Source organism: Roseateles sp. (assembly GCF_039929605.1).
Lineage (GTDB): Bacteria > Pseudomonadota > Gammaproteobacteria > Burkholderiales > Burkholderiaceae_C > Pelomonas.
Window position 1 is genome coordinate 1 of the sequence record NZ_JBDSQX010000075.1, and the last position, 56,572, is coordinate 56,572.

50 protein-coding genes (1 of these 50 cut by a window edge) are annotated in these 56,572 nt (G+C 69.2%); 27 read left to right on the forward strand and 23 right to left on the reverse strand.

The window, feature by feature from the left end; genetic code table 11:
• The first annotated feature begins 35 nt into the window (after positions 1-35).
• Positions 36-866: a ScpA family protein gene (locus ABIS05_RS10095; RefSeq protein ID WP_348063248.1), complete on the forward strand. Its 831-nt coding sequence runs from the start codon at positions 36-38 to the stop codon at positions 864-866.
• On the opposite strand, the gene ABIS05_RS10100 is transcribed toward ABIS05_RS10095, so the two are convergent.
• Positions 867-1,772, reverse strand: coding sequence for a DUF808 domain-containing protein (locus ABIS05_RS10100; protein ID WP_348009840.1), 906 nt, complete (start codon positions 1,770-1,772; stop codon positions 867-869).
• A 45-nt stretch (positions 1,773-1,817) separates the two neighbouring features.
• On the reverse strand, positions 1,818-2,273 hold the full coding sequence (locus ABIS05_RS10105; RefSeq protein WP_348009841.1) for a MaoC family dehydratase: 456 nt from the start codon (positions 2,271-2,273) through the stop codon (positions 1,818-1,820).
• A gap of 85 nt (positions 2,274-2,358) precedes the next feature.
• On the opposite strand from ABIS05_RS10105, the gene ABIS05_RS10110 reads away from it, so the two are divergent.
• The 10 genes from ABIS05_RS10110 (at position 2,359) to ABIS05_RS10155 (ending at position 11,053) form a co-directional block, all read left to right on the forward strand.
• Positions 2,359-3,015 carry a response regulator transcription factor gene (locus tag ABIS05_RS10110; protein ID WP_348009842.1) on the forward strand — a complete coding sequence of 219 codons (657 nt, stop codon included), beginning with the start codon at positions 2,359-2,361 and terminating at the stop codon, positions 3,013-3,015.
• The gene (locus ABIS05_RS10115) at positions 3,012-4,394 is read left to right on the forward strand and encodes a HAMP domain-containing sensor histidine kinase (RefSeq protein ID WP_348009843.1); all 1,383 of its coding nucleotides are present in this window, start codon (positions 3,012-3,014) and stop codon (positions 4,392-4,394) included. The genes ABIS05_RS10110 and ABIS05_RS10115 overlap by 4 nt, the downstream gene beginning before the upstream one ends.
• Before the next feature lie 53 nt (positions 4,395-4,447).
• Positions 4,448-5,020: an outer membrane beta-barrel protein gene (locus ABIS05_RS10120; RefSeq protein WP_348009844.1), complete on the forward strand. Its 573-nt coding sequence runs from the start codon at positions 4,448-4,450 to the stop codon at positions 5,018-5,020.
• Positions 5,021-5,051: 31 nt separating this feature from the next.
• Entirely contained in the window at positions 5,052-5,702 is a 651-nt protein-coding gene (locus tag ABIS05_RS10125) for an NAD(P)H-dependent oxidoreductase (RefSeq protein WP_348009845.1), read from the forward strand.
• Between the two features lie 163 nt (positions 5,703-5,865).
• Positions 5,866-7,710, forward strand: a complete 1,845-nt coding sequence (gene kefC, locus ABIS05_RS10130; RefSeq protein WP_348009846.1) for a glutathione-regulated potassium-efflux system protein KefC — start codon at positions 5,866-5,868, stop codon at positions 7,708-7,710.
• A gap of 48 nt (positions 7,711-7,758) precedes the next feature.
• Positions 7,759-8,034, forward strand: a complete 276-nt coding sequence (locus tag ABIS05_RS10135; protein WP_348009847.1) for a helix-turn-helix transcriptional regulator — start codon at positions 7,759-7,761, stop codon at positions 8,032-8,034.
• Positions 8,015-9,262 (forward strand): type II toxin-antitoxin system HipA family toxin, encoded by a 1,248-nt coding sequence (locus ABIS05_RS10140; RefSeq protein ID WP_348009848.1) that lies wholly within the window; start codon positions 8,015-8,017, stop codon positions 9,260-9,262. The genes ABIS05_RS10135 and ABIS05_RS10140 overlap by 20 nt, the downstream gene beginning before the upstream one ends.
• Before the next feature lie 605 nt (positions 9,263-9,867).
• Entirely contained in the window at positions 9,868-10,011 is a 144-nt protein-coding gene (locus ABIS05_RS10145) for a hypothetical protein (protein WP_348009849.1), read from the forward strand.
• A gap of 27 nt (positions 10,012-10,038) precedes the next feature.
• Entirely contained in the window at positions 10,039-10,470 is a 432-nt protein-coding gene (locus ABIS05_RS10150) for a DUF1841 family protein (protein WP_348009850.1), read from the forward strand.
• Positions 10,471-10,684: 214 nt separating this feature from the next.
• Positions 10,685-11,053, forward strand: a complete 369-nt coding sequence (locus ABIS05_RS10155) for a hypothetical protein (RefSeq protein WP_348009851.1) — start codon at positions 10,685-10,687, stop codon at positions 11,051-11,053.
• 135 nt (positions 11,054-11,188) lie between these two features.
• Here ABIS05_RS10155 and phbB read toward each other — a convergent pair whose 3' ends face one another.
• The 3 genes from phbB to phaC are packed head-to-tail and all read right to left on the reverse strand — an operon-like array spanning position 11,189 to position 14,856.
• On the reverse strand, positions 11,189-11,926 hold the full coding sequence (gene phbB, locus ABIS05_RS10160) for an acetoacetyl-CoA reductase (protein WP_348009852.1): 738 nt from the start codon (positions 11,924-11,926) through the stop codon (positions 11,189-11,191).
• Positions 11,927-11,957: 31 nt separating this feature from the next.
• Entirely contained in the window at positions 11,958-13,142 is a 1,185-nt protein-coding gene (locus ABIS05_RS10165) for an acetyl-CoA C-acetyltransferase (protein ID WP_348009853.1), read from the reverse strand.
• Positions 13,143-13,167: 25 nt separating this feature from the next.
• Positions 13,168-14,856, reverse strand: coding sequence for a class I poly(R)-hydroxyalkanoic acid synthase (phaC, locus tag ABIS05_RS10170; RefSeq protein WP_407074828.1), 1,689 nt, complete (start codon positions 14,854-14,856; stop codon positions 13,168-13,170).
• 114 nt (positions 14,857-14,970) lie between these two features.
• Here phaC and ABIS05_RS10175 point away from each other — a divergent pair, with 114 nt between their 5' ends.
• Positions 14,971-15,246: a hypothetical protein gene (locus ABIS05_RS10175; protein ID WP_348009854.1), complete on the forward strand. Its 276-nt coding sequence runs from the start codon at positions 14,971-14,973 to the stop codon at positions 15,244-15,246.
• On the opposite strand, the gene pgeF is transcribed toward ABIS05_RS10175, so the two are convergent.
• The gene (gene pgeF / locus ABIS05_RS10180; RefSeq protein WP_348009855.1) at positions 15,166-15,894 is read right to left on the reverse strand and encodes a peptidoglycan editing factor PgeF; all 729 of its coding nucleotides are present in this window, start codon (positions 15,892-15,894) and stop codon (positions 15,166-15,168) included. The two genes, ABIS05_RS10175 and pgeF, sit on opposite strands and share 81 nt — an antisense overlap.
• The gene (gene maiA / locus ABIS05_RS10185; RefSeq protein WP_348009856.1) at positions 15,884-16,519 is read right to left on the reverse strand and encodes a maleylacetoacetate isomerase; all 636 of its coding nucleotides are present in this window, start codon (positions 16,517-16,519) and stop codon (positions 15,884-15,886) included. Before maiA ends, pgeF begins: the two co-directional genes overlap by 11 nt.
• A gap of 34 nt (positions 16,520-16,553) precedes the next feature.
• On the opposite strand from maiA, the gene ABIS05_RS10190 reads away from it, so the two are divergent.
• From ABIS05_RS10190 to ABIS05_RS10205, 4 genes are read left to right on the forward strand one after another with little or no spacing between them, the layout of a single operon-like run.
• Complete coding sequence (locus ABIS05_RS10190) at positions 16,554-17,108, forward strand: NUDIX hydrolase (RefSeq protein WP_348009857.1); 555 nt, start codon at positions 16,554-16,556, stop codon at positions 17,106-17,108.
• A gap of 45 nt (positions 17,109-17,153) precedes the next feature.
• Positions 17,154-17,537, forward strand: a complete 384-nt coding sequence (locus tag ABIS05_RS10195; protein ID WP_348009858.1) for a hypothetical protein — start codon at positions 17,154-17,156, stop codon at positions 17,535-17,537.
• Position 17,538: 1 nt separating this feature from the next.
• Positions 17,539-17,799, forward strand: coding sequence for a DUF5985 family protein (locus ABIS05_RS10200; protein ID WP_348009859.1), 261 nt, complete (start codon positions 17,539-17,541; stop codon positions 17,797-17,799).
• Positions 17,796-18,071: a DUF5985 family protein gene (locus ABIS05_RS10205; protein ID WP_348009860.1), complete on the forward strand. Its 276-nt coding sequence runs from the start codon at positions 17,796-17,798 to the stop codon at positions 18,069-18,071. Before ABIS05_RS10200 ends, ABIS05_RS10205 begins: the two co-directional genes overlap by 4 nt.
• Before the next feature lie 6 nt (positions 18,072-18,077).
• Here the strand turns inward: ABIS05_RS10205 and ABIS05_RS10210 are convergent, their stop codons facing one another.
• On the reverse strand, positions 18,078-18,269 hold the full coding sequence (locus tag ABIS05_RS10210) for a hypothetical protein (protein ID WP_348009861.1): 192 nt from the start codon (positions 18,267-18,269) through the stop codon (positions 18,078-18,080).
• A 98-nt stretch (positions 18,270-18,367) separates the two neighbouring features.
• A complete protein-coding gene (gene guaD / locus ABIS05_RS10215) occupies positions 18,368-19,675 on the reverse strand; it encodes a guanine deaminase (RefSeq protein ID WP_348009862.1) in 1,308 nt (435 codons plus the stop codon).
• Positions 19,676-19,714: 39 nt separating this feature from the next.
• Between guaD and xdhA the strand changes: the two genes are divergently transcribed.
• A complete protein-coding gene (xdhA, locus tag ABIS05_RS10220) occupies positions 19,715-21,193 on the forward strand; it encodes a xanthine dehydrogenase small subunit (RefSeq protein ID WP_348009863.1) in 1,479 nt (492 codons plus the stop codon).
• Entirely contained in the window at positions 21,190-23,508 is a 2,319-nt protein-coding gene (xdhB, locus tag ABIS05_RS10225; RefSeq protein ID WP_348009864.1) for a xanthine dehydrogenase molybdopterin binding subunit, read from the forward strand. The genes xdhA and xdhB overlap by 4 nt, the downstream gene beginning before the upstream one ends.
• Positions 23,509-23,552: 44 nt before the next feature.
• On the opposite strand, the gene ABIS05_RS10230 is transcribed toward xdhB, so the two are convergent.
• From ABIS05_RS10230 to polA, 5 genes are all read right to left on the reverse strand, one after another.
• On the reverse strand, positions 23,553-23,807 hold the full coding sequence (locus ABIS05_RS10230) for a hypothetical protein (protein ID WP_348009865.1): 255 nt from the start codon (positions 23,805-23,807) through the stop codon (positions 23,553-23,555).
• Positions 23,808-23,931: 124 nt separating this feature from the next.
• Positions 23,932-24,558 carry a response regulator transcription factor gene (locus tag ABIS05_RS10235; protein WP_348009866.1) on the reverse strand — a complete coding sequence of 209 codons (627 nt, stop codon included), beginning with the start codon at positions 24,556-24,558 and terminating at the stop codon, positions 23,932-23,934.
• Positions 24,559-24,589: 31 nt separating this feature from the next.
• Positions 24,590-25,210: an AAA family ATPase gene (locus tag ABIS05_RS10240; protein ID WP_348009867.1), complete on the reverse strand. Its 621-nt coding sequence runs from the start codon at positions 25,208-25,210 to the stop codon at positions 24,590-24,592.
• Positions 25,211-25,555, reverse strand: a complete 345-nt coding sequence (locus ABIS05_RS10245) for a hypothetical protein (protein ID WP_348009868.1) — start codon at positions 25,553-25,555, stop codon at positions 25,211-25,213.
• A gap of 103 nt (positions 25,556-25,658) precedes the next feature.
• On the reverse strand, positions 25,659-28,418 hold the full coding sequence (polA, locus tag ABIS05_RS10250; RefSeq protein ID WP_348009869.1) for a DNA polymerase I: 2,760 nt from the start codon (positions 28,416-28,418) through the stop codon (positions 25,659-25,661).
• Positions 28,419-28,460: 42 nt separating this feature from the next.
• On the opposite strand from polA, the gene ABIS05_RS10255 reads away from it, so the two are divergent.
• The 4 genes from ABIS05_RS10255 to ABIS05_RS10270 all read left to right on the forward strand — a co-directional run bounded on the left by ABIS05_RS10255 (position 28,461) and on the right by ABIS05_RS10270 (position 32,662).
• A complete protein-coding gene (locus tag ABIS05_RS10255) occupies positions 28,461-28,754 on the forward strand; it encodes a hypothetical protein (RefSeq protein WP_348009870.1) in 294 nt (97 codons plus the stop codon).
• 37 nt (positions 28,755-28,791) lie between these two features.
• Positions 28,792-29,790, forward strand: a complete 999-nt coding sequence (locus ABIS05_RS10260) for a homoserine kinase (protein WP_348009871.1) — start codon at positions 28,792-28,794, stop codon at positions 29,788-29,790.
• Between the two features lie 5 nt (positions 29,791-29,795).
• Positions 29,796-30,611: a BPSS1780 family membrane protein gene (locus ABIS05_RS10265; protein ID WP_348063249.1), complete on the forward strand. Its 816-nt coding sequence runs from the start codon at positions 29,796-29,798 to the stop codon at positions 30,609-30,611.
• 89 nt (positions 30,612-30,700) lie between these two features.
• Positions 30,701-32,662, forward strand: coding sequence for an alkaline phosphatase PhoX (locus ABIS05_RS10270; RefSeq protein WP_348009873.1), 1,962 nt, complete (start codon positions 30,701-30,703; stop codon positions 32,660-32,662).
• A gap of 72 nt (positions 32,663-32,734) precedes the next feature.
• Here ABIS05_RS10270 and ABIS05_RS10275 read toward each other — a convergent pair whose 3' ends face one another.
• The 6 genes from ABIS05_RS10275 to ABIS05_RS10300 form a co-directional block, all read right to left on the reverse strand.
• Positions 32,735-36,997 carry an OmpA family protein gene (locus ABIS05_RS10275; protein ID WP_348009874.1) on the reverse strand — a complete coding sequence of 1,421 codons (4,263 nt, stop codon included), beginning with the start codon at positions 36,995-36,997 and terminating at the stop codon, positions 32,735-32,737.
• A 14-nt stretch (positions 36,998-37,011) separates the two neighbouring features.
• Positions 37,012-44,874 carry an SdrD B-like domain-containing protein gene (locus ABIS05_RS10280; RefSeq protein ID WP_348063250.1) on the reverse strand — a complete coding sequence of 2,621 codons (7,863 nt, stop codon included), beginning with the start codon at positions 44,872-44,874 and terminating at the stop codon, positions 37,012-37,014.
• Between the two features lie 273 nt (positions 44,875-45,147).
• Positions 45,148-45,852, reverse strand: coding sequence for an aquaporin Z (gene aqpZ / locus ABIS05_RS10285; protein ID WP_348009876.1), 705 nt, complete (start codon positions 45,850-45,852; stop codon positions 45,148-45,150).
• Between the two features lie 121 nt (positions 45,853-45,973).
• On the reverse strand, positions 45,974-47,944 hold the full coding sequence (locus ABIS05_RS10290) for a CHASE2 domain-containing protein (RefSeq protein ID WP_348009877.1): 1,971 nt from the start codon (positions 47,942-47,944) through the stop codon (positions 45,974-45,976).
• Positions 47,944-49,581, reverse strand: a complete 1,638-nt coding sequence (locus tag ABIS05_RS10295; RefSeq protein WP_348009878.1) for a FecR domain-containing protein — start codon at positions 49,579-49,581, stop codon at positions 47,944-47,946. Before ABIS05_RS10295 ends, ABIS05_RS10290 begins: the two co-directional genes overlap by 1 nt.
• Positions 49,578-50,294 (reverse strand): response regulator transcription factor, encoded by a 717-nt coding sequence (locus ABIS05_RS10300; RefSeq protein WP_348009879.1) that lies wholly within the window; start codon positions 50,292-50,294, stop codon positions 49,578-49,580. Before ABIS05_RS10300 ends, ABIS05_RS10295 begins: the two co-directional genes overlap by 4 nt.
• A gap of 158 nt (positions 50,295-50,452) precedes the next feature.
• Between ABIS05_RS10300 and ABIS05_RS10305 the strand changes: the two genes are divergently transcribed.
• A complete protein-coding gene (locus tag ABIS05_RS10305) occupies positions 50,453-51,589 on the forward strand; it encodes a serine hydrolase domain-containing protein (protein ID WP_348063251.1) in 1,137 nt (378 codons plus the stop codon).
• A gap of 20 nt (positions 51,590-51,609) precedes the next feature.
• Here ABIS05_RS10305 and ABIS05_RS10310 read toward each other — a convergent pair whose 3' ends face one another.
• On the reverse strand, positions 51,610-52,035 hold the full coding sequence (locus tag ABIS05_RS10310) for a PaaI family thioesterase (RefSeq protein WP_348009881.1): 426 nt from the start codon (positions 52,033-52,035) through the stop codon (positions 51,610-51,612).
• A 73-nt stretch (positions 52,036-52,108) separates the two neighbouring features.
• Here ABIS05_RS10310 and ABIS05_RS10315 point away from each other — a divergent pair, with 73 nt between their 5' ends.
• Both ABIS05_RS10315 and ABIS05_RS10320 read left to right on the forward strand, forming a co-directional pair.
• Positions 52,109-52,321, forward strand: a complete 213-nt coding sequence (locus ABIS05_RS10315) for a hypothetical protein (RefSeq protein ID WP_348009882.1) — start codon at positions 52,109-52,111, stop codon at positions 52,319-52,321.
• Positions 52,318-52,545 carry a type II toxin-antitoxin system RelE/ParE family toxin gene (locus ABIS05_RS10320; protein WP_348009883.1) on the forward strand — a complete coding sequence of 76 codons (228 nt, stop codon included), beginning with the start codon at positions 52,318-52,320 and terminating at the stop codon, positions 52,543-52,545. The genes ABIS05_RS10315 and ABIS05_RS10320 overlap by 4 nt, the downstream gene beginning before the upstream one ends.
• Positions 52,546-52,611: 66 nt before the next feature.
• On the opposite strand, the gene ABIS05_RS10325 is transcribed toward ABIS05_RS10320, so the two are convergent.
• Positions 52,612-54,975, reverse strand: a complete 2,364-nt coding sequence (locus tag ABIS05_RS10325) for a UvrD-helicase domain-containing protein (RefSeq protein ID WP_348009884.1) — start codon at positions 54,973-54,975, stop codon at positions 52,612-52,614.
• 103 nt (positions 54,976-55,078) lie between these two features.
• On the opposite strand from ABIS05_RS10325, the gene ABIS05_RS10330 reads away from it, so the two are divergent.
• Entirely contained in the window at positions 55,079-55,819 is a 741-nt protein-coding gene (locus ABIS05_RS10330; protein ID WP_348009885.1) for a DUF481 domain-containing protein, read from the forward strand.
• A 46-nt stretch (positions 55,820-55,865) separates the two neighbouring features.
• Here the strand turns inward: ABIS05_RS10330 and ABIS05_RS10335 are convergent, their stop codons facing one another.
• Entirely contained in the window at positions 55,866-56,126 is a 261-nt protein-coding gene (locus ABIS05_RS10335) for a hypothetical protein (protein ID WP_348009904.1), read from the reverse strand.
• Positions 56,127-56,191: 65 nt separating this feature from the next.
• Between ABIS05_RS10335 and ABIS05_RS10340 the strand changes: the two genes are divergently transcribed.
• On the forward strand, positions 56,192-56,572 hold the 5' portion of the coding sequence (locus ABIS05_RS10340; protein WP_348009886.1) for a GNAT family N-acetyltransferase. It continues 138 nt past the right edge of the window; only the first 381 of its 519 coding nucleotides appear in the window; it begins with the start codon at positions 56,192-56,194; its stop codon lies off the right edge, out of view.

Sequence of the window (56,572 nt, forward strand, 5' to 3'; positions counted from 1 at the left end):
ACCAGACGTCGGACAAGTAACCCGCCGTGGCGGCTGTGGCCGACGAACCGAGCCTGGCCACGACTGATCTCCCGGAGGCGGTCGACACGGTCGCCGTCGCCCGCTTGTACGGCGAGCCGCTGTTCCAGATGCCGCTGGACCTCTACATCCCGCCGGATGCGCTGGAGGTCTTTCTCGAAGCCTTCCAGGGCCCGCTGGACCTGCTGCTCTACCTGATCCGCAAGCAGAACTTCAACATCCTCGACATCCCGCTGGCCGACGTGACGCGCCAGTACCTGAGCTATGTCGAGCAGATCCGCGTGCACAACCTGGAGCTGGCCAGCGAATACCTGCTGATGGCCGCGATGCTGATCGAGATCAAGTCGCGCATGCTGCTGCCGCCCAAGAAGCGCGAGGACGGCAAAGAGGTGGAGGACCCGCGCGCCGAGCTCGTGCGCCGGCTGCTGGAGTACGAGCAGATGAAGCTCGCCGCCGCCCGGCTGGACCGCCTGCCGGTGCTGGGCCGGGACTTCCAGCGCGCGCAAATCCACATCGAGCAGTCGCTGGCGCCGAACTTTCCCGACGTGAACAGCAACGACCTGCGCGAGGCCTGGCTGGACATCCTCAAGCGCGCCAAGCTCAACCAGCACCACCGCATCAGCCGCGAGCAGCTGTCGGTGCGCGAGCACATGAGCATCGTGCTGCGCCGGCTGCAGGGCCAGCGCTTCGTCGAGTTCGAGCAGCTGTTCGACGTGACGCGCGGCCAGGCCGTGCTCGTCGTCACGTTCATCGCGCTGCTGGAGCTGGCCAAGGAGTGCCTGCTGGAGATCACGCAGGCCGAGGCGTTCGCGCCGATCTATGTGCGGTTGGCCTACTCGGCCAACTGATCACTTCCCACGCAGCTTCTGCACCGCCGCCACGCCGGCCAGCACCAAGGCCCCGGCGACCACGCCCACCAGCGCGTTCGCGCCGTTCTCCAGCAGCGCTGACACAGCCCAAGCCTTGCCCTCGGCCAGGTGCGCGATGGCGTGATGCAGCGGCGCGATGCCGTGTACCAAGATGCCGCCGCCGACGAGGAACATCGCCGCCGTGCCCAGCACCGTCAGCAGCTTCATCAGGCGCGGCGCCGCAGCGAGCAGGAAGCGGCCAACAGCCTGCGACGCCGCGCCGGCACGTTTTGACAGCCACAGCCCCGCGTCGTCCATCTTGACGATGCCCGCGACAAAACCGTAGACGCCCACCGTCATCGCGATGGACACGGCCACCAGCACGGCCAGCTGGGTCTGCAGCGGCTGCGTGGCCACGGTGCCCAGGGCGATGACGATGATCTCGGCGGACAGGATGAAGTCGGTGCGGATCGCGCCCTTGACCTTGTCCTTTTCGTAGGCGGCCATGTCGACCTTCGGGTCGGCAATGGCCTGCACCAGCTCGGCGTGGTGCGCCTTGTCTTCCTCGGCGCTGTGCAGGAACTTGTGCGCCACCTTCTCGAAGCCTTCGAAGCACAGGTAGGCGCCGCCCAGCATCAGCAGCGGCGTGATGCCCCAGGGCGCCAGCGCCGAGATGGCCAGCGCCGCCGGCACGAGGATGGCCTTGTTGAGCAGCGAGCCTTTGGCCACCGCCCAGACGACCGGCAGCTCACGGTCGGCATTGACGCCGGTGACCTGCTGGGCGTTGAGCGCCAGGTCGTCCCCCAGCACGCCGGCGGTCTTCTTCGCGGCGACCTTGGTCATGGTCGCCACGTCGTCGAGGATGGTGGCGATGTCGTCGAGCAGGACGAGTAGGCTGGAGGCCATGGAGCAATGCGGTCGTGGGAACGGCCGCGATGCTATCCCTCTATTTCACCGGTAATGGCGGGCGAGGCTCTCTGCCACGCAGACAGGCTTGGCCGCACCTTCGGCCTGGATGGCAACCTCCACGGTCAGCTGCACCGCGCCGCCGGCCACGTCGTCCATGGCCAGCAGTTTGAACGCGCCGCGCAGGCGGCTGCCCACCCGCACCGGCTTCGTGAAGCGCACCTTGTTGAGACCGTAGTTGACGACCATGCGCGACTCGCGCACGGCAAAACCGGTCTCGAAGAAATACGGAATCAGCGACAGCGTGAGGAAGCCGTGCGCGATCGGCCCGCCAAACGGCCCGGCCTTGGCGCGCTCGGGGTCGACGTGGATCCACTGCCGGTCCTCGGTGGCCTCGGCAAAGGCGTCGACGCGGGCCTGGTCGACGGTGATCCAGTCGCTGTGGCCCAGAGGTTGGCCGATCAGGAGTTGCAGGTCGGCGAGGGTCTCGAAATGGCGCATGCAGCGTGACGCAAGGTGGCGGGTGTGTTGCTACGTTAACCTCGCGCGCCCCAACCGACCGTAGCCCACGCGACACCGCCGCTCCATGCACATTCTGTTGATCGAGGACGACCTCGACCTGGGGGCTGCACTGCAGGCTGCACTGCGCAGCGAGGGCCACAGCAGCACCTGGCTGCGCCGCTGCGATGCCGCCCCCCTGCAGCTCGACCCCGCCGCCCAGGACGCCGTGCTGCTCGACCAGAGCCTGCCCGACGGCGACGGCCGCCAGCTGCTGATGCGCTGGCGACGCCGGGGCAGCACCGTGCCGGTCATCGTCATCACGGCGCGCGCTGCGCTCGAAGACCGGCTGGCCGGCTTCGACGGCGGTGCCGACGACTACGTGGTCAAGCCCTTCGAGATGCCCGAGCTGATCGCGCGGCTGCGCTCGGTGCTGCGTCGCTGCGCCCAGCAGGCCAGCGACGAATGGACGCTGGGCAGCCTCACGATCGAACCGCGTCGCCAGCGCGCGCTGCTGCATGGCGTGGAACTGGCGCTGTCGCCGCGCGAATACCTGCTGCTGGAGCTGGCGCGCGAGCGCGGCGGCGTGGTGCCCAAGCACCAGTTGGCACAGCGCCTGGCGCCACTGGGCGAACCGCTGGAGTTCGGCACGCTGGAGGTGCACCTGGCCAACCTGCGCCGCAAAGTCGGCGCCGCGCGCATCGGCACGCTCCGCGGCGTGGGCTACTGGCTGGAGAGCACATGACCCTCGACTGGTTGCGGCCGACCCTGACGCGCCGGCTGATCGGGGCGCTGCTGATCGCCTTCACGCTGTGCTCGGTGCTGATCCTGGTGCAGGACCAGCTCGACATCCAGGACACGCTGGCCGCCGACCCCGGCGTGCGCCAGCTGGGCCGTCAGCTCGCGGCCGGGCTCGCAGAGATCGACGATGCCGCCTTGGCTGCGCGTGTGCTCGACGGCCATATGCGCTACATCAACCGGCTGCGTGCCGGGCAGCGGATGACGCAGGGCCCGCTGCTGGCTCAGCTGACGGACCGCGAGGGGCGCGCTGTCTACTCGACCGCGCCGGCCGCCACCCTCGACAAAGCCGGTGTGGGCGAACAGCCGATCGCCGGCAGGATGTACTGGACCTACCGCCAGGACGATGCGCGCTGGTCGCTCCGCCTGGCCGAGCCGTCACTGTCCCGCGCCAGCCTGCTCAGCTTTGCCAGCCAGCAACTGGGCCTGCAGCTGCTGGTGGCCTTCCCGCTGATGCTGCTGCCGCTGTGGCTGGCGGTGTACTCCGGCCTGGCGCCGCTGCGCCGCTTCGCCCGCCGGCTGAACCTGCTGGACCTGCGCCAGGACTTGGCGCCGCTGGGCATGGACCTGCGCTACACCGAGTTGCGCCCCGTCGGCGACGCGTTCGATGCGCTGCTGCAGCGCCTGCGCCAGCGTCGCGCCCGCGAGCGCGCCTTCGTGCATGAGGCCGCGCATGAACTGCGCACGCCACTGGCCGTTGTCGCCACGCAGGCCCACGCCCTCGTGCAGGCCGGCGACACCGCGGCGCGCGAGACGGCCGCCGCCGCGTTGCAGCAAGCCATCGCGCGCAGCGCCCACTTGTCGCGCCAGTTGCTGGACCTGGCTAGCCTCGACAACGAGCAGGCTGCGGTGGCCGTCGACCTCGATCTGGCGCACTTCTGCGCCCAGCGGCTGGCCGAGCAGGCGCCTGTCGCCCGGGAGCGCGGCATCGCACTGGCGCTCGACGCGCCCGAACAACTGCCCGTGCGGCTGGACGCGGTCGCGCTGCACTCGGTGCTGCAGAACCTGCTCGACAACGCGCTGCGCTACGTGGCGCGCGGCGCGCGGGTCGAAGTCGGCCTGCAGGCGACGCCCAACGGCGTGCAGCTGAGCGTGGCCGACGACGGCCCGGGCATCGCAGCAGCCGAGCGCTCGCTGGCGTTCGAGCGCTTCTGGCGCGGCGCCGGGCATGACCTGCCGGGCAGCGGCCTGGGCCTGGCCATCGTGGCGCGAGCGGCCGAACGGCTTGGCGGCCAGGTCACGATCACCGACGGTCTCGCGCGGCCCGGAGGCTGCGGCGTGCGCTTCGAACTGCGGTTGCCGGGCACTGTCTTGGGCGTTTCTTAAGGCACGGCTTTCAACAATGGCCCGGTCATTTCCCAACCGACCAGGAGCCCTTTTTGAAAGCCTTGTTTCTCGCTGCCGCAGCACTGGTTCTCGCCGCGTCTGCCCATGCCGCCGACCCTGCTGCTAAACACTACTTCGGCCTCAACCTCACCACGCCCGGGGAGGCCAACTTCGACATCAATGGCCGCAACGTCGCCAATGACAACCACCCGCGTGCGGTGAAGCTCTACGCCGGCCTGCAGTTCACCCCGACCTGGGGCGCCGAGGCGGGCTACGGCGCCTTCGGCAGCTGGCACGCGGCCGATCCTGCGCCAGGGGCCAGCTACCAGACCCGGCTCGGCTCCAAGGTCGTCTATCTGGCCGGCCGGGCCACGATGCCGCTGGGTGAGTCGTTCGCCTTGTTCGGCAAGGCTGGCCTGGCATTGAACCGCCTCAGCCAGCACGACTCGCTGGGCCATGCCGCCCGCGAAAATTTTGTGCGGCCGATGGCCGGCGGCGGGCTGGAATGGCGGCTCGCCCCTCAGGTGTCGGCCACCGCCGAATACGCCTACTACGGTTCGCGCCGCGGCGATGGCGACCGCTTCACTCAGCAGAAGGCGGAGGTGGGGCTGGCTTTCAAGTTCTAAAGGGCTGGCCGACAAGTTACCCTCGCGGGCCATGCCCGACAGTACCGCCCGCGACATCCTCGTCCTCGCTGCCCACCCCGACCTGGCCCGCTCCCACGCGACGCGCACCGTGCTCGATGCGCTGCGCGCCTCGCCCGTCGCCGATCGTGTCGAGCTGCGCGACCTCTACCGCCTCTATCCCGACTTCCACATCCACATCGAGGCTGAGCAGCGCGCTCTCGAAGCGGCCAAGCTCGTCGTCATGCTGCACCCCATCTACTGGTACAGCATGCCGGCGCTGCAAAAGCTCTGGCTGGACGAGGTCGCCCACCTGGGCTGGGCCTACGGCCCGGGCGGCACGGCCCTGCATGGCAAGGACTTCTGGCTCGTCGCCTCCACCGGCGGCGGGGCCGAGGCCTATGCGCCGGGCGGCCACAACCACCATGCCATCGACGAATTCCTGCTGCCCTATTTGCAATCCGCACGCACCTGCGGCATGAACTACCTGCCGCCGCAGATCCTGCACGGCGCCCATCGCGCGACGGATGGCGAGGTCACCGCCCACGCCGAGCTATTCGTGAAGCGGCTCGTGCACTACCCGGAGTGGTGCGAGCACCTGGCCGAGCCGCCCGTGGGCGATGAGGACGATGTAGAGCTGGACGAACGACCGCCCTTGTTCTCGGAACTGGGAGGTGCAGCATGAGGTCCGAGCGCCGGGCCGCTCCCAAGCCGGACCGCGTCCCCCTGGGGGCTGAGGCCGGACTCAAAGAGTCCTGTGGACTCTTTGTGCCTGCCGAAGAGCAGCAGTGCGAACTGCTGCGCGGCCTGCAAGGCCGGCCGATGTACTCATCGGACGAGGGGCAGACATGACTCACGGCGCCTGGCTGCAACTCCCTCTCGTCTTTCTCGCTGCGGCCGTGCTGGCGGTGCCGCTAGCCCGCTACCTGCGGCTCGGCTCCATCCTCGGCTACCTCGTCGCCGGGCTGCTGATCGGCCCGGCCATGCTCGGCCTGGTCCCCGAATCCACCGCCATCCCCGAGGTCGCCGAGCTCGGCGTCGTGCTGATGCTCTTCCTCGTCGGGCTGGAGCTGGAGCCCAAGCGGCTGTGGGCCATGCGCCGGCCCATCTTCGGCTGGGGCAGCGTGCAGCTGCTGGGCTGCGCAGCGGCGCTGGCCGCCGTGGGCTTGCTGCTGGGCTACCCGTGGCGGCTGACCGTCGTCGTCAGCCTGGGCTTGGCGATGTCGTCTACGGCCGTGGCGCTGGCGGTCATGGCCGAGCGCAACCTGGGCCGCACGACGGCGGGCGAGAGCATCCTGTCCGTTGCGCTGCTGCAGGACATCGCCGCCATCCCCGTGCTGGCCCTGGTGCCCATCCTGGCGCTCAGCGGCGCGCATGACGACGGCGATGGCAAGACCTGGCTGGCGGCGGGCAAGGCCATCGGCGCCATTGTCGTCATCATCTTCGGCGGCCGACTGCTGCTGCGCCCGGCACTGCGCTGGATCGCCCGGAGCAAGACGCCCGAGATCTTCACCGCCGCCGCGCTGCTGCTGGTGCTGGGCACCGCAGCGCTGATGCAGCTGGTGGGCCTGTCAATGGCGCTGGGCGCCTTCCTGGCCGGCGTGCTACTGGCGGAAAGCGAATACCGCCGCGAGCTGGAGACCGACCTGGAGCCTTTCAAGGGCCTGCTGCTGGGCCTGTTCTTCATCGCCGTCGGCATGGGGCTGGACCTGAAGGCCGTGGCCGCCCAACCGGGGCTGGTGGTGGCGCTCGTCACTGCGCTGCTCGCCTGCAAGATCTTCGTGCTCGCCCTGATGGCCAAGGCGATGAAGATCCCGCTCGTCGAGCGGCCCGCCTTCGTCATCCTGCTGGCCCAGGGCGGCGAGTTCGGCTTCGTCGTGTTCCAGCTCGCGCAGGGCAACGGCATGATCGACGCGGCGCAGAACTCGGCGCTGGTCGCGTCCGTCGCGCTGTCTCTGGCGCTGACACCGCTGCTGCTGACCGGCGGCGACCGGCTGATGTCGCAGAAGCTGGCCCGCCGTGGTGCCAAGAAGCGCGGCGAGGCGCCGCCGCCGCCGCCCGCGCCCATCATCATTGCCGGCAGCGGCCGCTACGGCCAGGTCGTCGCCCGCATGCTGCACGCCAACGGGCTGCAGGCGACCGTGCTCGATCACGACGCCGAAGCCATCGAGACGCTGCGCCGCTTCGACTGGACCGTGCACTACGGCGACGCCACGCGGCTGGACATGCTCAGGACGGCCGGCGCGCAGACGGCGCGCATCCTCGTCATCGCCATCGACGACATCGCGCAGAGCGTGGAGATCGCCGAGCTGGCACGCGAGCACTTCCCACAGCTCGCCGTCGTCGCCCGCGCCCGCAACGTGCAGCACTACTACCAGCTGCACGAGGCCGGCGTGCGTCACATCGAACGCGAAACTTTCGACGCCGCGCTGATGAGCGCCCGTAGCGTGCTGGAGCTCAACGGCATGGAGCCGCACGCCGCACGCCGCCAGGCCATGCGCTTTCGGCGCCACAACATCGAGGTGCTGGACCGCATGGTGCCGCTGCAGGGCGACGAGGGCGCCTTGATCGCTGCGGCCAAGCTGGGCCGCCAGCAGTTCGAGCAGTTGCTGGCCGCCGAGCGCGAGGCCGAAGAGGCGCAACGCCAGGCCCAGCGCGGCGGCTGGGACAAACCGCAGCCCTCCCAGGACTGACCTGAATTCTGGACATTATTTGGAATTCACCTCAGAATGTCCAGAACTATGGACACCTTGCGTCTCCCCGCTGACCTGGGCACCGCCTTGAAGGCCCACCGCCAGGAACACGGGCTCACCGCCGTCGACGTGGCCGCCCGCGCCGGCCGCAGCCGCGACATCCTCTACCGGCTGGAGCGCGGCGAGGACGTCACCGTTAGCGCGCTGATGGACATCCTGCGCGCCCTCGGCCTGAGCCTGGCGCTGCAGCCAGCAGGCCTGCCCACGCTGGAAGAAATGCAACGCCGCTTCGCGGCCGACGACCATGGCGACGACCAGGCCTGAACCTGCGCCGGAGCCGTTGCCTGAGCGCGTGCGCCACCTGCGTGTCGACCTGAACGGCGCACCTTGCGGCGACCTGCGGCGCGAGTCGCAACTCGTCTTCAGCTACCGCCGCGATGACGATAGGCAGCCGTCGGTAGGCCTGTTGATGCCGCCGCGCCAGCTGAGCTACCGCAGCAACGCGCTGTTCCCGGTGATGGACCAGAACCTGCCGGAGGGCTATCTGTTCGAGCGCCTGCGCGCGCTGCACCCCAAGCAGCCGCTGACGGCCATGCACCTGCTGGGCCTGATAGGTGACAACGGCATCGGCCGGCTGGGCTTTCACCTGCCCGACACGCCAACAGCGGCGGCACCCGTGCCGATGACGCGCGAACAGCTGCTGCGCCTGCCCTACAGCGCGGCGGTGTTCGACGAGCTGGTCGCGGCCTACCTGTCCACCGGCTTCGGCATCTCGGGCATGCAACCCAAGCTGATGCTGCCTGACCGCGCCACCATCCCGGTGCCCAACCTCATCGTCAAGGCCGGCTCCGAGGCCTACCCCGGCCTGGCGGCCAACGAGTTCCTGTGCCTGCAGGCCGCCACGCGCGCCGGCATCGCGGTGCCTGCGCACGACCTGTCGGACGACGGCCAGCTGCTGGTGCTGGAGCGCTTCGACCTGCAGCCCGACGGCCGGCGGCTGGGCTTCGAGGACGTGGCCGCGCTGATGGGCCTGTCCGTGCGCGACACGCTGTCCGACCGCAAGTACCAGGGCAGCTACGAAACCATCGTGCAGGTCTTCAAGGCGCTGGCCCTGCCGGCTGTCGACCTAGCGCGCTTCTTCGAGCAAGTGGCCTTCACGGTGATGGTGCGCAACGGCGACGGCCATCTGAAGAACTTCGGCGTGGGCTACGACGAAGCCTGGGGCGCGCGGCTGGCGCCGATGTTCGACGTGGTCACTACCGCCATCTACCGCTACCAGCGCTGGGCAGGTGCCGAAGGCGTGGAAGACCGCACGCTGGCGCTGCGCCTGTTTGCCGGCCGCGGCCAGAGCCGCGCCTACCCGGCCACCGAGGAGCTGCTGCGCTTCGGCCGCCAGGTCTGCGGCGTGACCCAGCCCGCGCCGGTGCTCGTGCGCATTGCCGAAGCCCTGCACGACACGCTGGCAGCGGCACGGCAGGACGCGCGTATCCCTGCACCGCTGCTCGCCGACATGGCCGAGATGTGGCAGCGCGGCATGGACTACGCGCGATGAAACCAGCCAATCTGCCTGGCCCCTCGCAGCAGCGGTGCGGGCATAACCACAAAATGACGGCATGACCCGACCCTGCCCGCAATGCGGCGGCAGCCTGCCGCGCCAGGCGCTGTGGCGCACCGTCAACTGCAGCTACTGCAAGGCCGTCATCACGCTCAACACGCGCTGGGTGGAGCGCGCCGCTTTCCACGCCACCTGGGCCCGCGCCCACGCCCGCCCGGCCAGCAGCGGCGAGTGGGTCACGCTGCGCGGCGCGGACTACCGCCTGCTGGAGCCGCTGGGCCTGGGTGAGCGCAGCGAGGCGTGGCTGGCGCAACGCCATGGCCAGGCCCGGCTGCGCGCGGTGCTCAAGCTCGCGCCGCTCGCGGCCAACGCCGCGCCGGCACGCGAGGCCGAGACGCTGCGCCGCCTGCGAGGCCTGACGTCCACGGGCAGCGCCTACTTCTCGCTGCGCCTGCCGCAGCCGCTCGCCCCGCCTGCGGGCCGCTGGACGGGCTGCTCGTCAGCCACCTGGACGCATTGCCGGCCGGCCTGCGCTGGTGCTCTGCCTACCGCACGCCGGACAGCAATACCGTCAGCGCCTTGCCTGTTGCGCGCTGGCCCATGTGACGCCGCTCTACGAACCCGGCCTATTGAGCCGCCACGAGCTGCTGGGGCGGCTTCTGCAGGCAACCGCCACACGGCTGGCCGCCTGCTCGGATGGCCCGACGCACGAGCACGTCGACTGGATGGGCCCACCGCCCGGCTGATTTCGCCCGACGGCGACAATTGCGGCCATGTTTGCCCCGTCCCAACTCGAAGTCCGGCGCTTCTTCTGCGCCACCTACCGCAAGTGGCGCGATGGCGCGCCGTTGATCCCGATGGAAGCCATCGCTGCGGACTGGATCGCCGAGCACCCGGAGTACCACGCCGACCTGGCCGACGAGGCTGGGGCACTGGAGAAGGTCTACACGGTCGAGGAAGGCCGCACCAACCCCTTCCTGCACCTGTCCATGCACCTGACGATCACCGAGCAGCACGCCATCGACCAGCCCTCGGGCATCCGCCAGGCGGTCGACCTGCTGAGCGCCAGGCGCAACTCGCGCCATGAAGCGCATCACACGGCGATGGAAGCTTTAGGCGAAATGATCTGGGCGTCCCAGCGCAGCGGCATGCCGCCCGACGGCCACGCCTATCTGGACAAGGTGCGGCAGGCCGCAACACGCTGACTGCGGCACGCAGGCTCGCGCCAGATTGCATATTTTTCAGGCATGACGATTAGTCACGTCGGCCAATTGTTTGATATTTCGAAACAGCGCATTGCTCGTTACCTGGTGTTTCTACTGAGAGGCGATGCCTACAGTTCAACCCCATGGACACCGCAGTCGCGATGCCCAAGCAACCCAGGCGGACCTAACCGCCACGGAACTTGAAGGAATCATCATGAGCAAGCTGTCTACCGCCCTGAACACTTTTGCCGCCGCCGCGCTGCTGATCGCTGCCGGTGCCGCCTCCGCCCAAACCAGCCGCGAAGCCGTCATCGCCGACCTGGTGGCCGCCCGCAACAGCGGTGAACTGGCTGCCATCCAGGGTGAGAAGGGTGTCGACATCGCGACGCCAGCCGCAGCCAAGGCCGCCACCGTCGTGACCGTCAAGCTGCCGCGCCAAGCCATCCTGACGCTCAAGGCGACGGACCTGCAAGGCGAGCAGACTGCGGCGCTGGCCGCTGACCATGGCGAGAACGCTGCCCGCGAACTGGGCGACTTCCCGGCGCCGGTCGGCCGCCGCGCGACGGCCCTGGCCGCGAAGTAAGCGGTCTTCCTGCGCAATGACCAGCGGCCCTCACGGGCCGCTTTTCTTTTGGCAACGGACCATCATCGTTGCGCAAGGGTGAAGAAAAGCCGGCTGCGTGGGCAGCCGGCTTGCTGAAGCACCGTCGCGCGACGGTCAACCCATGTGCATGCCGCCGTTGCAGGAGAAGTCGGCACCGGTCGAGAAGCCCGAGTCCTCGCTGGCCAGCCAGACGACGATGGAGCCGATCTCCTCGGGCTTGCCCAGGCGCTTGACGGGGATGGTGGCGACGATCTTTTCCAGGATCTCGGGCTTGATGGCCTTGACCATGTCGGTGCCGATGTAGCCCGGGCTGACGGTGTTGACCGTCACGCCCTTGGAGGCCAGCTCCTGGGCCAGCGCCATCGTGAAGCCGTGCATGCCGGCCTTGGCGGCCGAGTAGTTGGTCTGGCCGGCCTGGCCCTTTTCGCCGTTGACCGAGCTGATCTGGATGATGCGGCCCCAGCCCTTTTCGACCATGCCTGGCACGACCTGCTTGGTCACGTTGAACATGGAGTTCAGGTTGGTGTCGATGACGGCCTTCCAGTCCTCCGGCGACATCTTCAGGAACATGCGGTCGCGCGTGATGCCGGCGTTGTTGACCAGCACGTCGATGGCACCGTGCTCGGCGATGGCCTTGTGGAAGGCCTCGACCGTGGAGTCCCAATCGGCCACGTTGCCGACCGAGGCGTAGAACTTGTAGCCCAGCGCCTCCTGCTCACCCAGCCACTTCTGCGCGTCGCGGCTGGGGCCGCAACCGGCGATGACCTTGAAGCCGGCCTGGGACAGCTTCTGGCAGATGGCGGTGCCGATACCGCCCATACCGCCCGTGACGTAGGCAATTTTTTGACTCATTGAATGTCTCCTGTTGGGTTGGATGAGGGTATCAACGTTCGACCGTGAGCGCGACGCCCATGCCGCCGCCGATGCACAGCGACGCGATGCCCTTCTTGGCATCGCGCTTGACCATCTCGTGCAGCAGCGTGACGAGCACGCGGCAGCCGCTGGCGCCGATGGGGTGGCCCAGCGCAATAGCGCCGCCGTTGACGTTGACCTTGTTCATGTCCCAGCCCATCTCGTTGTGCACGGCACAAGCCTGGGCGGCAAAGGCTTCGTTGATCTCCAGCAGGTCCAGGTCGGCCGCCTTCCAGCCGGCGCGCTCCAGTGCACGCTTGGCGGCGGGCACGGGGCCCATGCCCATGTAGGCCGGGTCCAGGCCAGCCGAGGCGTAGGAGGCGATGCGCGCCAGCGGCGTGAGGCCCAGCGACGCGGCCTTGGCGGCCGTCATGACGACGACACCGGCGGCGCCGTCATTCAGGCCCGAGGCGTTGCCGGCGGTGACGCTGCCGGCCTTGTCGAAGGCGGGGCGCAGGCCGGCAAGAGCCTCGGCGGTGGACTTGCGGTTGATGAACTCGTCGGCGGAAAAGACGATGGGGTCGCCCTTCTTCTGCGCAATGCTGAAGGGCACGATCTCGTCCTTGAAGCGGCCGGCATCCTGCGCGGCGGCGGCCTTCTGCTGCGAGCCGAATGCGAGCGCGTCCTGCTGCTCGCGAGTGATGCCGTACTTCTTGGCGACGTTCTCGGCGGTGATGCCCATGTGGTACTGGTTGTACACGTCCCACAGGCCGTCGACGATCATCGTGTCGACCAGCTTCCAGTCGCCCATGCGCTGGCCGTCGCGCGAATTCGGCAGCACATGCGCGCTCATGCTCATGCTCTCCTGGCCACCGGCGATGACGATGTCGCTGTCGCCGTCACGAATGGCTTGCGCCGCCAGCATCACGGCCTTCAGGCCCGAGCCGCAGACCTTGTTGATGGTCATGGCGGGCACGACGTTAGGCAAGCCTGACTTGATAACCGACTGGCGGGCCGGGTTCTGGCCGACGCCGGCCGTCAGCACCTGGCCGAGGATGACCTCGTTGATCTGGTCGCCGGCCAGGCCACTGCGGCGCAGCAGGTCCTGGATGACGGCGGCGCCCAGCTCGGTGGCGGGCGTCTTGGCGAGCGTGCCGCCGAACTTGCCGATGGCGGTGCGCGCGGCGGCGACGATGACGATGTCTTGTTGGCTCATGGTGTGTCTCCTTCGTTATAAAAAATCAGGCTTTGACCTTGACGTAGCGACCGGGTGCGGGCTCGATCGCCTTGAACTTGCGGTTGCCCGGCGTCTTGGGCGCGGGCTTGGCCTCGCCAGCATGTGAGGCCAGCCAGGCTGACCAATCCGGCCACCAGCTGCCCGGGTGCTCCGTGGCACCTTGCAACCAGTCGTCGGCCTCAGCCGGCAAGGTAGCACCCTTGGTGATCCAGTGGCTGCGCTTGGCCGGCTTGCCGGGCTTTGGCGGCGGGTTGATGACACCGGCGATATGGCCCGAGGCGCCCAGCACGAAGCGCTTCTTGCCCTTGAGCAACTGGGTGCTGCGGTAGGCGCTCGTCCACGGCACGATGTGGTCCTCGCGCGAGCCGTAGATGTAGACCGGCGCGTTGATGGCGCCGAGGTCCACCTTCTCGCCGCAGATGGTCAGCTTGCCCGGCACCTTGAGCTCGTTCTGCAGATAGGTGTGGCGCAGATACCAGCAGTACATCGGCCCGGGCAGGTTGGTGGAGTCGCCGTTCCAGTACAGCAGGTCGAAGGCCGGCGGTGCCTCGCCCTTGAGGTAGTTGCCGACGACGTAGTTCCAGACCAGATCGTTGGGGCGCAGGAAGCTGAAAGTGGTGGCCAGCTCCTGGCCGTGCAGCAGCTGCGGGCCCTTGGGCGACTCGGGCCCAAGCGTCGTCTCGCGCATGCGTACCGCGGCTTCGTCGACAAAGATGTCCAGGATGCCGTTGTCGGCAAAGTCCAGCAGCGCCGTCAGCAGCGTGACGCTGGCGGCCGGCTGCTCGCCGCGTGCGGCCAGCACGGCCAGCGCGGTGGCGAGGATGGTGCCGCCGACGCAGAAGCCCAGCGTGTTGATCTGCTTCTGGCCCGAGATTTCCTGAGCCACGCGGATGGCTTCGATGGCACCGGTCTGGATGTAGTCGTCCCAGCCGAAGTGCTTGATGGACTCGTCCGGGTTGCGCCAGCTGACGACGAAGACGCGGTTGCCCTCGGCCACGGCATAACGGATCAGTGAGTTGTCGGGCTGCAGGTCGAGGATGTAGAACTTGTTGATGCAGGGCGGCACCATCAGCAGCGGCCGTGCGGCCACTGAGGCCGTCAACGGCGTGTACTCGATGAGCTGGAAGAGTTCGTTCTCGAAGACGACATTGCCCGCCGTGGTGGCCACGTTCTTGCCGACCTCGAAGGCGCTTTCATCCGTCTGCGACACATGGCCGCGCTGCACGTCGCCCCACAGCTGCTGCAGGCCGCGGGCCAGCGTTTCACCCTTGCTGTCGAGCGCGAGCTTCTGCGCCTCGGGGTTCAGCGCGAGGAAGTTGCTGGGAGCGGCCATGTCGACGAACTGCTGCACCGCAAAGCGGATGCGCGCCTTGGTCTTGTCGTCGCCCTCGATGGACGCCGCCATCTGCTGCATCGTGCGGCCGTTGAGCAGGTAGAGCTGCGTCATGAAACTGGCAGCCTTGCTGGCCCGCCACTCGGGCGCCGCGAAGCGCCGGTCGCTGACCGCGGGCACCTCGCCCTGGCCCAGCGACGCATTCCACAAGCTCGTCGCCTGCTTCAGGTAATCGCTCTGCAATTCCGCCAGCGCGGTGGGTGAGATGAGCGGCAGATGCGCCATCTGATGCATCAGCTCGGCGAAGGGCGGCTGCGCCTCGGCTGCGGGCGATGCATCGGTCTTCTTGCGGGTGGCCATGAATCTCCTAGGAACTCTGTCGCCTCAGCGGTGTCGTCTGAGCCAGTGCAATAAGCTTGCCACATTCCGCTGACCCGACTTTTTAACCCCAGGCGCTGACATGCCTGTGACGCCATGTACCTCGTCGCCATCGCCTGGGCCTATGTTGCATTGATGATGGCTGCCGCCGAAGCGATGAGCCCGCAGGGCACCCTCCTTGGCGCCATCGTCACCTTGCTGCTTTACGGCGTGTTGCCGCTGGGCCTGCTGCTCTACATCCTCGGCACGCCGGGCCGCCGGCGCAGGCGGCGTGCAACGGAAGCCGCTGAACTAACGGCCGAGGCTGATGCAGGCGGCCATGCGCCCGCAGGGCCGGCCGAGGGACTCACCCCGGAACGAGAAGAAGCGTGAATCATCGGTCAGCGTGCACCAGCCGCCGCCGCTGATTCGGGTGACATTGATCGACATCAAGCGTTCGCGAGCTAGCAAGGGCAGATCGGCGCGCCAGCGAGGCTCAGGGTTGGGCCGGTAGAGAAAGCCAGGCTGGTCGCGCTCCAGCGGCTTGCGGCCGAATGCGGCCACGACCTCGGGGCCGACCTCGAAGGCCTGCGGGCCGATGCAGGCGCCCAGCCAGGCCTTCACGTCGCGCGGCTCGCAGCCAGCGGCGGCGCAGAGTTCGGCGACCGTGTTCTCCAGCACGCCCGCCGCCAGGCCGCGCCAGCCGGCATGCGCGCCGGCCACGCCGCCCGGCGCGGCGAAGAGCACGGGCAGGCAATCGGCCACGAGGATGGCGACGGCCAGGTTGGGGTCGGTGGACACGGCAGCGTCTGCCCCGGGCGCGTTGTCGTCGTGCCAGCCCGCCTGCAGGCGCACCACGTCGGCACCATGGACCTGATCCAGAAAGATCGGCCGCGCGCCCAGTTGCTCGGCGAGACGGGCACGGTTGGCGCGCACCTGCTCGGGGTCGCCCGCCTTGCGGCCAAAGTTGGGGCCGCGCGTCGTCATGAAGGCGGTGACGCCGGGCCAGTCCGGCCGCAACCAGGTCGGGTCAAGCGGCATCGGGGCAGGCGTCCGGGTGGGTGCTCGCAAACGCCGGCAGCGCCAGGCAGGCGGCGTTGATGCGCAGCACCGTGGGGAAGTCGTCCAGCCGGCATTCGAAGCGCTGGGCGTTGTAGACCTGAGGCACGAGCAGGCAGTCGGCCAGGCCCGGCGTGTCGCCAAAGCAGAACTGCCCGGCCGTGCGGGCCAGCCGCTGCTCGACGACGGCGAGGCCGGTGGCCACCCAATGGCGATACCAGCGGTCCACCTCGCCCTGATCGTGGCCCATGTCGTGCTTTAGGTAGCGCAACACGCGCAGGTTGTTGATGGGGTGGATGTCGCAGCCGATGTCCTGCGCCAGCGCCCTCACCTGCGCCCGCGCGAAGGCACCCTGCGGCAGCAGCGGCGGCTCGGGGTGGGTCTCGTCGAGGTATTCGAGGATGGCCATGGACTGGCTCAGCCAGGTGCCGTCGTCCAGCACCAGGGCTGGCACGAGATGCGACACCTGCTGTGCGGCGAAGGGCCCAGCGAACTGCTCGTTCTTGGCGAGGTGGATGGCCTCGTAGTCGTAGTCCAGCCCTTTCAGCGCCAGGCCGATGCGCACGCGCCAGGAGGCTGAGGAGCGGAAGTAGTTGTAGAGCTTCATAAGCGGTCATTCTCCGGCTTCTAAACTGGCCCTCATGCCCTTCCCCAGCCACTTCAAGCATTGCCCGAACTGCGGCACCGCCGTGGACTACCGCATTCCGCCCGACGACAACCGCGAACGCGCGGTCTGCCCGGCCTGCGCGGCCATCCATTACCAGAACCCTCTGAACGTCGTCGGCACCTTGCCGGTCTGGGAAGAAGACGGCCGCGTGCTGCTGTGCCGCCGCGCCATCGAACCGCGCCATGGGCTGTGGACGCTGCCGGGCGGCTTCATGGAGCTGGGCGAAACCTGCGCCGAAGGTGCGCTGCGCGAGACGGTGGAGGAGGCCGGCGCCGATGTGGAGATGGGGCCGCTGTACACGATGCTGAACGTCGTGCGCGTCGGCCAGGTCCACCTCTTCTACTACGCCCGCCTGCGCTCGCTGGACTTCAATCCGGGGCCCGAGTCGCTGGAGGCGAAGCTCTTTGCCGAGCACGAGATTCCCTGGGACGAGATCGCCTTCAAGACGTCACGCGAGACGCTGCGCTGCTTCTTCGACGACCGCCGCGCGGGCCGTGCGCTCGGCCTGCGCGAGATCGACATTCCTTGATCGCCGCGTCGGCCGCGCGTCGCCTCGCGTCAGAATGCCCGTCCCGTGAGCAAGCCTCCCAACATTCCAGACGACGTCAGGCGCTTCATCCTGACTGGTGTACCCAGCGTCCCGTTCGCGGAGGCGGTGCTGCTGCTCAGACGCCGGGCCGGCGAGAAGCTGGACGCCAGCGCCGTTGCGAAGTCCTTGTATGTACCGCAGCGCACTGCCAACGAATTGCTCGTCCTGGGTCTGGACTCCGGCGTGCTGAGCCGTGACGAGGCGGGCTACTGTTACCAGCCCCGCGATGAGGAACTGGCACGCGCCTGGGATCGTTTTGCCAACTGCTACGGGACCCATCTCATCGCCGTGACGCAGCTGATTCATGGCGCCAAGCCCAACAGCGCTCAGCTGTTCGCAGACGCCTTCAAGCTCAAAAGGGAGCCCTGAATTGGACAAGCTGATCTACACCTTGTGCGCCCTGACGGCGCTGGCTTGCGCCTGGCTGCTGTTGCGCGCCTACGCCCGCAGCCGGGCGCGGCTGCTGCTTTGGAGCGGTCTGTGCTTTGCGGGGCTGACCGCCAACAACCTGATGCTCATCCTGGACCGCATGGTCTTTACTGACATCGACCTGCTGCCGGCGCGGCTGGTGCTGGGCCTGGCCTCGGTCTGGGTGCTCGCCATCGCCCTCGTCATGGAGAACGAACGATGAGCAACAGCCTGGCGGCGGCCACGCTGGTCGGCGGCATCGCTGCCGGCTGCTTCGTCGTGGGCCTGGTGTTTCTGCGCTACTGGCGCAGCACGCGCGACCGCTTCTTCCTGTTCTTCATGCTGTCGTTCTGGATCGAGGCCGCCAACCGCGTGCACATGGCGATGACGGCCTCCTGGAACGAAGGCGACCCGGTGCACTATTCGGTGCGTCTGCTGTCCTACGCCTTGATCGTCGTCGCCATCTGGGACAAGAACCGTCCGAAGCGGCCCTGAGCGCGCTCAACGCCCACCCAGCACCCGGGCCGGCAGCATGACGATGGCGCGCAGCAGGCCGAACACGCCGTCCACCGCAATGCCCAGCAGCCTGAACGGCAGCATGGCCAGCCATACCAGCGGCCACAGCAGCAGGGCACCGATGGCCAGCGGCCAGCAGAGGATGAACAGCAGGCACCAGAGCAGAAAGCCGAGCATCGCGGGACTCCTCGTGAACGAATAGCCGCCACGGTAGCCCGCCCGGGCGCCCGCTTCACGCGGCCTGCGACCAAGCGGCGATCGGTCAGGACGAGCCGTCAGACGCGCTGACGACCGGCCACGTAGCAGGCAGCCAGGTTGCGCTCGTCGGCCAGCGTCATCCAGGCGAAGACGCGCTCGTGAAGCTCGCGGGCGACGGCGTCGCGTGCCTCGGCGACCGGGCCTTTCGCCCAGTCCCAGACGCAGATGTCCGCCGTCTGGCCGACCGACAGCCCGCCGATCTCGCCGCCCAGCTGCAAGGCCTCGGCCGCGCCGCGCGTGCTGGCGTGCAGCGCCGTCCAGGCCGTCAGCCGTTCGCCGCGCAGGGCCTGCACCTTGTAGGCGTCGAGCATGTTGCGCGGCAGGCTGAGCGTGGTGCCGCCGCCGACGTCGGAGGCCAGGCTGACGTTGAAGGCCGAGCCCGGCCAGTCGAACAGCCCGCTGCCCAGGAAGAGGTTGCTCGACGGGCAATGCGCCACCTGGGCGCCACGGTCGGCAATCAAGACCTTGTCATGCGCGTCCAGCCAGATGCCGTGGGCCAGCACCGCGCGCTCGTGCACCAGGCCCACGCGCTCATAGACGTCCAGGTAGCTGCGCGCCTCGGGGAAGAGCTTGGCCACCCAGGCCACCTCGGCGCGGTTCTCGGCCACGTGGGTCTGCATGTAAAGGCTGGCGTCGGCGCGGCACAGCGCGCCGGCCATGGCGAGCTGCTCGGGCGTGCTGGTCGGCGCAAAGCGCACGGTCACCGCGTAGGCGAGTCGTTTGGTGCCGTGAAAACGTTCGATCAGATCGGTGCACTCCCGCTCGGCTTGCACCACATCGTCACGCAGACCGTCGGGCGCGTGGCGGTCCATCAGCACCTTGCCCGTGATGAGGCGCATGCCGCGCGCGGCGGCGCTGTCGAACAAGGCCTCGGCCGAGACCTTGTGCACGGTGGCGAAGACGACGGCGGAGGTGGTGCCGCTGGCCAGTAGCGCATCCAGGAAAACCTCGGCGCCCGCGCGGCTGCGCGCCGGGTCGGCAAAGGCACATTCCGCCGGGAAGGTGTAGCGCTCCAGCCAGTCCAGCAGCTCGGTGCCGTAGGAGCCGATGACCTCCAGCTGAGGGCAGTGGACATGGGTGTCGATGAAGCCCGGCAGCACGAGCTGGCCGGCATGGTCCTTGCGCGCCCAGCTGGCGTCGGGCTCGGCGGCCTGGCGCCCGACGATGCGGCCGTCCTCGATCAGCAGCCAGTGATCACGGTCGAAACGCACCGCCGGGGATTCGGTTTCGCCCCAGCGCGGTGCGGCGTTGAAGTCGAGCAGATCGCCGCGCAGCGCCCATCGGCGCGGGCTGTCGGTTGATTTTTCCTGGTTAGTAAAACTCATATGGCAATTCTGGAGCAAGGTTCGACAATCGAGGCCAACATGAATACCCGCCCCATCCGTTTTTTCCATCGCGGCCAGGTCGCCGAAGTGACCGGCCTGCCCGCCACGACGACGGTGCTGCAGTACCTGCGCGAGCACGCCCACTGCACCGGCACCAAGGAAGGCTGCGCCGAGGGCGACTGCGGCGCCTGCACCGTCATTCAGGGTGAGCTGGACGCGCAAGGCCAGCTGCAGCTACGCAATGTCAATGCCTGCACGCAGTTCCTGCCCACGATGGACGGCCGCGCGCTGCTCACGGTTGAAGACCTGGGCGGCCCTGAGGCGCTCAACCCCGCCCAGCAGGCGCTGGTGGACTGCCACGGCTCGCAGTGCGGCTTTTGCACACCCGGCTTCGTCATGACGATGACAACTTGCTACGAGGCCCACCAGGCCGCCGGCACGCGGCCCGACCGGCAGGAGCTGGCCGACGCGCTGGCCGGCAACCTCTGCCGCTGCACCGGCTACCGGCCCATCCTGGATGCGGGTGAACGCATGTTCGACGCGCCGGCCCGCCTGCTGGACCGCGAGCCCATCGCCGCCGCGCTGCGCGAACTGGCCAGGGACGAGCCGCTGGACTACCGGCACGCCGGCCAGCGCTTCCACGCGCCGCAAACCCTGCCCGACCTCGCCCTGCTGCGCGAGACCTACCCGCAGGCCACGCTGCTGGCAGGCTCCACCGACATCGGCCTGTGGGTCAACAAGCAGTTCCGCGAGCTGCCGGAGCTGATCTACACCGGCCGAGTCGAGGCGCTGCGCGAGATCCGCTCGGAGGACTTCAACGGTCAGCCCGGCCTGTGGATCGGCGCGGCGGCCTCGCTGGAGGACGCTTGGGGCCAACTGACCGAACTGGCTCCATCGCTAGCCGAGCTGTGGCGCCGCTTTGCCTCGCCGCCGGTGCGCCATGCGGGGACTCTCGGCGGCAACATCGCCAACGGCTCACCCATCGGCGACGGCGCGCCGGCCCTCATCGCGCTGGGCGCGGACGTGATCCTGCGTCGTGGCACGCAGCAGCGCCGCCTGCCGCTGCAGGACTTCTATCTGGACTACCTGAAGAAGGACTTGCAGCCCGGCGAGTTCGTCGAGGCGCTGCATGTACCAAAGCCGGACACGAGCTGGGCCATCTCGGCGCACAAGGTCTCCAAGCGGCATGACAGCGACATCTCCGCCGTCTGCGCGGTGCTGGCGCTGCAACTGCGCAACGGCAGCGTGCAGCAGGCGCGTTTCGTGTTCGGCGGCATGGCGGCCATCGTCAAGCGCGCGGCTGCGGCTGAAGCCGCTGTCGTCGGCCAGCCCTGGGTCGAGGCCACCGCCGAAGCGGCTGCGGCGGCGCTGGTCAACGACTTCAAACCGATGACCGACGTGCGCGCCTCCAGCGCCTACCGGCTCAAGGTCGCGCAGAACCTGCTGCGCAAGCTGTGGCTGGAAAGCCTGGACCGGCGCACGTTGACGGTCTGGCGCATCGCGAGGTTGGCGGCATGAACAAGCGCGAAACACTCGTCACCAGCGAGCCCGTCGTGGGCCGCTCGCTGCCGCATGAGTCGGCCCATCTTCACGTCAGCGGCGCCGCACCCTACACCGACGACCTCCCCGAACCCGCCGGCACGCTGCATGCGGCGCTGGGCCTGTCACCCATCGCGCACGGCAAGCTGCTGGGCATCGATGTTGAGCGCATCCGCAAGATGCCCGGCGTCGTCGCGGTGTTCACGGCGGCCGACATTGCCGGCGAGAACAACTGCGGGCCGCTGCTGCATGACGACCCGATCCTGGCCTCGGACGAACTGCGCTACGTCGGCCAGCCGGTGTTCGCCGTCATCGCGACGGACCGCGAACTCGCCCGTCGAGCGGCATCGCTGGCCAAGCAGGTCATCCAGGCCGAGCCGCTGCCGCCGGTGCTGACAGCGCTCGAAGCCCACGCCGCCGGCCAGTATGTTTTGCCGCCCATGCACCTGACGCGCGGCGAACCGGCCGAGCAGCTCGCCGCCGCGCCGCACCGCCTGCGTGGCACGTGGAGCCTGGGCGGGCAGGAGCAGTTCTACCTAGAAGGCCAGATCAGCCTGGCCCTGCCGCAGGAAGGCGGCGACGGCGTGCTGGTGCATTGCTCGACCCAGCACCCGAGCGAAATGCAGCAGCTCGTGGCGCATGCTTTAGGCTGGCAGGCCCACCGCGTCGTCGTGCAATGCCGGCGCATGGGCGGCGGCTTCGGCGGCAAGGAGTCGCAATCGGCCGTGTTCGCCTGCGTGGCCGCCATCGCCGCGCTGAAGCTGAAGAAGCCCGTCAAGCTGCGCGTAGACCGCGATGACGACTTCCTCATCACCGGCCGCCGCCACGGCTTCGACTACCGCTGGGACGTGGGCTTCGACGCCGACGGCCGCGTCCTCGCAGTCGACATCGACCTGATCGCCAACGCCGGCCACAGCGCCGACCTGTCCGCGCCGGTCATGGCCCGCGCGCTCTGCCACTTCGACAACGCCTACTGGCTGCCGCACGTCGCCATGCATGGCTACTGCGCCAGGACCAACACGCAGAGCAACACCGCCTTCCGCGGCTTCGGCGGCCCGCAGGGCGCCATCGCCGTGGAGATGATCCTGGACGGCATCGCGCGCCGGCTCGGTGTGGACGCCGCGGAGGTGCGGCAGCGCAACTTCTACGCGCCCGGCCGCGACGTAACGCCCTACGGCCAGCAGGTCGAGGAATTGCACGCGCAGCCGCTAACCGCGCAACTGCTAGCCAGCAGCCGCTACGCCGATCGCCGCGCCGAGATCACCGCGTTCAACGCCGGCAGCCGCGTGCTGAAGAAGGGCCTGGCCTTTACGCCGGTCAAGTTCGGCATTTCCTTCAACGTCGCCCACCTGAACCAGGCCGGCGCGCTGGTGCACGTCTACACCGACGGCTCGGTGCTGGTGAACCACGGCGGCACGGAGATGGGCCAGGGGCTGAACACCAAGGTCGCGCAGGTCGTGGCGCATGAGCTGGGCCTGCCACTGTCGTCGGTGCGCTGCTCGGCGACCGACACGAGCAAGGTCGCCAACACGTCGGCCACGGCGGCCTCCACTGGCAGCGACCTGAACGGCAAGGCCGCGCAGGACGCGGCGCGCAAGATCAAGCTGCGCTTGGCGGCGTTGGCGGCCGAGCGCTTCGGCTGCGCGGTCGAACTCATCGCCTTCGAGGGCGGCCAGGTTAGCGGCGGTGGGCAGAGCGTCGCGTTCTGCGAGCTTGTCGCTGCGGCCTACCTGAAGCGCGTGCAGCTCTGGAGCGACGGCTTCTATGCCACGCCCGGCCTGCACTGGGACCGCACCAAGCTGCAGGGCCACCCGTTCTACTACTTCGCCTGGGGCGGCGCCGTCTGCGAGGCTGTCGTCGACACGCTGACCGGCGAGAGTCGCATCACGCGCGCCGACCTGCTGCACGACGTGGGCACGAGCCTGAACCCGGCCATCGACATCGGCCAGATCGAAGGCGGCTTCATCCAGGGCATGGGCTGGCTGACGATGGAAGAGCTTGTTTGGCACCCCGTGACCGGCCTGCTGACGACGCACGCGCCCAGCACCTACAAGATCCCAACTGCCAACGACTGCCCGACCGAGCTGACCGTCGAACTGTTCGGTGTGGCCAACGCCAGCGAAACCATCCACCGCAGCAAGGCCGTCGGCGAGCCGCCGCTGCTGCTGGGCTTTGCGGCGCTGCTGGCGATCAAGGACGCCTGCGCCGCCTGCGGGCCCACGCGCTGCGACCCGCCGCTGCGCGCGCCGGCCACGGCCGAGGCGGTACTCGATGCGATTGACGCTGTGCGGTGAAGCGGTGTCGCGTCTGAAGTAGCGCGACACCCGCGGACCCGCAGCTACGGGGCTTGCACGTCGGTGAAAGGCTCTATGCCGTCGATGGCGTGATGCGCGGCTTCAGTCGCATAGGTCACGGCCTCCTGCGGTGTCGCCCAGGCGTTCTGCAGGGTCGGGCGATAGCTGTCGTCGGTGCCGCTGGCGCCCGAGACCATGCCACCGATGAGCTCAAAACGCCCGACGAATAGTTCGCCTTGGGCGATCGCGTCCACCTTGAACCGGACGCCCTGGTATTCATCAAAGACGCTGTCTGCCATGGCCTACCTCTGTGTTGAAGAGGCAAGCATGACCAATCAAACGCGAACGCCGACGTAGGACGCGGCAGCTTTCTTTGCTACGACTTAGGGGCTCCCGCCAATGCCCCCAACCTCGCGGCGCGAATCACGGCCGGTTTTTCTGCGTCGCGGCGACGACGGCCTGGGTGCGTGAACTGACGCCCAGCGCCTTCAGCACCGCAGCGACATGATCCTTCACCGTGTCGACGCTGACGCCGAGTTCGCGCGCAATCAGCTTGTTGGGCAAGCCCTGGCTCAGCAGGCTCAGCACATGCTTCTGGCGCGGCGTCAGCGGCAGATGGGCCCAGTCTTGCGGTGGCTGCGCGGCCTCCGGTGCGGGTTTGCCGGGCAGGCGCGCCAACGTCGGCACATAGGTGCCACCGGCCAGCACAAGGCACAGCGCCTCCACCAGGGTGTCCAGATCGCTGCGCTCGGGCACATAGCCCATCGCGCCGGCGCCCAGCGCGGACAGCGCGTCCTCGGTGCGATCGGTGCCTGAGATGACCACCACGGGCAACTGCACATGCTCGTGATGGATCTGCACCAGCAGTTCCAGGCCCCCGTCCACGCGCAAGTCCAGCAACACCAGATCGGGCACGCCCTGTCTCAGCGCGGCAAGCGCGGCGGCGGCGCTGTCGACGCCCTGAACCTGAGGAACAGCGAAATGCTGCTCGATCAGTCCGGTCAGCGCGGCGCACGCCATCGGGAACGCATTGACCAGCAGGACCCTCATTCTTTGCTCCCCTCGGTGGCGCCGATGATAGTCAACGCAGGGCTGCGGCCAGCAGGGGTTTGGCCCAGGCGGGCACGGAGGGCAGCGGTGCATGGCGGACGACGCGGCCCGCTTGCATCTGCAGCAGCAGCACCGGCTGCGGCCGCTTGCCGGCGCGCGGGTCAGCCTCGAAGCTGTTGTCGAAAACGCGCAGGCTGGCCAGGTGCGGCATCAGCTTGATGAGGTTGCTGCGGCTGGCGTCGAAGCGCTCGCGCACCTTGGTCTCGGGGATGTCGTGCCCGCCGGCCGCCACGCGCGCGGCAATGCGGCGCAGATGCAGTTCGGGCGTCGCCAGGCCGGCGAACCAGACATGCACCTCGGCACCGGCACGGGCGCCTTCAAGCAGCAGCCTGGCGATGCTGCCGCCGCCCAGCGTCGTCTCAAAGGCGTGAATGCCCCCCTCTGCCAACGCCTTCTCCAGCCTGCGGCGGCCAACGGTCCAGGCCAGGCCATTGGCTTGTTCTGCGCTCAGGCCGGGCTGCTGCTCGCGTATCCGCGCAGCGGCGGCGTCGGGGTTGAAGAACTCGGCACCACTGGCCTGGAGGGCCGCTCCGCCCAGCGAACTTTTGCCAGCGCCGTTGACACCGGCCAGCACAAAGATCGCCGCCGGCACTCAGGCGGCCTTGCGACGCGGCTTGGCGGCTTTCACGGCAGCGGCGCCGATGGCCTCGGGCGCCATCGCGAAGGCTTGGGTCAACGCCTCGCGCTGCCCTTGCACGCGAGCGAACATCGCGTCGAACTCGCCGCTCAACGCGCCCAGATCGGGCTCGGCGGCGCGTTGCAACTCGCGGTAGCGCTCGACCGACATCAGCACATAGGCCGGCTGGTCGTGCTTGGTGATGAGCACGGCGCCGTGCACCGCCACCGCGCGGCCGACCTTCTGGATGCCCGCCACGAGTTGGGTGGCCGACACGCTGGGCAGCTGGTCGGCAATGGCTTGTTCAAGGACGGCGGACATGGGTGTCTCCAAAGCGTTGATGCATTTTGCCATTTTTCTGCAAATTACATAATTCCCCAGGCATCACGAATCAAGCTGGTGAAGCCGCAACGGGGGTGGGAGGTCAATGGGCTTCTTCCCAGTTGGAGCCCACGCCTACCTCGGCCAGCAAAGGCACCTTCAACTCGGCCACGCCGGCCATCAGGCGCGGCACCTCGGTGCGCATCCAGTCCAGCTCGGCCTCGGGCACCTCGAACACCAGTTCATCGTGCACCTGCATGACGATGCGGCTCTGCTTGCCCGCGCGCTCCAACTCGGCCTGCACCTGCAGCATGGCCAGCTTGATGAGGTCGGCCGCCGTGCCCTGCATGGGCGCGTTGATGGCCTGGCGCTCGGCACCCGCGCGGCGCTGCCCGTTGCCACCGCGAATCTCCGGCAGGTAGATGCGCCGGCCGAACAGCGTCGACACATAGCCCAGCTCGGCCGCGCTCGCCTTGGTCTCGTCCATGTACTTCTTGACGCCGGCAAAGCGCGTGAAGTAGCGATCGATGTAGTCCTTGGCGGCCTTCTGCTCGATGCCTAAAGCGGAGGCCAGGCCGAAGGCACCCATGCCGTAGATGAGGCCGAAGTTGATGGTCTTGGCGTAGCGGCGCTGCTCGTTGGAGACATCGCCCAGCGCCACACCAAAGACCTCGCTGGCGGTGGCGCGGTGCACGTCCTGGCCTTCCTGGAAGGCCTTGAGCAGGCCCGGGTCCTCGCTGATGTGGGCCATGATGCGCAGCTCGATCTGCGAGTAGTCGGCGCTGACGATCTTGCAGCCCGCCGGCGCGATGAACGCCTCCCGCACCTTGCGGCCCTCGGCCGTGCGGATGGGAATGTTCTGCAGGTTGGGCTCGTTGCTGGACAGCCGCCCCGTGATGGCCACGGCCTGCGCGTAGTTGGTGTGCACGCGGCCGGTGTGGGCGTTGATCTGCAGCGGCAGCTTGTCGGTGTAGGTGCTCTTGAGCTTGGACAGGCCGCGGTATTCGAGGATCTTGGCCGGCAGCGGGAAGTCGGCGGCCAGCTCGGTCAGCACCTCTTCGTCGGTGGACGGCGCGCCGGTGGCCGTCTTCTTCACGACAGGCAGGCCCAGCTTGGTGAACAGGATGTCGCCGATCTGCTTCGGTGAGCCGATGTTGAAGGGCTGGCCGGCGATGTCGTAGCACTGCGACTCCAGCAGCACGAGGCGCTGGCCGATCTCGTGGCTTTGCAGTTGCAAACGCCCGGCGTCGATCAGCACGCCGGTGCGCTCCACGCGCGCGAGCAGGTCGGCCGTGGGCATCTCGATGTCGCGGTAGATGTGCGTCAGGCCCGCGTCGGCCTCGATCTGCGGCCACAGCACGCCGTGCAGTTGCAGGCACATCTCGCTGTCCTCGCCCGAGTAGGTCGTCGCCTTGTCCACGCTAACCTGCGCGAACGGGATCTGGTGCACGCCCTTGCCGCACAGGTCCTCGTAGCTCAGGCCCTTGCGGCCCAGATGGCGCTCGGCGAGTGCTTCGAGGTTGTGGGTCTTGTGGGCTTCGAGCACATAGCTTTGCAGCAGCGTGTCGTGCTGCACGCCCGCCAGCGCAATGCCGGCGTTGGTCAGCACATGGCGGTCGTACTTCAGGTTCTGGCCGATCTTCTTGGCCGACTCGTCCTCCAACCAGGGCTTGAGCCGCGCCAGCACTTCGTCGAAAGGCAGTTGCTCCGGCGCGTCCGGGCCGCTGTGATGCAGCGGGATGTAGGCGGCCTCGCCGGGCTTGTCGGCGAACGAGATGCCGACGATGCGCGCGGCCATCGGGTCGAGCGAATCGGTCTCGGTGTCCAGCGCGCACAGGGGTGCAGCGCGCAGGCGGGCGATCCAGGCGTCGAGCTGATCGAACGTCAGGATGGTGTCGTACTGCCGCGCCACATCGGCCGCGCCGGCGAGTGGCTCGGGTTCGTCGAACAGGCCGGGGTTGTCCGCCGGCTTCGTCTTCTTCGCCGCAGGCGCCTCGCCCGTCAGCTCTTCCAGCCAGGCCTTGAAGCCATTGCGCGTGTAGAACTCGCCCAGCGCGACCTTCTCCGGCTCGCGGAAGGCCAGCTCCTCCAGTTGCGGCCAGCCGGCCACGTGCTCGGCGAGTTCGCAGTCCAGCTTCACGGTGACGAGCTTGCGGCCCATCGGCAGCCAGTCCAGCGCGGCACGCAGGTTCTCGCCGGCCTTGCCCTTGATCGTTGGCGCGGCGGCAATGACGCCGTCCAGCGAGCCGTACTCGGCAATCCACTTCGCCGCCGTCTTGGGCCCCACGCCCGGCACGCCCGGCACGTTGTCCACCGTGTCGCCCATCAGCGTCAGGTAGTCGACGATGCGGTTCGGAGGCACGCCGAACTTGGCCAGCACGCCGGCTTCGTCCAGCCGCTCGTTGCTCATCGTGTTGATGAGTTCCACGTCCGGATTGACGAGCTGGGACAGGTCCTTGTCGCCCGTCGACACGATGACGCGGTGGCCCGCATTGGCCGCGATGCAGCACAGCGTGCCGATGACGTCGTCCGCCTCCACGCCCGGCACCGTCAGCGTCGGCCAGCCCAGCAGCTTGACGACCTCGTGGATGGGTTCGATCTGCGCACGCAGCTCCGGCGGCATCGGCGAGCGCTGCGCCTTGTACTCGGGGTACCACTCGTCGCGGAAGGTCGGGCCCGAGGCGTCGAACACGCAGACGGCATGCGCCGCGCCGATGTCGCTCTGCAGCTTCTTCAGCATGGCCACCATGCCGCGCACCGCCCCGGTGGGCTGGCCCTCGGGGCCGCGCAGGTCGGGCATGGCGTGGAAGGCGCGGTAGAGGTAGCTGGAACCGTCGACCAGCAGCAGGATGGGTTTACTCATAGCAAGACATTCTCGGCCAGCACCCCACCTAGAATCGGCAACATGCTTCGCCCTGCCGTACTCCTGCTGCTCGCCGCCCTCAGCGCCGCAGCCCTCGCCGACCCGCCGCCCGAGCCCAAGGTCGAGCGCACCGTGGCCGAGGACGACCAGGTCCGCATCGAGGAGCTCAAGGTGCGCGGCGAGGCCAAGAAGGTCACCGTGAAGAACAAGCTGACCAAGGCGCCTGACTACGAAATCGTCGTCAAGGACGCGGGCGGCGAGTCGGCCGGCGGCACCGGCACCGGCCTGCCCAAGAGCGGCTCGGGCTCGCGGGTCTGGAACGTTTTCAAATTCTGATCGTGCGCGGCCCCCGGGTCGCCAATTTCGCAGACCCATGGCCGTTTTCACAGAAGTCAGCCCAGCGCAGGCCCAAGCCCTGCTGGACCACCTCCAACTTGGCAGCTTGAGCTCGCTGCGCGGCATTGGCGCCGGCATCGAGAACACCAACTACTTTGTCGACTGCACGCGCGACGGCCATCTGCACCGCTACGTGCTGACGCTGTTCGAGCGCCTGACGGCCGAGCAGTTGCCCTTCTACCTGCGGCTGATGCAGCACCTGGCCCAGCGCGGCGTGCCAGTGCCCGAGCCGCACGCAGATGCAACTGGCGAGATCCTGTTCGAGGTGGCGGGCAAGCCTGCGGCAATAGTCGACCGCCTGCACGGCGGCCACCAGATGGCGCCGGACGCCTTCCACTGCGCCCAGGTCGGCGCGACGCTGGCGCGCATGCACCTGGTGGGCAAGGACTACCCGCTGCACCAGCCCAACCTGCGCGGCCTGCCCTGGTGGCGCGAGGTGGTGCCGCAGTTGCTACCCTTCCTGGAGACGGCGCAGGCCGAGTTGCTGACGAACGAACTGGCCTACCAGGAGCAACTCGCCGCGTCGGCCCGCTATGGCGATTTGCCGACAGGCCCCATCCACGCCGACCTCTTCCGCGACAACGTCATGTTCGAGCCCGGCGAGGGCGCGGGCCGCGAGCGGCTGACCGGCTTTTTCGACTTCTATTTCGCCGGCGTCGACACCTGGCTGTTCGACGTCGCCGTCTGCCTGAACGACTGGTGCATCGACCTGAGCGACGGCCGCCTCATCGAGGATCGCGCCGCTGTCTTCGTTGAAGCCTACGAGACCGTGCGGCCGCTGTCCGGCACCGAGCACCGCCTGCTGCCGGCCCTGCTGCGCGCGGCGGGCTTACGCTTCTGGGTGTCGCGCCTGTTCGACCTGCACCTGCCGCGCGAAGCCTCGCTGCTCAAGGCGCATGACCCCGGCCACTTCGAGCGCGTGCTGCGCGAGCGCATCGCCAAGCCCTGGCACGCCATGCCGCTCGAGGCCGAATGATGACGATGCAACTGCATCTGCAGGAGGTGCCTGCCCGCAACGGCCGGCTGTGGATACGCCACGGCTTCAAGGTCTTCCAGCGCCAGCCGCTGGCGCTGTCCAGCCTGTTCGGTCTCTTCCTGTTCGTCGGCTTCGTTGCGATGCTGCTGCCCGGCATCGGCCCGCTGCTGACCTTTGCGTCGCTGCCGCTGCTGTCGCTCGGCTTCATGCTGGCCACCCATCTGGTGCTGCAGAAGAAGACGCCCATGGCCAGCGTCTTCATCGCGCCGCTGAAGCTCACACCCGAGCGTCGGCGCAGCCAGCTCATCTTGTGCCTCAGCTACGCCGTCGTGGTGGTGCTGATCGGCCTGCTCGCCGACTGGGTGGACGGCGGCAGCACGCGTGACCTGCAGAAGCTCATCTCCGAGAACGCCGACAACGAGGTCATCGCCCAGGCCGCGCTGGACCCGCGCCTGTTCTGGGGCGTGGCCACGCGGCTGGGGCTGGTGACGCTGCTGTCCGTGCCCTACTGGCATGCACCGGCCCTCGTGCACTGGGGCGGCCAGGGCGTGGCCCAGGCGCTGTTCTCCAGCACGCTGGCGCTGTGGCGCAACAAGGGAGCATTCGCGCTGAACGGCCTGCTCTGGGCCGCCGTGCTGATGGGCGTGGCTGGCGTCATCAGCCTGGTGTTCGGGCTGCTGGGCCTGGCGCAGTTCGCGCCCATGGCGCTGATGGCCACGGGGCTGCTGATGTCGACGGTGTTCTACGCCTCGCTGTACTTCAGCTTCGTCGACTGCTTCATGTTCGGCGCGCCGCCCGGCCTGCTCGACGGCGACGCCTGAGCGAACAAGCCGCCTCGGGTTTTCACGAGGGCGACATGAGAACTGCCTAGATTGCTGCACTTTCGTTGCATGCGCAGTCCGCAGTCTCCATGACCCAATCCAATGTTCTCCAACGTCGCCAAGCCCTGAAGTTCCTGGGCGCTCCCCTCATGCTGCCGCTGGGCGGCGCGGCCTGGGCCAGCCTGCTGACGGGCTGCGGCGGCGGCAGCGATGCCCCCGTGGCCAGCATGACGTCGGCCAGCTTCACCAGCATGGCCGCACCGTCACTGGCCACACCCGCCGACATGGCCAAGACCCTGGTCAGCTCCACACTGACGGTCAAACTCAGTGACGACACGACACAGGCCTTCGCGCTGGCCTACCAACCCTTCTTCACCACCGGCGACCTGGTGGCCGACGGCAAGGGCGGCACCGTCCTGGCGGGCGGTTATGTCGACTTCGCCGGCAAGCCCATCGTCGACGCCACCGTGGCGGGCCAGGAACGCCAGTTCTTCAGCGACTCGCCCGACGGCACCTCGCTGCTCAAGCTCGACAACGCCAGCGTCGCAGGTGTGAAGGGCAACACGGTGTTCGCCGTCGTGCAGTTCGAGTACACGACCTGGGCCCAGGACGGCAAAACCGACATGTACGGCCGCCTGCCCTCGCCCATCGCCGTGCTGACGCTAGACCAGGACCCGGCGACCGGCAAGCTGTCGCTGGTGAAGTACCACAACGTCGATACCACCCCGGCCATGGGCCTGTGGATCACCTGCGGCGCCAGCCTCTCGCCCTGGGGCACGCACCTGTCCAGCGAGGAGTACGAGCCCGACGCCTTCACCATCGCCGCCAACGCGCAGTTCCAGGCCTACAGCAAGAACCTGTTCGGCAGCGAGACCCAGGCCAACCCCTACCACTACGGCCACCTGCCCGAAGTGACCGTCAACCCGGACGGCAGCGGCACCATCAAGAAGCACTACTGCCTGGGCCGCATCTCGCACGAGCTGATCCAGGTCATGCCCGACAACCGCACCGCCATCATGGGCGACGACGCCACCAACGGCGGCTTCTTCATGTTCGTGGCCGACAAGGAGAAGGACCTCTCCGCCGGCACGCTGTACGTGGCCAAGTTCGGCGCCGGCTTCTCGCTCGACCCGGCCGCCGCAGGCGCCGCCATCACCTGGATCAAGCTCGGCTCGGCCACCAGCGCCGAGATCAAGGCCCTGGCCGACACGCTCAAGGCGACGGACATCATGGACGTGTCCAACACCGACCCGGCCGACGCCACGTTCACCAAGATCTGGCTGAGCGGCAAGGTGCAGTGGGTGCGCGTGAAGGCCGGCATGGACAAGGCCGCCGCCTTCCTGGAGACCCACCGCTACGCCGCGCTCAAGGGCGGCACGATGGCCTTTACGAAGATGGAGGGCACGACCGTCAACGTCAAGGACAAGGTCGCCTACTCGGCGCTGCAGAACATGCAGAGCTCCATGGTGCGCGGCCACGCCGCCTGGAACGAGGCCTACGGCATCACCATCGAGAAGGCGCTGAACGCTGGCGGCGTGCTGGCGCACACACTGAGCGCTGGCCAGAAGGACACGGCCAGTGCCGCTATCGATAGCGAATGGGTGCCGTCGCTGACCAAGACGCTGATGGTCGGCGAAGACCTCGCCGTGGCCGACGCCCTGGGCAACCTGGCCAACCCCGACAAGATCGGCGCGCCGGACAACCTGAAGTTCTCCGAGAAGCTGCGCACCCTCTTCATCGGCGAGGACAGCGGCTACCACGTCAACAACTTCATCTGGGCCTACAACGTCGACACCAAGGTGCTGAGCCGCCTCGCGTCCATGCCCTCGGGTGCCGAGGCGACGGGCCTGGGCGTGGTGGACGACCTCAATGGGTGGACCTACATCACCGCCAACTTCCAGCACCCAGGCGACTGGGGCACACCGCTTCACAACGTCGTCAAGGCCACGCTGGACCCGCTGGTGCGCGCCAACTACAAGGACCGCTTCGGCGCGCAGGTGGGCTACCTGACGGGCGTGGCCACGGGCATGAAGCTCAGCAAGATCGGCTGAGAGCCCGGGTTTGCTGCCTGGTCGAAAAAAAGGGGCTGCGAGAGCAGCCCCTTTTGCTTGAAGCCCTGCCTCCTAGAACTTCCCGAGCAGGTTCACGAACACGCCCCGGCTTCGATAGCTCAGGTCGGTGAGGTCCTCGGAGAAGTTCGTGAAGTTGTAGCCGACGCCGACCTTGAAGTTCTCGTTGACGTGGTAGTAGGCGGCGGTCAGCAGGCCACTCTTGCGCTCGGCGAGCTCGCCCGCGCGCAGCGTGCGCAGCTCCAGCAGCCAGTCGTACTGCCGCACCACCTTCCAGTCCACGCGCGCAATGGCCAGCTCGGCGCTGCTCTTGAACCAGCGCGCGCTGCTGTCCCGGCTGGGGCGGAGTTCGCCGCCACGCCATGCCAGCTTGCCGCCGATCGTCCAGCGGTCGCTGAGGTCGTAGGTCGCGTCCACCGCCGCCACCTGGCTGCGCTGCTGGTAGTCGATGCCCAGCGTGCTCACCGCCGTGGGCGTCACGTCGTTCGCAACCACCTGGCCCGGCGAAGACAGGTCGTACAGGTAGGTGTACTTCAGCAGCAGGTTGAGCTTGTCGTTGCTGACCGGCCGGAAGGCGTAGCCCAGCACCGCCTCGGTGTACTTGGCGGCTGCCAGCGTGTTCGCGGCGCTGTCGCTGTCGGCCCAGTTGAGCTTGCCCAGCCAGCGCGCGTTGCTGCCGTCCTGCACGCTGACCGAGTTCTTCAGCAGCCAGCTGCGCCGGGAATCGGTGGCGGTGCGGTCGCGCCGGTATTCCATGCCGCCCGAGTACTTCACCTTCGCGTTGACGAAGCCGACGGTGAAGCCCGCCGCGTCGCGGTCCGTCTGGCCTGCGTTCTCGGCTTCGATGCGGCCGCTTTCGGCGCTGGCCCCGAAGGTCCAGCGCTCGTCCGGCGCGTACTGCAGGCCATAGGCATGGGTCAACCCGCTTTGCAGGCCGGTGGTCTGCTTGTGCTCGGTGTAGACGCTCAGGCCGTCGGCGATGCGTGACTTGATGCCGCCCACCAGCGCGCCGCCGCGCGCGTTCAGGGTCTCGTCGGTGCGCCCCGTGTCCAGGGCATAGGTGACGTAGACATTGGAGCGGTCGTTGTACTGGTAGTCGACGCCGGCCTTGCCCGCAGCGCCACCGTCACCGCCCGAGGCTTCCCCGCGCAGCGACAGCTTGTCGTTCACGCGGTAGCGCGTTCCAACGCCCAGGCGGTCGTTGTCCTGGCGCGTGCCGGTGCGCCCGAGGGTCTTCTGGCCGAAGCCGTAGACGCCCCAGCCCTGGCCGCTGTCGTAGTCGAGGTTTACTGCAGCGTCGGTCCGCTCGCCGTTCACCACGGGCGAGCCGGGCAGCAGCGGTGAGGTGTTGACGGCATCGGTGGTCTTGCGGTCGGCGCGCAGGCCGCTCGACAGGGTCCAGCGGTCGTCGATGCGCCAGGCCACCTGGGTCTCGCCGGCATCGATGTTGTAGCCGTTGAGTTCGTCCTTGTGGTCGGCCTTCAGGCGCAGCTCGGTGCGCTCGCCCAGGGGGACCGTGGCACTGGCACCGGCCTGCCGGGTTTCGTTGGCGGCCACCTGGCCCGGGGCCGAGAAGCCGGCCTCTCGCACCAGGGCATACGCGCCGACATGGCCGCTCTTGGCCAGGTCGAAATCGGCCAGGTCGGCTTGGCCCTCGACGCGCCAGGCATTGGCGCCGCGCGGGTCGCCGGCCAAGGTGTTCTGCGAGAAGCCGAAACCGCCGTCGAGCGAGGTGGTGGTGCCGATGCCGGGCCCGTCGCTGCGCGCGGCCTCGATCTTCAGCGTGCTGTTCTCGCTCTTGCGCAGCAGCAGGTCGACGCTGGCCAGGCGCTGGTCGCCGCCCGTCTGGCGTTGCTTGGCGGCCGTGAGCCCCAGCCGCACGCCGTCGTTGACCCACCAGGCCGTGCGGCCACCCACGGCCAGCGTGTCGAGGTCGCCGGCCAGCGGCGTGTACTCGTAGTCCACCACCAGATAGGCCGGCTGGCCGCTGAGCCCGCCCGCGCGCACCATCGTGCCGTTATCGGCCAGGCTCGGCAGCGGCGAAGTGAGCAGCACGCGCCCTTGCAGGTAGTCGACCTCGTAGTCGCTGCCCGGGATGAGCGCGCGGCGCTGCAGCACCAGGCCCGAGTCGCGGTCGCGGATTTCCATCCACACCTTCTCGGCGCCGCGGCTGACGTCCTGCTGGCGCAGGTAATAGAGCGAGCCGCCGGTGCCGCGGAACTCCTCGCGTGCGGCCAGCGTGCCGGGTTCGGCGGCATAGACCTCGGCGCGCACGCGGGCCTCGCCGAAGGCGATGGACTCCGCGCTCACGAAGCGGCCCTGCAGGCCGTACAGCCCGCGGTTGACCTGGGCCAGCGTGTTGTCGCTGCCGAGGTTGAGCTTGAAGTTGCCCCAGAGCGCATGCGAGCGGCCGTCGTCCAGGCGCAGGTAGACGCGGCCCTGCGTGGGGGCGTCCTCGATGCTGGTGGAGTCGTCGCCGAAGGTGCCCCAGCTGTCCACCGGGTCCACCCGGCGGAACAACGAGGTCGGGTCCTTGCGGTCGAGGTTGCGGAACAGGTCCTTCAGCGGCCGCTCCTCGGTGTCCAGGCTGGCGGTGAGCGTCCAGCGCTCGTCCAGCAGCCCCTTGCCGTAGAAGGCCAGCCGGCCTTCGGTCCAGGTGTCGTTGTTGTAGCGGTTGTGCTCCTGCGTCACCAGCTCGGCCGGGCCGCTGGTGCGGTCGCGGCCGATGGTGAGGTCGGCCTGGCCGACGAAGAAGAAGTCGCGCTTGGGCAGCTCGAAATCGCGGCGGTAGATGCGCTCGCGGCCTTCGCTGCCACTCACGACGATCTCCCCCGTCTGCACCCGGCGGGGCACGAGCTGCTGCATCACGAACTTGCCCTGCACATCCACCGGCACGTCGAAGCCGAGCGCACGCACGCGCTCGCCCCGTGCAATGCCGTCGCCGCTGGCGGTGACGGTGCCGCCGGTGATGGGGATGTTGACGATGGCCAGCCGCGTGCTGCCGTAGGCCGCCAACAGGCGTTGTTCGGTGGTCGGCTCGTTGTTGCTGCCCGGCGCATGCCGGTCGGCCAGCGCCAGCGGGATGTCGTCGGTCTCGTCGAAGCGGCCCTCGGCGTCGATCACCCGCACGCGCCAGTACAGCTTGCGGCGTGCCAGCGGCGTCTGCGCCCATTCGGCCGGCACGGTCCATTGCGCGCGCAGCTCGGCGTCCAGCGGCACGGTGGCCACCAGTTGCGGTCGCATCGCGTCGTCACTGCTGTACAGGCGCAGTTCGGCACGGGCGACGAAGAGCCGGTAGTTGCTGTAGCCGGCGAAGCTCACGGCCTCACCCGGCACCGCGGTCGCGGGCCAGGCGGTGGCGTTCAGGCGGCGCGGCTGCACCAGGTTGTCGTACTGCAGGCGCAGGCGGTCGCGCTCCAGGCGCACATCGATGCAGCGCTGGCGGTCGGCGCTGGAGCTGTCGCTGCCCACCACGGCCTGGCCGTCGATGGTCAGGCGCAGCGGCGAGTCGTCGCTGGCGTAGGGCGTGAGCATGTTGCAGGCGCTCGGGTCCAGCTGCGTCACGCGCACCTGCTTCTCCACCTGGGCCGGCGTCGTCTCCTGCCAGTACACGCGCACTTCCACGCGCCGGTTGGCAGACCAATTGGCGCGGTCTTCCTTCGGCGTGGCCAGCGGCTCGTCGGGGCCGCGGGAGTCGGCCCGGTAGGCGCTCGCGGCCAGGCCGAGCTGCTGGGTCAGGTAGCGGCCGACCTGCTGCGCACGGGCCAGCCCCAGGGCCTGGTTGTCGGGGAACCGCGGCAGCAGCTCGGGCTTGATGCGCTGCACGTCGGTGTGGCCGACGATCTCGAAGCGCAGGCCCGGGCGGCCGCGCACCTGCGCCACGATGGCGTCCAGCCGCGCCATGTCCTCGGGCTTGAGCAGGTCCTCGCCGGAGTCGAAGTGCGGCGTGTGCGAATCCTCGCGCGGCTGCACGGTGCCGGGGATGGTGCGGCTCAGCTCCTCGCGCTGCTCCTTCAGGCCGCGAGGGTCGCCCAGGATCACGGTGAGCTTGGGCAGCTCGCGTTCGCTGGAAGCCGGCAGGTGGTCGCGGCCGTCGATCTCGACGGCGCGCCGGTCCGCCTGGCAGCGGTCGCTGAAGCGGCCGCGGGCGTCGGCGTGGCAGGTGGCGGCGCTCGCCGCATCGGCGGCCAGTGCAGGCAGCGCGGGCAGGCTCATGGCCAGGCAGGTGGCGGCTGCGGCGCCGGCCAGCGCCGCGCGTCGGAAGTTGGGACGGGTCATGCGGTGGGCGCGATCAGGGTTCGGAGGCAGGGTCGTCATGGCGGGCTCCTGCATCAGCGGTTCAACAAGGCCGGCATGCGCTCGACCTCGATGTCCAGGTTGAACAAGGCCTTGCCCTGCGCCTGCCCTTGCGCCTTCCAGCGTTCGAGCAGGGCGGACTTCAATGCCGCGAGGCGGGCCTCGCCGAGTTCGGGCGCTTCAGCCGGCGCCGGCTGGTAGGCCAGGCGCAGGATGGAGGGGCGCTCGACCAGCGCAGCCACGGCCTGGTCCAGGCGCGCCTGGTGCGCCGGCTGCAGCGCCACCTGGCCGTCCACGAAGGCAGCGGCCTTCATGTCCAGCCGCACCACGCGGTGCACCGTGGCGCCGAAGTTGACCTTCAACGCCTTGCCGCGCGTGGCGCGCTCGGCGGCCGGGTTTTCGGTGGTCACGCGGTAGCCCGAGGGCAGCGTGCGTTCGTCCACCTTCAGCACCAGGTTGCTGCCGGTGCCGTCCTTGGGCACGGCGGCGCAGGCGATGTGATAGCGGCCGTCGGCGTCGGTGTTGACCAGCAGGCCGTTCACCGTGGCAACGCGCACGTTGGGGATGCCGGGCTCGCCTTCGTCCTGCACGCCGTTGGCGTTCTTGTCGTCGTAGACCTTGCCGATCACGTCGGTGCAGTCGAACAACGCGTCCGGCACCACCCGCACCGCCGCAGTGGCGACGTTGGAGAGCAGGCGCCCGTCGATGCCCTGCGTGGCGAGCACGCTGTTGACGTACTGGCCCTCGCCCACACCGACGCCGACCGCCAGCACCATGACGATGCGCTTGGTCTCGCCGAGCACGAACGACTGGTTGGGCAGCGTCAGCTGGCGGCCAGCCAGGCTCGGCTTGGCCGGCATCACCGGGCCGTTGGGCAGGGTCTGCACGGTCAGCGACCCCTCCAGGTACTTGAAGCCGGGCGGCAGCGTGTCGACGAGCGCCACGTTGCCCACGGGGCCGCTGCTGGCATTGCGCGCGGTAATCACGTAAGGCACCGGCTCGCCCTTCTTCACGGTGAGCTTGGAGGTCGTCTTGCGCAGATCGATAGCCATGCCCGAGCCCTGGCGGTCCAGCGGGATGTGGTTGTTGACCACCGGCCGTGCGCCGCCCGTGCCCATCTGCCAGCTCATGAAGTACGGTGCGGCAGGCCCGGCCACGGGGCGCGGCGCGGGGCTGACGATGCAGGCCTCGCTGCCGCGCGTCGTGCTGGTGTTGCCCGGCGCGCTGCAGTTCACCGCGTCGAGCGGGCCCGTAGCGGGCGGATAGGCGGCGGAGGGCAGGTAGCCGGCCGGCGGCGTCACCGCCACCGTGTACAGGCCCGCCGGCGCACCCGGCAGCAGGAAGAACTGGTAGGCACCCTCGGGGCCGGTGGTGAGCGCGGCATTGCCGCCGAGCAGCTGTGCCGCCGGGTCGAAGCCCGCCGGGCCGCTGAGCGTGACCACCGCACCCGGCACCGGCTCGGCGCTCAGGCTGTCGAACACCACGCCACCCGGGTCGAGCGGCAAGTCCTGGTTGGCCACGGACACGCCGGTCGTCACCGTCAGCGGGATCCAGCCGCGCGGCGCCATGCCCCGCACGGTGGGGAAGCTGCCGTTGGGCGCGTTGAGCACCGGGTCGGTGGGCCACACGCCGCCCACCAGTTGGCCTTGCGGGTCACGGAAGCGCAGCTGGTAGGCGCCGGACACCACGTTGTCGAAGCGGTAGCTGCCGTCGGCGCCGGTGCTGCGGGTGTCGAGCACCTGGGCGCCGGCATTGGCGCAGGTGGTGCTGCCGTCGAGGCAGCTCACCAGCTCCACGGTCCAGCCGGCGACGGCGGGTTCACTGCCCCCGGCGACGCGGTCGTGGTCGGTGTCGCGCCAGGCGCGGCCACTCACGACCGCCGGTGCGCTGCTCTGCTCGAAGAAGTCATACGCCGTGCCGCGCGCCGCCGCTGCGAGCAGCTTGACGTTGATCTGGCGCGGTGCCGGCACCGTGCCACCCAGCGTGCCGGGCGTCTCGCCGGTGTGGGTGGAGTTGGGCACTGGCGACTGCACGAGGGTGTAGCCCGCGCCGTTGTCCAGGGGCAGGTCGGTGAAGCTGTAGCTGCCATCGCGCGCCGTCACCGTGGTGCGGCTCACCGGCTGGCCGGTGGCGTCGGTGCCGGTCAGCGTGAGGGTCACGCCGGCCAGCGGCAGGTCGCCAGGCTCACGTTTGCCGTTGCCATTGGCATCGTTGAACACGCTGCCGGCGAGCGAGGCGCCCTGCTCGCCAAAGTCATAGCCGTCGCCCGAGCCGCCTGTATAGACGAGCCCGGCGATGCGGTCGTTGGTCGCCAGCGTGCCGGTGCGCACGCCGTTGAGGCGGCCCACGGTCTCGGCCGCATCGGCATAGGTGACCGGCTGGGTCTCCACGATGGTGTAGCCGGTGGCGTCCGAGGGCAGCACGCCGTCGAACAGGTACTGGCCGTCGGCGCCGCTCGTGGCGGTGATGCTGACGGGCAGGCCGCCGGCGCTGGTGCCGGTGAGCTTGAGCGACACGCCGGCAATCGGCGGCTCGCCCGCGTCGCGCTGGCCGTTGCCGTTGCTGTCCACGTAGACCGCGCCGGTGATCTGGCCGCCGCGTTCGCCGAAGTCGTAGTCCGTGCCGGCCTCTTCCGAGGCAAGCACGATGGCGCCGATGCGGTCGTTCACACCGCCCGGGTTGGCCGTGCCGCGGGCGCTGCCGCCCACGGTGCCGACATGCTCAGGGCCGTCGCCGGTGCCGGCGGGCTGGGCCTCGTCGAGCTGGTAGCTGCCGGGCAGCAGGCCGGTGGCGCTGAAGCTGCCGTCCGCCGCGCTGGTGAGCACGGTGGAGACGCTGCGGCCGAAGAAATCCGCGCCGGTCAGTGTGACCGTCACGCCAGGCAGCGGCGGCTCGCCAGCGTCGCGCTGGCCGTTGGCCGGCGCGATGTCGGCATACACATGGCCCGCCAGTGAGGCGGCGCGCACCGAGGCGAAGTTGTTGTTGCTGGAACCGGAGCCGGGGCTGCCGAGGCGGATGCTCTGCACCACCGGCGCATCGGAGCCGTTGGGGCCGACGCTCACGCCAGCGCCGCTGGCTGGCACGCTGCCCGCGACCGAGCCGTTGCCGGCCACGGTGCCGGCGCGCGTGAGGCCGGGGAGATAGCCGGATGGCCGCGTCTCGGTCACCGTGTAGGTACCGGGCGCGACGTTATTGAACGCGTAGTCGCCGTTGGCATCGGTGGTGGTGGCCGTCGACACGGCGTTGCCGTTGTCGTCGGTGCCGGTCAGCGTGATGGTCACGCCGGCGATGCCGGGCTCGCTGGCGACGGCGCCGGGGCTGCCATCACTGTTGCGGTCGTAGTAGCTGCGGCCGCGGATCTGGCTGCCGGTGAGTTCGCCGAACAGGTAGTCGCCCTGGGCGGCCGGCGTGTTGGTGCCGGCGATGGTCACGCTCTGAATGACGTTGCCGTTGGCCAGCGCGCTGCCGGCGTTGCCGTTGGCATTGGCCTTGCCGGGCGCATAGGTGGCCGGCTGCGTCTCGGTGATGGTGTAGCCCGCGACGGCGGACGGCGGCACGTTGAGGAATTCATAACGGCCGGGCTGGCCCGCGACGGGCACGGCGACGATGTCCACCGGCGTGCCGGTGCTGCTGTTGCCGGTGAGGTGCAGGGTCACGCCGGTGATGCCGGCGTCGCCCGTGGCGGGCAGGCCGTCGTTGTCGGCGTCCTCGAATACGCGCACCGTCACGCGCGGCAGGCGCTCGCCGAAGTTGTAGCCGGTGGCGCTGGTGTTGGAGCCAAGCGTGATGGCGCTGATGCGCTCGTTGGTTGCGATGCTGCCGCCGGCACTGCCGGCCGTCTCGCTGCCGTCGGCCAGGCCGTCGGGCTGCGTCGGCTCGATGACGCTGTAGCTGCCGGGCAGCAGGTTGGCGAAGCTGTAAGTACCGTCGGCCGCGCTGGTGGTGCTGGCGCTGACGGCATTGCCGAACAGGTCGGTGCCGGTGAGCTGCAACGCCACGTTGGCGATGCCGGGTTCGGCAGCCGTGAAGGCGCCGTTGTAGTCGGCATCCTGGTAGACCCGGCCGGCGATGGCGGCGGCGCGCACTTCGCCGAACAGGTTGCTGGCGGAGCTGCCGCCGGTGCCCAGCACTATGTTCTGGATCACGTTGGCGTTGGAGCCGTTGGGGCCGCTGGTCACGCCCGCGCCGCTGCCGGGCACGGTGCCGGCGCTGCTGCCAGTACCGCTGGCGGTACCGGCACGCGTGATGCCGGGCAGGAAGGCGCTGGGTTGGGTCTCGGTCACCGCGTAGGTGCCTGCGGGGACGGTGAAGCTCCAGTTGCCGCTCGCATCACTGGTGGTGGTGCGCGTGACGGCATTGCCCAGGGCGTCGGTGCCGGTGAGCGTGAGCGTCACGCCGGCGATGGCCGGTTCGCCCGTATCGCTCTGGCCGTTGCCGTTGGTGTCTTCGTAGACGCGGCCCGACAGCGCGGAGGTCTGCGCCGTGATGCTGCCGCTGCCGAAGTTGTTGCCGGCGCTAGGGTCGGCTCCGCCGTTGGTGTCGCCCGAGCCGGTGGTGACGATGCTCGCGGTGTTGCTGATCGCCGTGCCGTTGGCCAGGTTGCTCACCAGCTGCACGGGGATGCGCACGGTGGCCGTACCGCCCGAGGGCATGCTGGCGATCGCACAAATGGTGCTGCTGCCGCCGGCGCTGCCGGTGCAGGTGGGTGCGGCGGGCGTGAAGCTGCCGGAGTTGACGCTGAACACCGGCGTGCCGGTGAGCTGCAGGCCCGCGGGCAGGGTATCGCTGAAGCTGGTGGTCTCGGCGGCCTGGGGGCCGTTGTTGCGCAGGTTCACCAGCCAGTCGAAGGACTGGCCTTGCGCCACGCTAGCCAGCGGCGTGCTGGTGCCGCGTTGCACCGCCGTCTTGTCCACCACCTGCACGTCGGCCTTTAAGCGGAAGGTGGTGGGTTCGGTGGCGCTGTTGTTGGCCTGCGAGTCGAAGGCGTCCTGCGCGGCATTCGCGAAGCGCACCGAGGCCGTGTTGGAGAAAGTGCCCTTGTCGGCGCCCTGCAGGCGCACGCGCACCTGCACCGAGCTGGTCTCGCCGGTGGAGCCGCTGCCGTCACCGCCCAGGCTGGTGATGGTGCAGCTGATGCTGCCGCCGGCCACGCCGACGGTCACGGCCGAGGTGTCGCACACCACGCCCGCCGGAAGCGGCGTGAGCAGCGCCACGAAGGTGGGCGCGCCGGCCGCTGCAGGCAGGGTGTCGGTCAGCACCACGTTCTCGGCGGTGGACGCGCCGTTGTTGGTGACGGTGAGCGTGTAGGTGACGTTGTCGTCCACGTTGACCGGGTCGACGTCGTCGGTCTTGTTGACGATCAGGTCGTAGGCCGGCGCGTTGATGGCGGTGGCCTGGGTGGCCGTGTTGTTGGCCGCGCCGCCGCTGATCTCGGGCGTGGTGGTGCTGACCGTCACCGAGTTGGTGATGGAGCCACCGCCACCCAGGGCGGCGGCCAGCGCTGCGGTGGCGCGCACGCGCACCGTGACGGTCTGCTGCGAGCCGCGGGCGATGGACGCCCAGCCGCAGGCCAGCGTGTCGTTGCCCGGGGCGGTCGTGCTGCCCACCGTGGGCGTGGTGGTGCAACTGCCGCCACCGCTGGCGCTGGCCGACAGGTAGACGAGGCCGGCCGGCAGCGTGTCGTTGACGCTCACGGTGAAGGCGCGGCTGGCGCTGGTGGCCGAGGGGTTGCTCGCCGTGATGGTGTAGGTGAGAAGCTGGCCGGCCGAGACGGGGTCGGGGTTGTCCGTCTTGGTCACGGTCACGTCGGCGCGGGCCATGTAGTAGGCACTGGCCGGCGTGTTGTTGTTGGCCGTGTTGTTCGTCAGGTTGGGGTCGGCCTCGTTTTGCGCCAGGGCAAAGGCGGTGTTAGTCACCGTGAACTGGTCGCTGCCCGAGGCGCCGTCGCCGAAGTGGCGCACCGTGACCTGGTAGCGCGGGCAGTCCACACCGGCCGTGCACATCGGCAGGTTGGTGACGGTGCAGCTGCCGAGCGAGACCGCCGAGCCCGAGGGCGTCAGGCTGCAGGCGCCCAGCGTGGCGCTGCCGGCCACGGTGGCGAGCGAGTACTGGCTGTTGTTGGCGTTGAAGACGTTGTTGAAGGTGTCGGTCACGGCCACGTTGGTGGCGGCCTGCGGGCCGGCATTGACGACCTCGATCTCCCAGACGATGGCCGAGCCGGCCTCCTGCCGGTTGCCGGCGGCGTCACCGATGCCGACGACGCGCTTGAGCACCGACACGTCGGCCTGCGCGGCATTGAGCTGCGGGTTGACACCCACGCCGGTGCAGTTGTTCGCGGGCACGCCGTCAGCCGGCGCGTTGGCCGAGGCCACGCACACCTGGTTGGTCAGCGTGCCGCCGGCCGCCGTCGCCTGCGCATTGATCGTGACGGTGCTGCTGGTCGCATTGACGGCCAGCGCGACATTGCTGCTGCTGCAGGTGATGGTCACCGGGCCGGCCTGCGGGAAGCTGGCGCCGCCGGACGACAGGCAGCTGAAGCCCGCAGGCGCCGTGATGCTGTTGACCTGCAGGTTGGCCGGCACCGTGTCGGTCAGCGTGATGGTGCCCGTCGACGGAATCGCGCTCGGGCCAAGGTTGGTGGTCGAGATCGTGTAGTTGAAGGCCTGGTTCACCGGCACGGCGGCCTGGGGCCAGCTCTTGCCCTTGTTGGCGCGCAGGTCGGCGGCTGGGTCGATCACCGTGGCGTTCACCGAGCCATTGGCCGGGCTCACGCCGGTTGCGCTGACCGTGGCGGTGTTGACGATGCCCGCGCCGCTGGTGAGCGCCTGCACGGCCGCCGTGATGGTGCCGAGCGAGACATTGCTGCCGGCGCTGCCGGTGCCGCTGCGCGTGCAGCTGAGCGTGCCGCCCGCAGTGGGGCAGGTGCTGGACGCCGTGCAGGTCCACGCGCCGCTGGTGAAGTTGGCCGGGGCGACGGGGCAGAAGTTCGCGGGCAGGTTGTCCTGCACCTGCGCACCGCTGGGGAAGTCGCCGCTGTAGCGCGGCGTGAACTGGTAGTTGAAGGTCTGGCCCACCTGCACCGGGTCGGCCACCGACTTGGTCTTGGTGACCGAGAGGCTGCTGCCTGCGGTGACCGTGGTGTTGGCGCTGGCGACGTTGTTGCTGCTGTCGCCATCGCCCACGCCGCCGGTGCCGGTGATGTCGGCCGAGTGCGTGAGCGTGGAGCTGCCGCCCACGCCGATGACGCCGGTGACGGAGACGCTGGCGGTGCCGCCATTGGCAATGGCACCGAAGCTACAGCGCAGCGTGCTGCCCGCCAGCGAGCAGCCGCCCGGCGTGGCGCTGAGCGCGAAGCCCGGCGGCACGCTGTAGCTGAGCGTGGACGATGGCGACGCATTGGGGCCGCCGTTGGTGACGGTGAGCACCACGTTCTGCGTGCTGCCGGCGGCCGCAGTGGCCACCGTGTTGACCGCGAGCTGCAGGTCCGCGCCGGTGTCGACCGTGGTGGTTTCGCTCTGCGAGCCCCCGCCGACGATGGCGGCCTGGACGGTGATCGTGCCGGCGGCCTGTGTGCGCACGCGCAGCGGCACCTGCACCGTGTCGAGCGCCGGCACGTCGATGCCCGTGCAGGTGACGGTGCCCGGGCCCGCCTGGTTCAGCGCCATGCCGGCGCAGGACACGCCTGCGGGCAGCGTGCCGGTGCCGGCGTAGCGGCCACCGGCGGGGATGTCGAAGTTGAGCGTGACGTTGCTGCGCGCGGCGCCCAGCGCGTCACCGATGCCGACCGTGTACGTCACCGTGCCGCCGGCAGCGATGGGATCGAGGCTGTCCGGCACGCCGGTGACGACGAGCTGGGCGTGGGCGCTTCCCGCAAAAGCAAGTCCCAGGGCCAGCGGCACGAGGGCATGACGAACGAGGGAACCCGCGCTACGGGCAAGACTTGGCAACAGGCGAACAAACGTCATCGTGTTTTTCAGGCAAGGCGAAGCCCTGCCCGCAGAAGGCACAACAAAAAAAGGGGGATCGGATCAGCCGGTGGCCCGGCCTTGTAGATGGCGCGTCAGACGCGTGGGCGTTCCGACGGCGCCGCGCACGTTACGGCGCCAGCGGCGAATTGACATGACCGGGACATTGCCGAGACATGACCGGACGGCTGCCGAGAGCAAAGACGCTCAGGCGTGTGAAGAGTCCTCGTCCAGCGTGGCGCGATACAGCAACGCGCCCAGCGCGCCGCCGACGACCGGCGCGACCCAGAACAGCCACAGTTGCTCCAGCGCCCAGCCGCCCACGAACAACGCGACGCCGGTGCTGCGCGCCGGGTTCACGGAGGTGTTGGTCACGGGGATGCTGATGAGGTGGATCAGCGTCAGCGCCAAGCCGATGGCCACCGGCGCCAGGGTGCCGGCGGCGCGCTTGGCCGTGGCACCGAGGATGATCAGGATGAACAGCGCCGTCATCACCACCTCGGTGACGAGCGCGGCCAGCAGCGAATAGCCGCCGGGCGAGTGCTCGCCATAGCCGTTGGCGGCAAAGCCGCTGGCCACCAGGTCGAAGCCCGGCTTGCCGGTGGCGATCAGCGCCAGCACGCCGCCAGCGGCCACCGCGCCCACCACCTGGGCGACGACATAGGGCAGCAGCCGAGCGGCAGGAAAGCGCCCGCCGACCCACAGGCCCACCGAGACGGCGGGGTTGAAGTGCCCGCCCGACACCGGGCCGACGGCGCAGGCCATGGTCAGCACCGTCAGGCCGAAGGCGAGCGACACGCCCAGCAGGCCGATGCCCAGTTGCGGGAAGGCCGCCGCGAGCACTGCGCTGCCGCAGCCTCCCAGGACGAGCCAAAACGTGCCGATGAACTCGGCGGCCAGTGCTTTTTTCATGCTTCCTCCTAGCGGGTGATCCGGTGCCGCGCAGGGTGAAAGCGCAGCGGTCGCAATGATCGGGCGCCGCAGCCGGCAAGGCCAGCCGCGCTGACCTTTGTTGACGTTCGACCCGGCTCTGTCAGCCCGCCGCGCTGGCGGGCAGCTCGATGAAGAACACGTTGCCCTGCTCCTGGCCGCACCAGCCTGCATGGCCGCCATGGTGCTGGGCCACGGCCTGCACGAAGGCCAGGCCCAGGCCCGCCCCCGGGGCGCCGGCCTGCGCCCCGACCCCGCTCCCGCCGCGGCGGAAAGCCTCGAAGAGGCCGGTGGCCAGCTCCGGGCGCAGCGGCACGCCCGCGTCCCTCACCTCGATGCGCCAGCACGCCCCGGCGGCCATCAGTTGGCAGTGCACGCGCCCACCGCGGGGGCTGCCATGCTTGAGGGCGTTGTCGATCAGGTTCACCAGCGCGCGGGTCAGCATCGAGCGGTCACCCGAGACCAGGCATTCATGCGCCGGCGCCGGGCAGTCCAGCGTCACCGCCCTGGCCTGTGCCAGCGGCCAGCAGCCGTCGACCGCCTCGATCAAGGCATCGCGCAGGTCCAGCACCTCCAAGCGGTAGCCCTGCGCGGTTTCCGCACGGGCGAGCTGCACGAAGCCCTCGGCCATTGCCAGCGCGCGGCGCGACTGCGCTTCGATCAACGGCAGCACCGAAGCGGCATGGGCACCGTCCTGCAACTCGATCAACGCCAGCGTGGCCGACAGAGGCGCCCGCAGGTCATGCGACAGGAAGTGCAGCGCCTGCTGGCGCTGGCGTTGCAGCGAGCGCACATGCGCTGCAGCCGCGGCCAGCGCCGCCATCCGGCGGTCGAGCAGGTCGCCATGGATGGCGGGTGGGTCGTAGCCCTCGCCGGGGGGCAGCTGCTGGCGCGTGCGCTCGAACTCACGGGCCAGGTAGGCGAGCGCCGCTTCGAGCCGCTGCCAGCTCCACAGCGGGTACAGCAGCAGCAGCCCCAGCAGCGCCGCCCCCGGTTGCCATTGCACGCCTGCCCATTGCGTCAACTGCAGCGCCCAGGCCAGGCAGACGGCCGCAGGCAGCAGCGCCAGCAGTGCGCCCACCGCCAGCCGTGGTGGTGCCAGGCGCAGGGCCAGGGCGGCCAGGCCGAGCACGAGCAAGGTCAGCAGCGCCGCCTCCCAGGGCGCGGCGGCGCGCAGGCTGCGACCTTCGCGCAGGGCGGCGATCGTCTGCGCTGCCATCTCGACACCCGGCATCAACGCGTCCTGGCTGGCCATGGGCGTGGGGTAGGCGTCCGACAGGCCCGGCGCCGTGGCGCCGACCAGCACGATGGCGCCACGCAAGGACGCAGGCGGCACCCGGCCTTCAAGCACGTCGAGGTAGGACAGGCGCCGCACATGCCCCGGCGGGCCGGCGAAGGGAATCGTGTAGGGCTGCGCGCGCCGCCACCGGCCCGGCTCGGCACCAGCACCAACATCAGCACCGGGCGGCGGGCCGCTCAGCTCCTCGCCTGCAGCCCTGAGCACGGCCAGCGCGAAGTTCTCCCACAGCACGTCGCCAAAGCCCTCGTGCAGAAAGACGCGCCGCGCCACGCCATCGGCATCCAGCGCCACATGCACATGCCCCAACCCGGCAGCGGCAGCGGCGAGCGCCGGTGCCGGCAGCGACACCACCGCCGCGCCAGGCTGCATCGGCGCCATGCGCAGCGGCAGCACCACGCGGCCATTGCGCCGCATGGCCGCAGCGAGCTGCGCGTCGTGGGCGGCATCGGGCTCGGAGAGCAGCAGGTCCAGGCCCACGGCGCGCGGCGCGGCTGCGGTGAGCGCGTCCAGCAGCCGTGCATGCACGTCACGCGGCCAGGGCCAGCGCCCGATGGCGGCCAGGCTCGCATCGTCGATGCCCACGACCACGATGTCCTGCGGCATGGGGCGGGCGGCCCAGGCGAGCAGGCGGTCCGAGAGCAGGGCATCGGCCCGGCCCAGGCCGTTGAACGCCCCGAGCGCCACGAATGCCGCCACGAAGAGCAGCAGCCCCAGCCGTGCGCCCCGCCACCCATGGCGGCCGGCCAGCCGGCGAGTGCGCTGCGGCCGGGGCATCAGCGGCTCGTCTGCACCCGCTCGCCGCTGCCCTGCTGCACCGGGTTGCCGTCGCTGCTGCAGACGCTGGCGTCGGTGTGGACCAGGCGTGGCGGCGAGAACGCCGAGCGCATGCCCTGCGCACTGATGGCCTGCATGCGCAGCGCGTAGGGCAGGCAGCGCGGCGGCACCGCAAGCTGCAGGCTGCCGGCCGCAACCTCTTCGTCCTGCAGCACGGCGCCGAAGCCGGCATCGGTGGCCACCTGCACGCGGTAGCGGTAGCCGTCGAGCGGCTTCCATTGCACCTGCCGGCCGTCGGCCACGATCTCGTCGGCGAGCGGGGCCGGCGGCAACGGCACGACGACAAACCGGCCGGGGTCGCCGAAGGGCCCGCGCTCGAGGCCGCCATCGCCCTCCGGCGCCAGCGAGGCCACGCGCCAGTACACCTCGCCGACGGGCAGCGCCTGCAGTTCGAAGTGGCAGCGCCCGCTGCCCTGCTGTTCCTGCAGCAGCGGCTCGAAACGCGGGTTGCTCGCCAGCTGCAGCAGGTAGGCCTGGGCCAGCGGCACGTCGGTGCAGGCGATGGCCACGCCGTCCGGGCCGACCGTGGCGCCGGGCAGCGGTGACTGCGCCAGCGGGGGCACCGGCGTGGTCTTGACCCACAGCGGGCCGCTCGCCTCGGCGCCCAGCAGCCCGTCGCCGTCCATGGCCCGGGCGCGCAGGCGGTAGCGCCCGTCAGGCAGGCCGTCGAGCACCAGCGGCGCTGGCGCCTCGACCGACCACAGCACGCGCGTGAAGGACGCGTCGTCCGCCACTTCGACGCGGTAGCGCTCGGCCCCGGCCACCGGCGGCAGCTGCAGCAATCCGGGCTGGGCTTCGACACGCAGCGGCTGGCCAGACAGATCGGGCGCCGGCAGCAGGGGCCTGAGCTGCGGCGGGCCGCCGGGCCGCACCACGGCGCCCTGCCCCGCCCGCACGGCCACCGGCAAGCCGCCTGCGCGCGCCAGCGCCTGCACCTCGACGGTCCCTTCGATCACGTCGGCCGCAGTGCGCCCCGCCTCGGCGGGCACCGACACGCCGAAGCGCGTGCCGCGCACGCCAGCGGTTGCTAAAGGCGTCTTCACCTGGAAGTGCGAACCGGGCGACTGCGGCGCCACGTCCGCATCGACACGGCCCTGGTTCAGCTCGATCAGGATGTTGCGGCGCTGCGCCGCCGGGAGGTCGCGCAGGCGCAGCAGCCGGGAGCGGCTGTTGGCCTGCAGTTGCAGCAGCGATCCGTCGTGCAGCCGCAGGCTGACGAAGCCCTGCGCGCCCACCTCCAGCCCAGCGCCTTCGGGCACCAGCGCGCCGATGCGCAGCGGCGCCCCGTCGGCGCTGACCGGCCCGCGCACATATTCGACCCGCGCGGGTGCGACCGCGCCCTTCAGCAGCGACGCCGGCAACAGCAGGCGCTGATGCGGGTGAAGGCGAAACGGCCGCGCCAGCCGGTTGAGCTTGGCGACTTCGGGCCAATGGCGTGCATCCTCGAGCAAGCGCCCGGCGATGACGTAGAGCGACTCGCCGCGCTGCACTTCGTAGGGCACCGTGTCCTGAGCCGGCGCTGCGCTTGCAGCGAAGGCGGCCACGGTCATCAGGCTGGCCATCAAACGCGCCGTCATGCCGTGTGCGCCTCAGCCGAGCCGGCCACTGCGGGGTCCAGGGCCTCCAGCCGATAACCGTGCCCGTAGACGGCGACCAACCGGTAGCCGCGCTCGGGCCGCAGGCCGAGCTTGCTGCGCACGGCGGACACATGGGTGTCCAGCGTGCGCGTTGGCACCTCGGTATCCCGCCCCCACACGGTTTGCATCAGGTAGGCACGCGACAACAACTGCCCGAGCCGCTGGAAAAGGCAGTGCGCAAGCGCGAACTCACGCTGCTTGAGCTCGATGGGCTGGCCCTCGTACAGCACCAGGCATGAGGACGGCTGCAGCAGGAAGCCGCCATGCTGCAGGCCGGCCTCCTGCGCGGGGTAGGCACGGCGCAGCAGGGCCAGCATGCGGGCCTTCAGCTCGGCGCTGCGCACGGGCTTGGTGACGTAGTCGTCCGCACCGGCGCTCAGGGCTTGAACCACGTCCCGCTCCTCATCGCGATGGGTCACGAAGATGATGGGCGCGCGAACACGGTGCTGCCCGCGCAAGGCGCGCAGCACGTCCAGGCCGGAGGTATCGGGCAGTTCCCAGTCGATCAGGAAAAGGTCGAAGGTGGCCTGCCGCACCGCCTGCAGCAGCGCGGCTCCGCTGGAAAAGCGGTGGCAAGCATGACCAAGCGCCCCAACCACGCGGGCAAGCAGGTCGAGTTGGTGGACATCGTCGTCAAGAACGGCGATCTGCATGGCTGTCGTCGGGCGCAAAGCCGCGCATTGTCAACGACGCCGCCAGCCGCGGGCCACTGGTTCCTCCTCGCCCTCGGAGTAGATCCACACCTCGCCCACGGCGAGCGATAGTTGCGCCTTCGGCTCCGCGCCTCGCGGGTTCGGAACCAGCACTCACGATGACCTTCATGCCCACGACCCATCACTCGCTCACCGGCCTTATCGCCGCCTTCATCGGCGGCTGCCTTCTCGCGGTTTTCGCACCGGCCGGCGCCGCCGGCCTGGATGAAGCCAACGCCATGACGCGGCAGTTCGTGCAGAAGACCATGCAGGAGCGACGCATCCCTGGCCTGCAGATCGCCGTCATCCAGGACGGCCAACTGGTGCTGAGCGAAAGCTACGGCCTGGCCAGTGTCGAGAACCAGGTGCCAGCGACCAACACCACTTTGTTCCCGCTCAACTCGGGCACCAAGCCCGTCACCGGTGTCGCCATGGCGCAGTTGGCCCAAGCCGGGCTGGTGGATCTCAACGCGCCGATCTCGCGCTACCTCGATGACTTGCCCGCGACCTGGCGCGCCATTCGCGTGCGGCAACTGCTGGCACACACCTCCGGGCTGCCGGACATCGTCGAAGAGCCGGGCCTGATGGCAGGCAGCACGGAGGCCGGCATGTGGAAGGCGGTCAAGGCGCGGCCCGTGGAGGCCCAGCCGGGCGAGCGCTTCGCCTACAACCAGACCAACTACGGCTTGCTGGCGCAGATCATCGCCAAGCAGACCGGCATGCCCTACGAGCAGTACGTCGCGCAACGGCAGTTCGCCGTCGCCGACATGCGCGCATCGACCTTCGGCGACAGCTACGACCCGGTGCCGCATGCGGCCACGATCTACAGCTACTTTCCCCGCCGCACGCTGGCCGCCAACGATGCCAACCGGCTGTCTCGCTGGCTCTACGAAATACCGTACTCACTGAACGCAGGCGGCGGGCTGCTGACCACGGCGAACGAGATGGCGCGGTGGATCATGGCGCTGACCAGCGGTCGCCTGATGCCGATGAGCCAGCTCGATGGCATGTGGGCGCCGGAGAAGCTCAACGGCGGCGCCTCCGGTGATTGGTCAGCGGGCTGGCCGGTCCTCGCTGTGGCGCCCCATCGCCAGGTAGCCGGCATCGGCGGCAACCGATCCGCCTTCGTCATCTACCCCGACGACGGGCTGGCCATCGTGGTGCTGACCAATCTGGTGGGCGGCAACCCCGAGCGCTTCATTCCGCAGATTGCCGAGCTCTACAGCAAGCGCTTGCCGGGCCAGTTGGCGCACTGACGCCGTTTGAGCGCGCGACCTCAGCGCTCTCGCGGGATCGCATAGGTCCCCGTCGCGTGCGCCACCGGTTCGTCCTCGCCTTCGGAGTAGATCCACACCTCGCCCACGGCCAGCGTCTTGCCAAGCTTCATCAGCCGGCATCGCGCCACCAGGCGCCGGTCCGCACGCGGCTTGCGCAGGAAGTTGATGGAGAGGTTGGTCGTCACCGCCAGCGGCACGATGCCGATGCGCGCGAGGATGGCGATATACAGCGCCACGTCGGCCAAAGTCATCATGACCGGGCCCGACACCGTGCCCCCAGGCCTCAGCTCGTGCTCGCCCACCGGGTGGGCCACGACGACGCTACCGTCGTCGTCCAGCTCTTCCAGCGTGCAGCGGTTCTGCGGGAATTCGGTGGCCAGAAAGTCGGCCAAGGTCTTCAAGTTCACGACTGCGGATGAGGTCACGGAGCACTCCTTGGCACGGTGCAAGCAGCTTATGGCAAGCTAACGGCCCACGTCGCCAACTTCGGGGCCCGCCATGGACACCACTTTTGAAACCCTAGAAGCCGAGGTGCTGAAGCTGCCGTTGGCCCAGCGCACGAAGCTCCTGGACCGCGTGGTGGCCAGTCTCGACGCCGATGCCGCCCGTGATGCAGCCTGGGATGCAGTTGCCGCCAGCCGCGACGCCGAAGCCGCGCAACTCGTACCGATGGATGAGGCGCTGGCGCGGCTTCGCAACGAGCACGCGTGAGCCGCTTCTTTGACCCCAGGGCCGAAGCGGAGTTGGCCGCAGCGTTCCGGTTCTACCGGCGAGAGGCTGGCGTGCAGGTGGCTCAGCGTTTTCTGGAAGAGTTCGAACGCATCGCGCGGCTCATCGAGCACCAACCCGGGCTGGGCACGCCGACCGGCGACGGCCGGCGCAGCTATCCGCTCCACGACTTTCCCTACTCGGTGATCTACGCCACCGACCAGTGAGGCTTGCGCGTGCTCGTCGCGCGACATCAGCACCGCGAGCCGTCTCACGGCGACGGTCGACGCTGATCAATCAATCGGCGTCAGCTTCGCCACCGACAGCGCCAGCCACTTGGTGCCGTGGCGGCCGAAGTTCACCTGCGCCCGCGCATCCGTGCCCGTGCCTTCCAGCGTCAGCAGCACGCCCTCGCCGAACTTGGTGTGGAACACGCTCTTGCCCACGCGCAGGCCGCCGTGCTCGTTGGACACCTTCTGCCGCATGGCCACCGGCACCGGCGGCTCCACCCAGGCCGCCTTCTCCACTCGGCCGGCGCCCACCATGCCCTTGAGGCCGGTGCCGCGGTCCCAGGCCTGCTGGTACTCACGCGCAAAGCCCGAGCCGAAGCCCTGGTTGCGCGGCGTCAGCCACTTCAGCGCGGCCTCGGGCAGCTCGTCGAAGAAACGGCTCTTGACGTTGTAGCGCGTCTGGCCGTGCAGCATGCGCGTCTGGCAAAAGCTGAGCGACAGCTTCTGCCTCGCCCGCGTGATGGCCACGTACATCAGGCGCCGTTCTTCCTCGATGCCGTCGTGGTCGGACATCGCGTTCTCATGCGGGAACAGGCCCTCTTCCAGGCCGGTGATGAAGACCGCGTCGAACTCCAGGCCCTTGGCCGAGTGCACGGTCATCAGCTGCACGGCGTCCTGCCCGGCCTGGGCCTGGTTGTCGCCGGCCTCCAGCGAGGCGTGCGTCAGGAATGCCACCAGCGGCGACATGATCTCGCCGGTCTCCGCGTCGGGCACGGCGCCCGGCGTGCCAGCCTCGGCGACCTCGTCGACCGGCAGGCCTACGGCGTTCTTGCCGAAGCCCTCCTGCATGACGAAGGCCTCGGCCGCATTGACGAGTTCGTCCAGGTTCTCCAGCCGCTCGGCACCGTCCTTGTCGGTGCGGTAGAAGTCCGCCAGGCCCGAGGTCTCCAGCACCTGCTCGATGATCTCGCGCAGCGTCATGCCCTGCGTGAGGTTGCGCGTGGAGTCGATGAGGTTGGTGAAGGCCAGCAGGTTGGCGCCGCCCTTGCCGGTGATGGCGCTCACGCTCTGGTAGAGGCTGCGGCCCGAGGCCTTGGCGGCGTCCTGTAGGTTCTCCAGCGTCTTGGCGCCGATGCCGCGCGTCGGGAAGTTGACGACACGCAGGAAGCTCGTGTCGTCGCTCGGGTTCTCTAGCAGGCGCAGATAGGCCAGCGCGTGCTTGACCTCGGCGCGCTCGAAGAAGCGCAGGCCGCCGTAGACGCGGTACGGGATGCCCGCGTTGAACAGCGCCGACTCGATGACCCGCGACTGGGCGTTGCTGCGGTACAGCAGCGCGATCTGCTGGCGGTCCAGCCCGCTGCGCACCAGGCCCTGGATCTCCTCGATGAGCCACTGCGCCTCGGCGAAGTCGCTCGGCGCCTCCTGCACGCGGATGGGGTCGCCCGGGCCGGCGTCGGTGCGCAGCGTCTTGCCCAGGCGCTGCGCGTTGCGGCTGATCAGCTCGTTAGCGGCGTCCAGGATGTGGCCGAAGCTGCGGTAGTTCTGCTCCAGCTTGATGACGCGCTTGACGCGGTACTCGCGCTCGAAGTCCGCCATATTGCCGACGCGGGCGCCGCGAAAGGCGTAGATGCTCTGGTCGTCATCACCCACCGCCAGCAGGCTCTGGCCGGTGTCGCCATTCGGCGGCGCGAACATCTTCAGCCACGCGTACTGCAGCTTGTTGGTGTCCTGGAACTCGTCGACGAGGATGTGGCGGAAGCGCCGCTGGTAGTGCTCGCGGATCGCGGCGTTGTCGCGCAGCAGTTCGTAGCTGCGCAGCATCAGCTCGGCGAAGTCCACCACGCCCTCGCGCTGGCATTGGTCGTCGTAGTTGGCGTAGATCTCGACGAGCTTCTTCGTCTGCTCGTCGTGCGGCACCACGTCGCCGGGGCGCTGGGCTTCTTCCTTGCAGCCGGCGATGAACCAGCCGACCTGCTTCGGGACAAAGCGCTCCTCGTCCAGCTTCATCGCCCTGATGACGCGCTTGATGGCCGACACCGTGTCGCTGGAATCCAGGATCTGGAAGGCCTGCGGCAGGTTGGCGAGCTTCCAGTGCGCGCGCAGGAAGCGGTTGCACAGGCCGTGACAGGTGCCGATCCACATGCCGCGCACGTTGAAGGGCAGCATCGTGGAGAGCCGCGTCAGCATCTCCTTGGCCGCCTTGTTCGTGAAGGTCACGGCCATCACGCCGCTGGGGCCGACCTGGCCCGTGTTCAGCAGCCAGGCGATGCGGGTGGTCAGCACGCGCGTCTTGCCCGAGCCGGCGCCGGCCAGGATCAGCGCGGGCTCCGGCGCCGCTGTGACGGCGGCGAGCTGCTCGGGGTTGAGGTTGCGCAGGAGGGGGCTGGCTACAGCGTCGACCACTGGGTCGACAGGGAAAGAGGTCATCGCCGCATTTTAAGGAACCGGTTCTTACAGGTCGGCCGGCATCCTCCGTGGCTTCGCAATAAGCGTTGGTGATACTTCTGGTTTTCCCCAGCCCCCTCTGCCGATGTCCCGTCTCACTCTCACACTCGCCCTCACTCTCCCCCTCGCTCTCGTCTCGCAGGCCACCCTGGCCCAGGACACACCCGACGGCCGGTGGCACGGCGGGCTCAGCGTTGCCGGCGCGTTCGCCAGCGGCAACACCAGCAGCCGCACGCTGGCCGCCAACGCGGACGCCAGCCTCGCCACCGCGCAGGACAAGATCAGCCTCTACGGCATCGCCAACTACGGCCGCAACAAGGCCGACGGCGTCGACACCACCACCGCCGACCTGCTGCGCGTGGGCGGCCGCTACGACTTCAACCTCGGCCCCCAGTGGTTCTCTTTCGGCGCCGCAGAAGGCGAGACCAACAAGGCCGGTGGCGTGCGCAACCGCTACAACCTCACCGGCGGCGTGGGCTACCACCTGCTGAAGAACGATGCCAACAGCTGGGACGTGTTCGGCGGTCTGGGCTACACCGCCACGCAGTTCACCGACGGCAGCGACGCCAACGGCGTGCAGGTGCTGCTGGGCGAGGAGTCCAGCCACAAGGTCAGCGAGTCGACCTCTCTGAAGCAGCGTCTTGTCTACTACCCCAGCGGCGGCGACCTCGGCGACCGCGCCACGTTCGACGCCGGTCTGGCAACGACGATCAGCGGCGCCTGGACGCTCAATGCCGGGCTGTCCAGCCGCTACTCCAGCCGGGTTCCCGTCGGCACGAAGAAAACCGACAACCTCCTGACCGTGGGCTTCGGCTACAAGTTCTGAGGCCCAGCGCCCGAGGGCCGGCTTGAGAGCGGCCCGAAGGCGCCCGTCAGCGCCCCTTGCGCACCTTGCCGGCCCGCCCGGCCTTGGACCATTCGTAGGCCTCGCCGTCGGGCGTCTTGCCGCTCTCGACCGCCGACACGCCGGGCCGGCCGACGCTCCCCTCCAGCTCTGTGGAGATGCTCACGTGACGATGCCCCTGCCTGCGCCTGTCCTCGGCGCAGGCGAGCGCCTGGGTCAACTCCTTGCTGCCGAAGAACTCGCAGACGGGTGACGCGCCCTCGCCGTCGCCCTCCAGCCAATACACCACGATGCCCAAGCTGCTCTCCTGTCCGAATCGGCCGCCAGCGTAGCGTGTCCGGCGATGATCCGGCCATGACCCTGCTGCCTGCCGTCGAACTGCGCGCGCCACAGCCCGGCGACCTCGGCTGGATCGTCGAACGCCACGGCGCCGTCTACGCCGACGAGTACGGGCTGGACATTCATTTCGAGGCCCTCGTCGCACGCATCTGCGCCGACTTCGTCGACCGCCTGCAACCCGAGCGCGAGGCCTGCTGGATCGCCGCACGCGGGCAAGAGCGCCTGGGCAGCGTCATGCTCGTGCAAGCCCGGGACGATGCCAGCGGCGAGCCGCGCCCCGGCGTCGCCAAGCTGCGCCTGCTGCTGTTGGAGCCACATGCGCGCGGGCTGGGTGTCGGCAAGCGGCTGGTGCGCCAGTGCAGCGACTTCGCACGCCCCGCCGGCTATGACCGCATC

Coding starts and splice junctions, on each gene's coding strand:
- ABIS05_RS10100 (WP_348009840.1), bottom strand. CDS start 1,772: ATGGCCTCCAGCCTACTCGTCCTGCTCGACGACATCGCCACCATCCTC.
- ABIS05_RS10105 (WP_348009841.1), bottom strand. CDS start 2,273: ATGCGCCATTTCGAGACCCTCGCCGACCTGCAACTCCTGATCGGCCAA.
- ABIS05_RS10110 (WP_348009842.1), top strand. CDS start 2,359: ATGCACATTCTGTTGATCGAGGACGACCTCGACCTGGGGGCTGCACTG.
- ABIS05_RS10115 (WP_348009843.1), top strand. CDS start 3,012: ATGACCCTCGACTGGTTGCGGCCGACCCTGACGCGCCGGCTGATCGGG.
- ABIS05_RS10125 (WP_348009845.1), top strand. CDS start 5,052: ATGCCCGACAGTACCGCCCGCGACATCCTCGTCCTCGCTGCCCACCCC.
- kefC (WP_348009846.1), top strand. CDS start 5,866: ATGACTCACGGCGCCTGGCTGCAACTCCCTCTCGTCTTTCTCGCTGCG.
- ABIS05_RS10135 (WP_348009847.1), top strand. CDS start 7,759: ATGGACACCTTGCGTCTCCCCGCTGACCTGGGCACCGCCTTGAAGGCC.
- ABIS05_RS10140 (WP_348009848.1), top strand. CDS start 8,015: ATGGCGACGACCAGGCCTGAACCTGCGCCGGAGCCGTTGCCTGAGCGC.
- ABIS05_RS10150 (WP_348009850.1), top strand. CDS start 10,039: ATGTTTGCCCCGTCCCAACTCGAAGTCCGGCGCTTCTTCTGCGCCACC.
- ABIS05_RS10155 (WP_348009851.1), top strand. CDS start 10,685: ATGAGCAAGCTGTCTACCGCCCTGAACACTTTTGCCGCCGCCGCGCTG.
- phbB (WP_348009852.1), bottom strand. CDS start 11,926: ATGAGTCAAAAAATTGCCTACGTCACGGGCGGTATGGGCGGTATCGGC.
- ABIS05_RS10165 (WP_348009853.1), bottom strand. CDS start 13,142: ATGAGCCAACAAGACATCGTCATCGTCGCCGCCGCGCGCACCGCCATC.
- phaC (WP_407074828.1), bottom strand. CDS start 14,856: ATGGCCACCCGCAAGAAGACCGATGCATCGCCCGCAGCCGAGGCGCAG.
- ABIS05_RS10175 (WP_348009854.1), top strand. CDS start 14,971: ATGTACCTCGTCGCCATCGCCTGGGCCTATGTTGCATTGATGATGGCT.
- pgeF (WP_348009855.1), bottom strand. CDS start 15,894: ATGCCGCTTGACCCGACCTGGTTGCGGCCGGACTGGCCCGGCGTCACC.
- maiA (WP_348009856.1), bottom strand. CDS start 16,519: ATGAAGCTCTACAACTACTTCCGCTCCTCAGCCTCCTGGCGCGTGCGC.
- ABIS05_RS10190 (WP_348009857.1), top strand. CDS start 16,554: ATGCCCTTCCCCAGCCACTTCAAGCATTGCCCGAACTGCGGCACCGCC.
- ABIS05_RS10205 (WP_348009860.1), top strand. CDS start 17,796: ATGAGCAACAGCCTGGCGGCGGCCACGCTGGTCGGCGGCATCGCTGCC.
- ABIS05_RS10210 (WP_348009861.1), bottom strand. CDS start 18,269: ATGCTCGGCTTTCTGCTCTGGTGCCTGCTGTTCATCCTCTGCTGGCCG.
- guaD (WP_348009862.1), bottom strand. CDS start 19,675: ATGAGTTTTACTAACCAGGAAAAATCAACCGACAGCCCGCGCCGATGG.
- xdhA (WP_348009863.1), top strand. CDS start 19,715: ATGAATACCCGCCCCATCCGTTTTTTCCATCGCGGCCAGGTCGCCGAA.
- xdhB (WP_348009864.1), top strand. CDS start 21,190: ATGAACAAGCGCGAAACACTCGTCACCAGCGAGCCCGTCGTGGGCCGC.
- ABIS05_RS10230 (WP_348009865.1), bottom strand. CDS start 23,807: ATGGCAGACAGCGTCTTTGATGAATACCAGGGCGTCCGGTTCAAGGTG.
- ABIS05_RS10235 (WP_348009866.1), bottom strand. CDS start 24,558: ATGAGGGTCCTGCTGGTCAATGCGTTCCCGATGGCGTGCGCCGCGCTG.
- ABIS05_RS10245 (WP_348009868.1), bottom strand. CDS start 25,555: ATGTCCGCCGTCCTTGAACAAGCCATTGCCGACCAGCTGCCCAGCGTG.
- polA (WP_348009869.1), bottom strand. CDS start 28,418: ATGAGTAAACCCATCCTGCTGCTGGTCGACGGTTCCAGCTACCTCTAC.
- ABIS05_RS10255 (WP_348009870.1), top strand. CDS start 28,461: ATGCTTCGCCCTGCCGTACTCCTGCTGCTCGCCGCCCTCAGCGCCGCA.
- ABIS05_RS10260 (WP_348009871.1), top strand. CDS start 28,792: ATGGCCGTTTTCACAGAAGTCAGCCCAGCGCAGGCCCAAGCCCTGCTG.
- ABIS05_RS10265 (WP_348063249.1), top strand. CDS start 29,796: ATGCAACTGCATCTGCAGGAGGTGCCTGCCCGCAACGGCCGGCTGTGG.
- ABIS05_RS10270 (WP_348009873.1), top strand. CDS start 30,701: ATGACCCAATCCAATGTTCTCCAACGTCGCCAAGCCCTGAAGTTCCTG.
- ABIS05_RS10275 (WP_348009874.1), bottom strand. CDS start 36,997: ATGACGACCCTGCCTCCGAACCCTGATCGCGCCCACCGCATGACCCGT.
- aqpZ (WP_348009876.1), bottom strand. CDS start 45,852: ATGAAAAAAGCACTGGCCGCCGAGTTCATCGGCACGTTTTGGCTCGTC.
- ABIS05_RS10290 (WP_348009877.1), bottom strand. CDS start 47,944: ATGCCCCGGCCGCAGCGCACTCGCCGGCTGGCCGGCCGCCATGGGTGG.
- ABIS05_RS10295 (WP_348009878.1), bottom strand. CDS start 49,581: ATGACGGCGCGTTTGATGGCCAGCCTGATGACCGTGGCCGCCTTCGCT.
- ABIS05_RS10300 (WP_348009879.1), bottom strand. CDS start 50,294: ATGCAGATCGCCGTTCTTGACGACGATGTCCACCAACTCGACCTGCTT.
- ABIS05_RS10305 (WP_348063251.1), top strand. CDS start 50,453: ATGACCTTCATGCCCACGACCCATCACTCGCTCACCGGCCTTATCGCC.
- ABIS05_RS10315 (WP_348009882.1), top strand. CDS start 52,109: ATGGACACCACTTTTGAAACCCTAGAAGCCGAGGTGCTGAAGCTGCCG.
- ABIS05_RS10325 (WP_348009884.1), bottom strand. CDS start 54,975: ATGACCTCTTTCCCTGTCGACCCAGTGGTCGACGCTGTAGCCAGCCCC.
- ABIS05_RS10330 (WP_348009885.1), top strand. CDS start 55,079: ATGTCCCGTCTCACTCTCACACTCGCCCTCACTCTCCCCCTCGCTCTC.